51 protein-coding genes, 2 tRNA genes and 1 pseudogene (2 of these 54 cut by a window edge) are annotated in these 57,671 nt (G+C 33.7%); 21 read left to right on the forward strand and 33 right to left on the reverse strand.

Annotated features, from left to right (window positions below):
* Together IW18_RS16835 and IW18_RS16840 are read right to left on the reverse strand one after the other, a co-directional pair.
* Positions 1 to 1,451, reverse strand: the 5' portion of a protein-coding gene (locus IW18_RS16835; RefSeq protein ID WP_041519071.1) for a type I restriction-modification system subunit M. 109 nt of this gene lie to the left of the window's left edge; the window shows 1,451 of its 1,560 coding nt (coding positions 1-1,451); its start codon is at positions 1,449 to 1,451; the stop codon falls past the left edge of the window.
* Between the two features lie 532 nt (positions 1,452 to 1,983).
* On the reverse strand, positions 1,984 to 2,394 hold the full coding sequence (locus tag IW18_RS16840; RefSeq protein WP_041519073.1) for a helix-turn-helix domain-containing protein: 411 nt from the start codon (positions 2,392 to 2,394) through the stop codon (positions 1,984 to 1,986).
* A gap of 174 nt (positions 2,395 to 2,568) precedes the next feature.
* On the opposite strand from IW18_RS16840, the gene IW18_RS16845 reads away from it, so the two are divergent.
* The 5 genes from IW18_RS16845 to IW18_RS16865 are packed head-to-tail and all read left to right on the forward strand — an operon-like array spanning position 2,569 to position 6,370.
* On the forward strand, positions 2,569 to 4,182 hold the full coding sequence (locus tag IW18_RS16845; protein ID WP_041519075.1) for a hypothetical protein: 1,614 nt from the start codon (positions 2,569 to 2,571) through the stop codon (positions 4,180 to 4,182).
* A 35-nt stretch (positions 4,183 to 4,217) separates the two neighbouring features.
* On the forward strand, positions 4,218 to 5,054 hold the full coding sequence (locus IW18_RS16850; RefSeq protein ID WP_041519077.1) for a hypothetical protein: 837 nt from the start codon (positions 4,218 to 4,220) through the stop codon (positions 5,052 to 5,054).
* A complete protein-coding gene (locus IW18_RS16855; RefSeq protein ID WP_041519079.1) occupies positions 5,041 to 5,403 on the forward strand; it encodes a hypothetical protein in 363 nt (120 codons plus the stop codon). The genes IW18_RS16850 and IW18_RS16855 overlap by 14 nt, the downstream gene beginning before the upstream one ends.
* A 10-nt stretch (positions 5,404 to 5,413) precedes the next feature.
* A complete protein-coding gene (locus IW18_RS16860; protein WP_041519080.1) occupies positions 5,414 to 5,977 on the forward strand; it encodes a hypothetical protein in 564 nt (187 codons plus the stop codon).
* A gap of 51 nt (positions 5,978 to 6,028) precedes the next feature.
* Positions 6,029 to 6,370 (forward strand): hypothetical protein, encoded by a 342-nt coding sequence (locus IW18_RS16865; protein ID WP_041519082.1) that lies wholly within the window; start codon positions 6,029 to 6,031, stop codon positions 6,368 to 6,370.
* Positions 6,371 to 7,459: 1,089 nt separating this feature from the next.
* On the opposite strand, the gene IW18_RS16875 is transcribed toward IW18_RS16865, so the two are convergent.
* Entirely contained in the window at positions 7,460 to 7,771 is a 312-nt protein-coding gene (locus IW18_RS16875; protein WP_041519086.1) for a DUF6922 domain-containing protein, read from the reverse strand.
* Between the two features lie 49 nt (positions 7,772 to 7,820).
* Positions 7,821 to 8,510, reverse strand: coding sequence for a nucleotidyl transferase AbiEii/AbiGii toxin family protein (locus tag IW18_RS16880; RefSeq protein ID WP_041519087.1), 690 nt, complete (start codon positions 8,508 to 8,510; stop codon positions 7,821 to 7,823).
* A 221-nt stretch (positions 8,511 to 8,731) separates the two neighbouring features.
* On the opposite strand from IW18_RS16880, the gene mobA reads away from it, so the two are divergent.
* The 4 genes from mobA (at position 8,732) to IW18_RS16900 (ending at position 11,547) form a co-directional block, all read left to right on the forward strand.
* Positions 8,732 to 9,163, forward strand: coding sequence for a conjugal transfer protein MobA (mobA, locus tag IW18_RS16885; protein WP_041519089.1), 432 nt, complete (start codon positions 8,732 to 8,734; stop codon positions 9,161 to 9,163).
* A complete protein-coding gene (gene mobB / locus IW18_RS16890) occupies positions 9,160 to 10,437 on the forward strand; it encodes a conjugal transfer protein MobB (protein ID WP_041519090.1) in 1,278 nt (425 codons plus the stop codon). The genes mobA and mobB overlap by 4 nt, the downstream gene beginning before the upstream one ends.
* A gap of 359 nt (positions 10,438 to 10,796) precedes the next feature.
* Positions 10,797 to 11,222, forward strand: a complete 426-nt coding sequence (locus tag IW18_RS16895) for a hypothetical protein (RefSeq protein ID WP_041519092.1) — start codon at positions 10,797 to 10,799, stop codon at positions 11,220 to 11,222.
* A 43-nt stretch (positions 11,223 to 11,265) separates the two neighbouring features.
* A complete protein-coding gene (locus IW18_RS16900) occupies positions 11,266 to 11,547 on the forward strand; it encodes a MerR family transcriptional regulator (protein WP_041519094.1) in 282 nt (93 codons plus the stop codon).
* Positions 11,548 to 11,719: 172 nt separating this feature from the next.
* Here IW18_RS16900 and IW18_RS16905 read toward each other — a convergent pair.
* Positions 11,720 to 11,807: transfer RNA gene (locus IW18_RS16905), tRNA-Ser, on the reverse strand.
* 156 nt (positions 11,808 to 11,963) lie between these two features.
* Between IW18_RS16905 and IW18_RS16910 the strand changes: the two genes are divergently transcribed.
* The 3 genes from IW18_RS16910 to IW18_RS23230 all read left to right on the forward strand — a co-directional run bounded on the left by IW18_RS16910 (position 11,964) and on the right by IW18_RS23230 (position 15,712).
* The gene (locus tag IW18_RS16910) at positions 11,964 to 14,171 is read left to right on the forward strand and encodes an ATP-binding protein (protein ID WP_041519096.1); all 2,208 of its coding nucleotides are present in this window, start codon (positions 11,964 to 11,966) and stop codon (positions 14,169 to 14,171) included.
* 807 nt (positions 14,172 to 14,978) lie between these two features.
* Positions 14,979 to 15,554, forward strand: coding sequence for a zeta toxin family protein (locus IW18_RS16915; RefSeq protein WP_041519098.1), 576 nt, complete (start codon positions 14,979 to 14,981; stop codon positions 15,552 to 15,554).
* Positions 15,551 to 15,712 carry a hypothetical protein gene (locus IW18_RS23230; protein WP_165587340.1) on the forward strand — a complete coding sequence of 54 codons (162 nt, stop codon included), beginning with the start codon at positions 15,551 to 15,553 and terminating at the stop codon, positions 15,710 to 15,712. The genes IW18_RS16915 and IW18_RS23230 overlap by 4 nt, the downstream gene beginning before the upstream one ends.
* 267 nt (positions 15,713 to 15,979) lie before the next feature.
* Here the strand turns inward: IW18_RS23230 and IW18_RS16920 are convergent, their stop codons facing one another.
* From IW18_RS16920 to IW18_RS16955, 8 genes are all read right to left on the reverse strand, one after another.
* Complete coding sequence (locus tag IW18_RS16920; protein ID WP_041519100.1) at positions 15,980 to 16,450, reverse strand: DUF1097 domain-containing protein; 471 nt, start codon at positions 16,448 to 16,450, stop codon at positions 15,980 to 15,982.
* Between the two features lie 47 nt (positions 16,451 to 16,497).
* Positions 16,498 to 17,238, reverse strand: coding sequence for an SDR family oxidoreductase (locus IW18_RS16925; RefSeq protein ID WP_041519187.1), 741 nt, complete (start codon positions 17,236 to 17,238; stop codon positions 16,498 to 16,500).
* Positions 17,239 to 17,386: 148 nt separating this feature from the next.
* The gene (locus IW18_RS16930) at positions 17,387 to 17,782 is read right to left on the reverse strand and encodes a hypothetical protein (protein WP_230036074.1); all 396 of its coding nucleotides are present in this window, start codon (positions 17,780 to 17,782) and stop codon (positions 17,387 to 17,389) included.
* A 13-nt stretch (positions 17,783 to 17,795) separates the two neighbouring features.
* Positions 17,796 to 18,548: an SDR family oxidoreductase gene (locus IW18_RS16935; RefSeq protein WP_041519103.1), complete on the reverse strand. Its 753-nt coding sequence runs from the start codon at positions 18,546 to 18,548 to the stop codon at positions 17,796 to 17,798.
* Between the two features lie 204 nt (positions 18,549 to 18,752).
* The gene (locus IW18_RS16940; protein WP_041519105.1) at positions 18,753 to 19,679 is read right to left on the reverse strand and encodes an AraC family transcriptional regulator; all 927 of its coding nucleotides are present in this window, start codon (positions 19,677 to 19,679) and stop codon (positions 18,753 to 18,755) included.
* Between the two features lie 135 nt (positions 19,680 to 19,814).
* Entirely contained in the window at positions 19,815 to 20,480 is a 666-nt protein-coding gene (locus IW18_RS16945) for an NAD(P)H-binding protein (RefSeq protein ID WP_041519189.1), read from the reverse strand.
* Positions 20,481 to 20,503: 23 nt separating this feature from the next.
* Entirely contained in the window at positions 20,504 to 21,013 is a 510-nt protein-coding gene (locus IW18_RS16950; RefSeq protein ID WP_041519107.1) for a dihydrofolate reductase family protein, read from the reverse strand.
* 71 nt (positions 21,014 to 21,084) lie between these two features.
* Positions 21,085 to 21,873 carry a helix-turn-helix domain-containing protein gene (locus IW18_RS16955; protein WP_123902585.1) on the reverse strand — a complete coding sequence of 263 codons (789 nt, stop codon included), beginning with the start codon at positions 21,871 to 21,873 and terminating at the stop codon, positions 21,085 to 21,087.
* Between the two features lie 186 nt (positions 21,874 to 22,059).
* On the opposite strand from IW18_RS16955, the pseudogene IW18_RS16960 reads away from it, so the two are divergent.
* Positions 22,060 to 22,732, forward strand: a pseudogene (locus tag IW18_RS16960) (IS6 family transposase).
* 132 nt (positions 22,733 to 22,864) lie between these two features.
* On the opposite strand, the gene IW18_RS16965 reads toward IW18_RS16960, so the two are convergent.
* Positions 22,865 to 26,821: a hybrid sensor histidine kinase/response regulator transcription factor gene (locus tag IW18_RS16965; protein WP_041519111.1), complete on the reverse strand. Its 3,957-nt coding sequence runs from the start codon at positions 26,819 to 26,821 to the stop codon at positions 22,865 to 22,867.
* Between the two features lie 390 nt (positions 26,822 to 27,211).
* Here IW18_RS16965 and IW18_RS16970 point away from each other — a divergent pair, with 390 nt between their 5' ends.
* The 8 genes from IW18_RS16970 (at position 27,212) to IW18_RS17005 (ending at position 39,975) form a co-directional block, all read left to right on the forward strand.
* On the forward strand, positions 27,212 to 30,220 hold the full coding sequence (locus IW18_RS16970; RefSeq protein ID WP_041519113.1) for a SusC/RagA family TonB-linked outer membrane protein: 3,009 nt from the start codon (positions 27,212 to 27,214) through the stop codon (positions 30,218 to 30,220).
* 16 nt (positions 30,221 to 30,236) lie between these two features.
* Positions 30,237 to 31,763, forward strand: coding sequence for a RagB/SusD family nutrient uptake outer membrane protein (locus IW18_RS16975; protein ID WP_041519115.1), 1,527 nt, complete (start codon positions 30,237 to 30,239; stop codon positions 31,761 to 31,763).
* 79 nt (positions 31,764 to 31,842) lie between these two features.
* Positions 31,843 to 33,018, forward strand: coding sequence for a glycoside hydrolase 5 family protein (locus IW18_RS16980; RefSeq protein ID WP_041519116.1), 1,176 nt, complete (start codon positions 31,843 to 31,845; stop codon positions 33,016 to 33,018).
* Between the two features lie 54 nt (positions 33,019 to 33,072).
* Entirely contained in the window at positions 33,073 to 34,101 is a 1,029-nt protein-coding gene (locus tag IW18_RS16985) for a glycoside hydrolase family 43 protein (protein ID WP_041519117.1), read from the forward strand.
* Between the two features lie 191 nt (positions 34,102 to 34,292).
* On the forward strand, positions 34,293 to 36,104 hold the full coding sequence (locus IW18_RS16990; protein ID WP_041519119.1) for a glycoside hydrolase family 2 protein: 1,812 nt from the start codon (positions 34,293 to 34,295) through the stop codon (positions 36,102 to 36,104).
* 364 nt (positions 36,105 to 36,468) lie between these two features.
* Positions 36,469 to 37,497, forward strand: a complete 1,029-nt coding sequence (locus IW18_RS16995) for a glycoside hydrolase family 43 protein (protein ID WP_041519121.1) — start codon at positions 36,469 to 36,471, stop codon at positions 37,495 to 37,497.
* A gap of 74 nt (positions 37,498 to 37,571) precedes the next feature.
* Positions 37,572 to 38,747 (forward strand): aldose epimerase family protein, encoded by a 1,176-nt coding sequence (locus tag IW18_RS17000; RefSeq protein WP_041519123.1) that lies wholly within the window; start codon positions 37,572 to 37,574, stop codon positions 38,745 to 38,747.
* A gap of 238 nt (positions 38,748 to 38,985) precedes the next feature.
* Positions 38,986 to 39,975: a glycoside hydrolase family 43 protein gene (locus IW18_RS17005; protein WP_041519124.1), complete on the forward strand. Its 990-nt coding sequence runs from the start codon at positions 38,986 to 38,988 to the stop codon at positions 39,973 to 39,975.
* A gap of 379 nt (positions 39,976 to 40,354) precedes the next feature.
* Here the strand turns inward: IW18_RS17005 and IW18_RS17010 are convergent, their stop codons facing one another.
* The 19 genes from IW18_RS17010 to IW18_RS17100 all read right to left on the reverse strand — a co-directional run.
* Positions 40,355 to 41,308: a HipA domain-containing protein gene (locus IW18_RS17010; RefSeq protein ID WP_041519126.1), complete on the reverse strand. Its 954-nt coding sequence runs from the start codon at positions 41,306 to 41,308 to the stop codon at positions 40,355 to 40,357.
* Positions 41,301 to 41,633, reverse strand: a complete 333-nt coding sequence (locus tag IW18_RS17015; RefSeq protein ID WP_041519127.1) for a HipA N-terminal domain-containing protein — start codon at positions 41,631 to 41,633, stop codon at positions 41,301 to 41,303. Before IW18_RS17015 ends, IW18_RS17010 begins: the two co-directional genes overlap by 8 nt.
* A 5-nt stretch (positions 41,634 to 41,638) precedes the next feature.
* A complete protein-coding gene (locus IW18_RS17020) occupies positions 41,639 to 41,857 on the reverse strand; it encodes a type II toxin-antitoxin system Y4mF family antitoxin (RefSeq protein WP_083558753.1) in 219 nt (72 codons plus the stop codon).
* Between the two features lie 237 nt (positions 41,858 to 42,094).
* Entirely contained in the window at positions 42,095 to 42,859 is a 765-nt protein-coding gene (locus tag IW18_RS17025; protein WP_041519130.1) for a nucleotidyl transferase AbiEii/AbiGii toxin family protein, read from the reverse strand.
* A complete protein-coding gene (locus IW18_RS17030) occupies positions 42,853 to 43,842 on the reverse strand; it encodes a MarR family transcriptional regulator (protein ID WP_041519131.1) in 990 nt (329 codons plus the stop codon). Before IW18_RS17030 ends, IW18_RS17025 begins: the two co-directional genes overlap by 7 nt.
* A gap of 131 nt (positions 43,843 to 43,973) precedes the next feature.
* The gene (locus IW18_RS17035) at positions 43,974 to 44,732 is read right to left on the reverse strand and encodes a metallophosphoesterase (protein WP_041519132.1); all 759 of its coding nucleotides are present in this window, start codon (positions 44,730 to 44,732) and stop codon (positions 43,974 to 43,976) included.
* 590 nt (positions 44,733 to 45,322) lie between these two features.
* Positions 45,323 to 46,546 (reverse strand): site-specific integrase, encoded by a 1,224-nt coding sequence (locus IW18_RS17040; RefSeq protein ID WP_041519133.1) that lies wholly within the window; start codon positions 46,544 to 46,546, stop codon positions 45,323 to 45,325.
* Positions 46,547 to 46,806: 260 nt separating this feature from the next.
* Positions 46,807 to 46,894, reverse strand: a tRNA-Ser gene (locus tag IW18_RS17045).
* A 151-nt stretch (positions 46,895 to 47,045) separates the two neighbouring features.
* Complete coding sequence (locus IW18_RS17050) at positions 47,046 to 47,444, reverse strand: acyl-CoA thioesterase (RefSeq protein WP_041519134.1); 399 nt, start codon at positions 47,442 to 47,444, stop codon at positions 47,046 to 47,048.
* A gap of 1 nt (position 47,445) precedes the next feature.
* Positions 47,446 to 48,579 carry a 3,4-dihydroxy-2-butanone-4-phosphate synthase gene (ribB, locus tag IW18_RS17055; protein WP_041519135.1) on the reverse strand — a complete coding sequence of 378 codons (1,134 nt, stop codon included), beginning with the start codon at positions 48,577 to 48,579 and terminating at the stop codon, positions 47,446 to 47,448.
* A 2-nt stretch (positions 48,580 to 48,581) separates the two neighbouring features.
* A complete protein-coding gene (locus IW18_RS17060; protein WP_041519136.1) occupies positions 48,582 to 50,036 on the reverse strand; it encodes an LptF/LptG family permease in 1,455 nt (484 codons plus the stop codon).
* A 7-nt stretch (positions 50,037 to 50,043) separates the two neighbouring features.
* Positions 50,044 to 50,736: a LolA family protein gene (locus IW18_RS17065; RefSeq protein ID WP_052480211.1), complete on the reverse strand. Its 693-nt coding sequence runs from the start codon at positions 50,734 to 50,736 to the stop codon at positions 50,044 to 50,046.
* A gap of 7 nt (positions 50,737 to 50,743) precedes the next feature.
* Positions 50,744 to 53,197 (reverse strand): DNA translocase FtsK, encoded by a 2,454-nt coding sequence (locus IW18_RS17070; protein WP_041519137.1) that lies wholly within the window; start codon positions 53,195 to 53,197, stop codon positions 50,744 to 50,746.
* A gap of 18 nt (positions 53,198 to 53,215) precedes the next feature.
* Positions 53,216 to 53,590, reverse strand: a complete 375-nt coding sequence (locus tag IW18_RS17075; RefSeq protein WP_041519138.1) for a diacylglycerol kinase family protein — start codon at positions 53,588 to 53,590, stop codon at positions 53,216 to 53,218.
* Between the two features lie 9 nt (positions 53,591 to 53,599).
* Positions 53,600 to 54,097, reverse strand: a complete 498-nt coding sequence (gene tpx / locus IW18_RS17080; RefSeq protein WP_041519140.1) for a thiol peroxidase — start codon at positions 54,095 to 54,097, stop codon at positions 53,600 to 53,602.
* A 432-nt stretch (positions 54,098 to 54,529) separates the two neighbouring features.
* Complete coding sequence (locus IW18_RS17085) at positions 54,530 to 54,787, reverse strand: DUF6952 family protein (protein WP_017495510.1); 258 nt, start codon at positions 54,785 to 54,787, stop codon at positions 54,530 to 54,532.
* A gap of 107 nt (positions 54,788 to 54,894) precedes the next feature.
* Positions 54,895 to 55,203, reverse strand: a complete 309-nt coding sequence (locus IW18_RS17090; protein WP_041519142.1) for a thioredoxin family protein — start codon at positions 55,201 to 55,203, stop codon at positions 54,895 to 54,897.
* A 216-nt stretch (positions 55,204 to 55,419) separates the two neighbouring features.
* A complete protein-coding gene (locus IW18_RS17095) occupies positions 55,420 to 56,058 on the reverse strand; it encodes a peroxiredoxin (RefSeq protein WP_041519144.1) in 639 nt (212 codons plus the stop codon).
* Between the two features lie 124 nt (positions 56,059 to 56,182).
* Positions 56,183 to 57,671 carry the 3' portion of a glycoside hydrolase family 3 protein gene (locus IW18_RS17100; protein ID WP_041519145.1) on the reverse strand. 125 nt of this gene lie beyond the right edge of the window, so 1,489 of the gene's 1,614 nt are visible here — the last part of the coding sequence; its start codon lies off the right edge, out of view; the stop codon is at positions 56,183 to 56,185.

The following is a 57,671-nucleotide window of genomic DNA, read 5'->3' on the forward strand; positions in this document are numbered from 1 at the left end:
TCTTCTTGTTCTTCGAATGTATCTACGTAACGAGGAATGTTTAAATTATAATCATTCCCAGCAACTTCTTTTAAACTAGCCAAATGGCTGTATTTTTCAATTACTGTTCTATTGCGGTACGTTTCTACAATTTTAGTGATGTGTTCATCTCGCAATATATTTTGATTTTTAACCTTTTCAAATTCTTTGCTGGCATCTATAAATAAAATATCATCTGGTGTTTCCCGGCATTTTTTGAAAACCAAAATACATGTAGGAATACTGGTGCCATAGAAAATATTAGCAGGTAAACCAATTACTGCATCTAAGTAGTTTTTTTGTTCAATAAGATATTTACGAATGTGCAATTCTGCTGCGCCACGGAACAAAGCGCCATGTGGCAATACAATTGCCATAGTACCGTTTTCAGCTAAATGATAAATCATATGCTGTACAAAAGCAAAATCGGCTTTACTTGCTGGAGCTAACTTACCGTACTGACTAAAACGGTCGTCATTTAAAAATAAAGGATTCGCACTCCAATTGGCAGAAAAAGGAGGATTTGCTACGATAGCTTCGAATGGCATATCATTTAAATGTTGAGGGTGCTCTAATGTGTCCTCTTGCTTTATGTTAAATTTTAGATAATGAACACCGTGGAGTATCATATTCATTCGAGCAAGATTGTATGTAGTGCGGTTCATTTCCTGACCGTAAAAATTATTGACATCTTTTACCTCTCGAGCAACACGCAATAATAGCGATCCCGAACCACAGGTAGGATCATATACTGATTTTAATCTATTTTTACCAGTTGTTACAATTTTTGCAAGAATTTTAGAAACCTCCTGCGGTGTATAAAATTCCCCTGCTTTTTTACCTGCACCGCTGGCAAATTGACCAATTAGATATTCGTAAGCATCTCCTAATACATCTAGTTCGGTATGCTCCAACTTAAAGTCAATTTCATCCAGATGCACCAAAACTTTTACTATAATTGCATTTCTTGCTTCAGCTGTTCTGCCTAAATTATTGCTGTTCAGGTCCATGTCAGAAAAAAGATCTTCAAAATCTTCTTCACTTTGAGTCCCCATTGTACTCAGCTGAATATTGGTTAGGATTTTTTGTAAATCTTCCAAAATAAAATTATTGCTGCCACTGTTTCCTCTTTTTGCTATTTCGCTAAAAAGTTCAGATGGTTTTAAAAAATAACCTAAGTTTTCAAGTGACTCCTCTTTTATGGCTTCAATATATTCTTGACCTTCCTTTGTTTTTTCTTCAATATTCCTAAATTGAATATTATCTTGTTGCAAAATTGAGTTAGCGAAAATTTCCATTTTTTCAGCTAAATATTTATAGAATATGAATCCTAGTATATAATCCCTAAATTCATCCGCATTCATTTTTCCTCGTAAAGTATTCGCTATATTCCAAAGCTGTTGCTCCAATATTTTTTTTTGTTCTTCTGACATTTGAAATAATTGTTATTATGATTAGGGATTATTTATCCTTAAGAAGGCACTAATGTAATAAACTTTTGGTGTTGTGAGTTAATAGTTAGAACAAAACTAATTGATATTATTTAGGTTCTCGTTCTGTATAAATTTGAATAGCTACTACATTTTAAGGATATATTTATGACATATTTAAAATAGTAAATTTATTTTATTATGTGTTTGCAATGTTTTAAAATCGGTTATATCGCGAGGTGTTTAAAGTATTTCGTATATTTATAATATTACTTTTTCTTGCTTGACAATTAAGTAGGTAGTCAGCCGACTAATATAAAAGAGTTAGTAAACAAGATAGCCTTTAGTAATCAAAGTTTCCATGAGTTAATACTTTAAGCTCATCGCTTCTTTTAATTTCCTTATTCACTCTAAGCTTTGTAATTTTATTCATTATGTATGATTTAATATTTTAAATACGAAAATGATAATATTTTGACAACAAAAAAGAGACTCGAAAGTCTCTTTTTGGAATTAATATATCTTTTATAAAAGCTTATTTCTCTTTTAGTAATTTTTCCAAATATTCAACTTTATCTTGCTCGGCTTTCAATAATCTTTCGTAAAGTTTTTTATTCTCGTCTAAGGATTCCATTAATTTATCAAGTGGATTAAATGTAGGCTGATATTGAAAAAAACCGGCATTATCATGATTATTTACGGTATTACCAATAATATTAAAAACAGCCTCTTCTGAAAAGTTTTTAATTGCTTCGACACTTACTCCCAATGCTTTTGCAACTTCTTTAAGTTTTTCTTCATCTATGGTTTCGCTGTTTTCCATGATAGATACAGCCTGCTGATTTGTTCCCATAGCTTGGGCTAAAGCTTCTTGTTTCATGTCTTTTAGTTCACGAATACGGCTGATTTTTCGCCCTATGTGATTTGGTTTTGTTAGTGTACTCATAGCTCAAAGATAATAATTAAGAATAAAAAAGTAAGTACTATGTATGATATAGAAATTAGTCTTGTACGGTACGCGACAAATTGATACGGTACAGTACGGCTAATCACTTACTTGCCTGTGTGTTAAACAAAAATACAATTTTTCACCCAAGTATTAATTAAAAAAATTAAAATTATGAGTAGTGCAATTCAATTTCAAGATCAGAAAGAATTGGAGAATGCCGTTAGAGAGCTCCAATCATTTATGGACATTACAGCGGTCACCCTGCATGAGGCAGAGACCGCAGGTAAAAGAGGTTATATACTTACTATAATCTTAAGGGAAGATTCACAGCAGATTGCATCGGAAATGTATGACTGGGCGGATAAGGTTTTAAAAAAATATCCGTCCGTTCCTTATGTAATTATAAATCTATGGGATGTACTGCATCGCTTAAAGCATGGGAGTTTGTATTATTTAAAGTGGTATTTATCAAACATAAGTCTGTTTAAAAACGAGGAGTTTGATTTTAAGATTAAAAAAGATATTCCGGCTGTATCTGTTCTGCTTAAAAAAGCAGTAAAGAAAAACAGTGGGCTTTTAGCCAAAGCAGAATCATTAAGAAGAGGCTCCCAGCATTATGAAGGAACAAATAACCATTATATGGCACTCTATACAATCCATCAGGCGGTAAACCTTCTTTTTGGTATAATCGGAGAACTGGTGATGGGAAAATCTCATTCGAATCATTATACACTAGAGCACTTAAATACGATAAAGGACTATGCACCTATCTTGAAACAGGTGTTCAATACTGATCTTGATAAGGATAAAGAAATTGCCGATTTACTTGATAGAGCAAGGATTGAATTTCCTTATGGAGGCAAAACAAAGATTAAGAAAGACAGGGTTAAAGAGGCACAAAAGAAACTTTACCGCATCTTAAAAGAAACTAAAAAAATCTACCAAGACCAGCTTTCTTACTGCGAGGAAAAATCCATTTTTTTTATTGAACCAAAACAGAATACAGACACTTTAAACGATGGTGTCATCGACTATGAGAAAATTGTCAGTGATACCGTTACTTCTTATCTTAAGACTGAGGCAGTTTATTGTTTTGGAAAAGCGGAAAAAAGTATTAAACACTTTTATCTATTAGTGCTTGTCAAAGAAAGTAAAGTAAATGCAGTGCATGATCTGGCTGATATTATTAAAAGCAGAACCAAAGAGCAGTGCACCGCAACACTTTTGATTCATCATATTTCAGAGCTTAAGAGCGCAACAGGCGATCAGAAATATTTCTTTTTGAATATTCTAAAAAATGGAAAGGCTTTGTTTAAAAACGAATCTGCTGTTCCGGAATTTGGAGATCTTCCAGTCCGCAGTATAACATCAGCAAAAGAATACCTGTGCTACAGAAATATTGTGGTGAACAATATGGAAAAATGGCAGGAAGATTATGAATGGGCATGTTATGCTCCCCTTAAAGGTTTGATGCTCCATACCATGACAGAACAGATCTGTCTTGGAATGATCCGCTTGTTTATGGGGTATTCTCCAAATCATTTTTCCCTTTCTTACCTATTAGAAATCTGCGATCATTTTAACCCTGAAATAAGCAGTTACTTTCCGAGGGTTACAGAACAGGACAGAAACTTGTTTACGATATTAAGCAGATCATATGCTTCGCTGAGATACAGCGGTGCAGATACTTTTTCTGAACTGGATATGAATCTTTTGCAGGATCGATACAATGATTTTGCTGGTTTCTGCACAGCTGTTGTAAAAGATGAATTACGACGCACTTAGAATCTGATTTCGGCAGAACTTTAAACAGACAGACCATGTATTATAACATTTTAACACAGACAGACCATCCCAAATATCGGGCAGTCAAGAAAACAGTGAAACTGTTAGTAGCGTTTGTAGAAGCTGAGTGTATTTACTTTTCAGAGTCCGCTGTAGAATCAAAAACAGGGATTCTGACAGTTGTTGTGAGCAAAAAAAGCCCCCATTACTATGACGATGTTGTCTTCCATTTATGGAAAGTAATTGAAAACTACAATACTTTTTCATTCTGTTTTTTTGACAGGGAATGTATAAAGAGAGAAGTCGGAAAAGGAAATTTATTTTTTCTTTTCAATTGTAAAGAAACAGATCTTGTGTATAGAAACACTGGAGGGAAACCTGTTCTGGATATAAAAAAATTAAATATGAAACGGCTTTTGAAAAAGACTGTTGCAAATTATCAAATGTGGATATCAGAGGCCAATACTATTGGCAGAGATTTAAAGTATCACCGTGGAAACGAGAATCATTTAATGGCATTGTATGTTATACATGAGCAGTTTCGATATCTTTTTATTAACGCCTCGTGGATTCTGACAGGTGAATGGGTAATGGATGAAAACATCTCAGGCCAGCAGGAGCGCATTGCGAAGTTTAATAGTGTCTTAGGCAACACTTTTGATTTAGATAACAAAGAAGAGAAAGAAGTTTTAAGAAAGCTTGATCTTACCCGAAAAGCTGTCCAATGGGGAGAAGAAATTGAACCGTTAACTGCAGAAATTGTTGAATCAGCATATGAAAAAATGCAGTGGCTGATGAGTGAAGTAAAAACAATGTATCAGCAGTATGCTGAGCAAACCAAAAAAATATTTAAAGAATATGGAAATCAATGAAAATAAAAAGGCGGATGATTTTATCAAAGAACTGAAAAGCAGTTTTTATTTTAGAACATTGACCCCGCAGAGAGAGAAAGAAGGTATTTATCATGCAGATATAAAATTTACGAGCTACATAAAACTCATTTATACAGTACAGGATCTGCTCAAAATAGCGCTTCACACGCTGGAAAATTCAGATCTTAAGAATTCCAGCCAGATCGAAGATCCCGCTTTTCATCTTACGAGTATTTTGGAAATTGCAATCCAGCTACTGCCGTGCAGTGAAGCGGAAGGACTTGATAAACTGCACAAGCTTTATTTAAAGATTAATAGCGAAAATAAAAATGAACAAAAGGATAACTAATTTTTAAATCATGAAAAAGAAGAAAAAAAACTTTGAAACCAAGTTCTGGGCTGGATTTGAGGCGGGAAATCCATTTGAAGCATCTGATGCCCTTTTTGATTTTGCGCATCTTGACTACTATAAGCGAAATTTAACACAGGCAGTACTGTACAGCTTTAAGGAAGAAATCTGCAGTAATGATAAATCAAGCGGGATTTTTATATTCTATAAAGCAATATGCTCATTTTTGAAAATATACTACTGCCTGCATAAAAAAAGCAGTAAATGGAGAGTGAAAGAGTCAGTCCGCACCGAAGATGTATTTCATCTCACTTCACTGACAAAGCAGGAATATGATAATCCTTTTACAGTATTTCGAAAGGCATTTGCAGAGAAAAGCCTTAAGGAGTTTGAATTTTTCCTTTCTGAAATTGTGAGTCTTTCATTGTCTCCATACAAAGAAGAGGGGGATATTGACCTTACGACTCCGTATATCCATTTAATAAAAATGCTTGATGCGGGAGAGCTTATGCGTGAAAGAGGCCTTAAAAAAATAAAAAAAGTTAATGAATCTAAAGAGAATGCCGAATGCTGAAATTACTGTATAATTTCAGAGATGCTTGATTAACTAATAAAAGATATTGATATGAAAAAAAATAAAATCAAATTAAATGATCTGGTTGAAAATCCGGAGCATTACTTTATAATGCTTAAACCTGCATCAAAAATGCGGAACGATATACACAATCTCGAAATAAATGTTCAGGGATATTCAGACCTGTTCTGCCTGATTATGGATCTGCTAAAAGCTGGAATGCTTGCTTTAGAAGGAATTGAAGGAAGTGGGGAAAATGTTAAAGATCCTGAAAGATATGTTGGAAGTGTGCTCAGGGTAATAGAAATGCTGATCCCGCTGGAAGAAGGAGATTTACTGGATTTACTTTATATAAAACATCTAAATGAGAAAAATAAAAGTGGCTCCCAGTAACTTTTCTCCAATTGCAACTATAATAAAAACGGCGACTTTGGAGACGTTTTCCAGCCCCGCAGGGCAAGTTGTTTTGAGATGCTGAATTCATTTCAAGCATCTCAAAACACAACTTGCTATTTTCTCTCGAAAATATTATTGCAATAGTTTTAATTGAAAGGGCTTGATACCCTTTTTTTATTTAGCAGATATTTCATGATTTATATTAATTTTTAAAATCAGCCTTGATAAGGCTTAAAAAACATAATAAAATTAGGAGTTTTGACATCAACCCCTTCCAGTAAATTCCAAAGATTTTAAGTGCAGTTCTTTTCTGAACTATAAATATACATAGCTCTGTATAATAAAATTTACATACACATTTACAAATGCTCATATCTATTACATTATATATATGAGGCGAAAAGTATATACATATTTACAGCTGTATGTAACCCTGTGGGCAGATAAACTTGTAGAACTGTATTTATGTAAATACGTTTTTACAGTTTTACTTTTTTAAAGATATATGCTTTTGCATACAGACACACATCTTTACATGCTCATTGATGCAGATAATTAGATAATCTTTCAGCTACAGCCTAATGTACCTATGCAAAAGCATAAATATATTTCCAAAGAAAATAGAAAAACGGAAAAAAGAAAAAGAAAGCAATTTTACAGGACGGGATGCAGACAGGACAAAAGGAAACGGAATAAGTCCCAAAGGGTGGTTTGTGAGCAAGCGAGCAAAACATTATGCCGTAGTCTTTTGTAAAGTCTGATCCATCACGTCCTACCTTGGTTTTCTTTTTATTGTTTCTTTTAGGAAAAGAAAATAAAAATCAGCGGAAAAAAATATTTTTAAAAGTAGAACATCTTGCAGGAATTTATAATTACAATCCGGGCAAATATTCTGACATTGCAGACTGTTTTATCAAACTAATGTTTTAAGCTTGTAATATATTATTTAGATAACCGTTTAAATGCAAACGCCATTGTGCGGATAGTACACATAAATTTGGAAGATTATGTTTATGGACATGCCCTCCAGACTCTAGTGAAGTGATTAATCATTGTGGTCGGAGGGCTTAATTTATTAAAGGAGGATTAAATCCAGTGATAGGGTTTATCCTTGCGGTTGAGGTAGCAGTACATCTCTTCCTTTTGGAGTTCGGGAAAGAATTTAAGGGCATTTTCAATGCCATAATTTGGAAGAAAGGAAATCTCATCACGGACAGCCCTAATCACTTTTTCACGACCATAAAAACGCACGATTTCATCAATTTGATTCTGTCCTCCACGCTCTATAATGCGGGCAATTACCATTTTATACCCCCCGTTCCAATCGATCTTATCAAATTTAAAATCCCAGAAGAATTTAGGATGAAGATTAGGTATGTTTTTAGCTGATGCCTTCATTTTTTTTAATGAATTAGGTTAGTATCAAATATAAGCAATTTCTGCTGAATTACCTGCGTAAACCTCTGTTTTTATTGGGGTTATCGGGTAAATCCTGAGTTTCTGATTTGAATTTATATAAAGGATTTTTTACTGCCAGTTCCAGCCGTTTTTGGATATTATTCCATTTCTGCTCTTTTCCTTTCAGCATGTCTACACCGTCAAAGGTGGTAATCTTGTCATAAGTATTCAAACCTCTAGAAGCCCAATACGGGTCTTTATCATATTTTCTCTGATAGGCCTGTAGATAGAATTTTAAGGGCTCTTGTTCAAGCATAAAGTACATATCGACAAAATCTTTGTATCTATTACCACTCTGATGAATTGCGTGGAGTTTCATTGCTCCAATGTCTTCATTGGAAATCATACGGACTCCTTCTATAGTTTCTACAGTATTCAATAGAGGGTAATCATGTGTTACAATATCGACTTTTATATTATCGATGAAGGTAAGAACTGTGTTAGGGTAGAATTGGCTTTCCTCTTGATCTGTACCGTAAGTATTGTGCAGATATTGGAGCATCATCTGTGAATTAAATTTTTTTGTTGTAAAAAGATCTATATCCACCGATAGGCGGTGTCCCAACCGTAATGCTAGTGCTGTACCGCCGACCAGTATATGGTCTTTCAATTTTTCATCTTTCATAAGCCTTTGGAGAAGTTCCCACATCTCCTGGCAAACTGTTTCTTTGTAGAGCATAATTTTATATTTTCAGAAAAATTAATTCTGAAAAAGCTCTGGTCTTTAAGAGTGTCTTCTGATGGCTTTATTTGACAGTGGATGTCGAATCATAAAGGTTTAAGACTGTATTAGGGAGCGAATTAGCCAAATGCTTCCAAACATTTCCATTAACTGCCAAATCCGAGTGTAAGTGCTGATTATAAAATATATTGCCTTTTAAGAATACCATTAATTAAGTTATGGAAAACGAACAAAAAAAGAACTCCCATAAAGGAGGGAGGCATCCTAAAATAGATCCGGCTGTCCACCGCTATTCGATCAGTCTTACTGCTGAGGAAAATGGCCGCTTCCTGACCCTTTTTGAGAGCTCGGGCATGAATGTAATGGCGCACTTTATTACAGCGTGTATTTTTCAAAAAGGGATCAAGACAGTTAAGATCGATAAAGCAACAATGGATTATTACATACTTCTAACTGCCTTATTCGCACAGTTTCGGGCTATTGGGGTTAATTACAATCAGGTTGTGAAGATTATGTATCGTAATTTTTCCGAAAAAAAAGCTCCCGTTTATCTCCACAAATTGGTAAAACAAACAATGGAATTTGCTCTTTTAGCGCAAAAGATAATACAGCTCACAGCGGAATTTGAAGAAAAACACCTAAAAAAATGATAGCGAAAATTGGAAGAGGAAGCAGTTTGTACGGAGCATTAGCCTATAATTATCAAAAACTTGAAAAAGAAAGTGCACAGATTTTGTTTACCCAGAAGATAATCCAAGCACGTGACGGTAATTATTCTGTAGAACAGCTTTCCCGTTCTTTTGAATTACACTTATTGGCTAATCGTAAAACGGAAAAACCTGTACTTCATATTTCCCTGAACCCTGATCCGAAAGATAATGTAAGCGATATTGATTTTGTGAATATGGCACAAGACTATATGAAGCAGATGGGCTACGGAAATCAGCCTTTTGTGGTGTTCAAACATACTGATATAGACCGTACCCACATTCATATCGTATCGGTGTGCGTGGACGCGGAGGGCAGGAAGATATCCGATAAATTTGAAAAAAGGCGTTCGATGGCTGTCTGCCGGATGCTGGAAAAACTGTACAGTCTTATATCAGCTGTAGAGAAAAAGCAAGAGGTGGACAACCCAACATTCAACCCAGTTGACTATAAGGCAGGAGATATAAAAAGCCAGATGGCTTCGGTACTGCGCTATCTGCCTAAATATTACCAGTTCCAAACTTTTGGAGCATATAATGCCCTGCTTTCCCTTTTTAAGATTACTGCCCAGGAAGTGAAAGGCGAATATAATGGAATTCCAAAACTGGGATTAGTATATTTTGCGTTAAATGAAAAGGGAGAAAAAGCAAGCATTCTCTTTAAGGCTTCGCTGTTTGGTAAAAGTGCAGGATTCACACAGCTGCAATCCCACTATGAGCGAAGCAGGATAAATCTAAAAGACAGTCCGGCTAAACAATCAGTTAAAAGCAGGATCGAATCAGTAATGCAGTCTGTTTCTAACGAATCTGAATTTAAGAAAAAATTATTAGAACAGGGTATGAATTTCGTGATACGCCGAAATGCTGAAGGGCGTATCTATGGCGTAACTTTTATTGACCACAAATCCCGTTGTGTGTGCAACGGCTCTGAGCTTGGCAAAAACCTCTCGGCCAATTCATTTAACGACTGGTGGAATAATAGTAGGAAACCAGAAAATCCAGCATATAAAAGCTGTGTTTCCGAAAAAGAGGCTATGATGAAAACAGAAATAGACCAATCGCCTGACTTTTTAAGAAAGGAAAATATGCCCCATGCTTACGAACAAAACAGTTTTGACGTATTGGGCGGTTTATTGCCACAGGCACAGGCAGAGGATTACGAGGAACAGGCATTTGACAATAGGATGAAACGAAAGGTTAAACGCAGAAGATTGTAGGTATAAATTTGAGTTTCCTGCCCATCAAAGAACAACTTGTACTAATAAAAAATAGGCAGCTAAATTTCCTATGATTCAGTATTTTAATCAGTCTGCGATCTTTTTTAATTTTTTATTTCAACAGATAACCTACCTTCAAGTATCACCTAAAAATCAAGTTTTTATAAACGGCCATTAAAAGACAAAGAAAGCAAACAATGACCATGGTTCGAATGACTTCAAAATGCATTTATATATTTGTCTTATAAATACATACGCAAGCTGGAGAGGTAGAAATATTTCATGTATACAACAAGGAGTAAAATAAACGCAGCAATGTATATTTTCATTTACAGGATGATGACTAAATTTTAGAGACAATGAAAAGTGGTAAGCTAATAAAGTACTTAAATGTTATATTAAAATTTGATGAAAGGCTCCGATTAGTAGAACAGCTAATTAGTGTAAGTGATCAGGAAAACAAAATGCAATCCATTTCTTCAAATGAAAAATGTAAATCCTGTTATAACAAAATTGACTTTGCCCAGCTGTTTTATGTTTTGATGGATGAAGGTTTATTGTTTTTTGATACTGCAGACCAAAAAAGTAATAGAAGCAAGTTTCAGTTTTTTCTCGAAAATAATTTCACATATGCCGGCGATGAGGGTGGGCAGTCGAAAATTAAGTCGATCAGCAGACAGTTCTCCGAATGTAAAGGCTATACCTATAAGGTAAAACAGATTAAATTTTTAGATGAATTTATTGCAGTAATGCAGGGGCGTAAGAGAAGGCTGGAGAGCTGGTAGAATGGATAGTAGAAAAAACTAATAATAAGTAAAAAACTCACCAATGATGAAGAAAGAAAAGTGGCAATCTTATGTAATGGAAGTGAAGGAGTTGATAGAGCCTATGCTGGCAAGAATTGAAACAATTGATTCAAAAATCAGCCAAGGGAAAGTTTTGAGACCTGAATACTACAGAAATGAGGATCTGAAAAAGATGTTTGGACTGTCCAATAACACTATTATAAAATACAGACAGACCGGAATTCTGCCCTACACTAAGCTTGGAGATATTTTTTTGTATGACAGCGGCAAGATCGATAAGATACTGAGAAGCAATGAATCATAATTCAGCATTTAGTTTGTTCCCCAGATTTTTAAAAAACAGTCTAAAATAAAGAGGGTAACTGGAATGAGGGCTGTTTTTCAAGCAGGGTTCGATACCATTCCAAATGAAAAAGCCTTTAAACACTGATGTTTAAAGGCTTTTTATTTTTTATAGTCGCTTTTCGGACTTTATCTGGCGGAGGAAGAGGGATTCGAACCCCCGGACCTGTTACAGTCAACAGTTTTCAAGACTGCCGCATTCGACCGCTCTGCCATTCCTCCAATAAGACGTAACCGTTTTCTGGTTGCGGGTGCAAATATAGAATGTTTTTTTGATTGCAGAAAATTTTTTTAATACTATTTTATGCCTTTGGCTACATTAATTTTAACACTTATCTTAGCAATAAAATATATAAGAGTATCAAAAGAATTTAATTTATGGCAGAGTATGACTTTTCAACTTTAAACAGTTCTGATTTAGAAGAGCTTGTTTGCGATTTATTGAACTTAGAACAGCCTAAGAGTTCACCTGTGAAATATAAAACCTTTAAAGATGGAAAGGATAAAGGAATTGATTTACTGTATTCAAGTAATACTTTTGAATTTGAGCATGTTGGTCAAGTGAAACATTTTTACAGAACAGGGTATGCAAAAATGCTGGCTCAGCTTAAAAAAACTGAAACTAATAAAGTAAAAAAACTAAATCCAAATAAATATATTTTTGCAACGTCAGTAGATTTAAGTGTAGGCAATACTCAGGAAATTAAAACATTATTTGATCCTTACATAAAAAATCTAAATGATATTTATGGTAGAAAAGATCTTAATAGATTAATAGAAAATCACGTAGAAATTTTAAATACACATTACAAGCTTTGGCTGTCTGATTTTTCAATTTTAAGAAAACTTTTAAGTTCAGAGTTAGAATTTAGGTCAGCTGCTTTTGAAGAACATGAATTAAAAAGACGCTTAAGAATTTATGTAAAAACCTCACTTTTTGAGAAGGCACAAGAAGCTTTAGAAAAAAATAGATTTATTATAATTACTGGAGAACCTGGAGTAGGAAAAACAACTTTAGCTGAAATGCTGATCTACAGATATATTGTAGAGGGATATAACTTATCATATGTCTTAGACGATATTAAAGAGGCTGAAAAAGTTTTAACACCGGATGACTCAAAACAAATAATTTATTTTGATGATTTTTTAGGTAGTACTAAAGTTGAAATAAATAAAGCTAAAGGAAGTGAAACTGCTTTAAGGAAAATACTAAACAGAGTTTCTAATATGGAAAACAAACTAGTTGTTTTTACGACCAGATCTTTTTTATTAAAAACTACTGTTGAAGAAAGTGAAAATTTGAGGAAATTTAATATTAAGGCTAAAACAAGTTTATTTGAATTGAAAGAATATGATAAAGGTTTAAGAAAGCAACTTCTTAGAAATCATATTGAAGACTGTGATTTAAAAGAAGAACTTAAAGAGTTGCTATCGAAGGAAAAACTTCAGGAATTCATAGTTAATCATAGTAGTTATACTCCTCGATCTGTAGAATTTATTACTTCAGAGGAACTGGTGAATCAATTTAATGTCGATGAATTTGAGGATTTTATTTTTTCTACATTTGATTATCCTGATCAAATTTGGAGACATGCGTATCTAGAACAAATAACAGAAGACGACAGACTTCTTTTAAATACGCTTTTAAGTTTTGGGGATTCCGCAACTGTTAACGAATTGGAAGATGCGTTTAATGCCCGAATTCAGTATGAAGCTAAAAATAATAACAAGCAGAATGAGATGTTTGCTTTTAAAAAAGCATTTAAACGTCTAGAAGGTGGATTCATCATATTGAAACATGATTTCATTGTGAATTTTATTAATCCTTCGCTAACTGATTTTCTTTTGAAATTTTTAGGGGAAGACAAAGAAGAAGTTTTTCGAATAGCAGAATCAGTTCAATTTGCTTCACAGTTAACTGAAAGGCTATTTTCTTTAGGAAGAGCGGATAAAATTAAGTTGCCTGAAAGTTTAGAGAAAAGATTACTTAATGATTATTATTCTTTTATTGGAAAAGGAAACCCTTCCTACGATTTAATATTGATAGCATTAGTAATTTATAAATACATAGATAATGATGCTAAAGAAGAAGTTGTTTGCAACATCATAAACAATATTTCGGAATGGGAAGCATTACATCAAGATTATTCTTTGAATTTACATTTTAAAGAGTTTATGCTCGCAGTTAAAGATAATGAAAATATCAACAAGGCGTTGCAAGATGGAATTGAAGACATAGTTTCCAGCCTTTTCCAAGGTACAGATGATATACACGATGCTGTCGATGTACTAAAAGAATTAGTTAAGAGTTTTGAAGTTGATTTCGAGAAAATAAACACAGAAATTATTAGTGGTCACTTGGATTATATTTTTAGCGAATATATTGCAAATGAAGTACAATGGCTGTATGACTGGATGACGTTTGAGGATGAAGCACAAGAAAAGCTGGACGAAATTAATGAACTGGTTAAACAAATTAACAATTTAGGACTAAAATATGAAGCGGATACGAGTGAATTCGAATTTGACTGGTTTGAAGTCGCAATGAATAATGAAATGGTAAGATTAATGGCTAAAAATGATTAAAAAGTTAAAAGAATTGATGTTATGCTTTATAGTGGTTTAAAAATATCAGTAAAAGTCTTTAACATTAGTGTTTAAAGGCTCTTGAATATTTTAGGCTATTATAGAAAATAACCGATAATCAAGGAGAGTAAAAAGGTATCCATTTCAATACACTTGTGATATAATTATGCCACAAAATTTAGGCTGGTGAAAATCGTTGATAATCGTTTTAACTATTTTTGACAGAAAGGGATAAACTCCAGTTCACCTGTAATTCAAAATTTATAGATTTTTGAGATTTTTTTGATCATTTTTTTTCTTCTTCAATTAAGTGCTGTTCTGTACGAAGGTATAATTGACACTGGCTTGCAATTGTACTTTTGTTGTTTTAACACAGTGTAAATTTTACTACTACGTCATTTTTATCTGTAAACAGCAATACTCTAATAGTAGGTTTCTTTATTATCTTTTTTTTCAATGCACTTATAATAGTTGGCATACATCTGAAATTGTCCCCTATCAAGATGGGGAAGTTTATTTTTATTTAAACTACGATTGATAAACGTTCCATTGCGGAACTTCAGACTCCGCAACATAAGGATGATCTGATAAATTACTACTTAGTAAGTTGTTCTTTTTTCGTTATTTCTTTTAGATTTTTTATTTTGATTTTGGGCGATGATTGAGGAGATGGATGGAAGGTAAGGAAAAAGTATTATTAAAATTTATCAATATTGTCGTTTGCTTGCAGGTTTTTAAGACATTTGAAGAATAAACTAAAAGTGTAAATATTGTATACTAAAAGTGTAATTTATTATCTTTGTAAGGATGAATAAAAATCTCTATATAATTGCAGGTTGTAATGGTGCAGGCAAGACTACTGCTTCATTTACAATACTTCCTGAAATACTAAATTGTAAGGAGTTTGTAAATGCGGACGAAATTGCTAAAGGACTTTCTCCTTTCCAGCCTGAAAAAGCTGCCTTTGAATCGGGAAGAATAATGCTCCACAGAATCAATGAATTATTAGCAAATAATGAAGTTTTTGCCTTTGAAACGACTTTAGCCACAAAGAGCTATAAGGAGAAAGTGATTTCGGCTCAAGAAAAAGGCTATAAAGTGGTTCTTTTATTTTTTTGGCTCGATAGTGTTGACCTGGCAATTGAAAGGGTCAAGACGAGGGTTCAGGAAGGCGGACACAATATTGAAACCGATGTTATTAAACGCAGATATAAAAACGGAATAACTAATTTGTTTGCTATATATTTGCCTATAGTTAACGAGGCATTGATTTTTGACAATACAGCTGTAAAAGCTGAATTGATAGCACAGAAAACTTTAGGTAATGATATTGAAGTTATAGATGAAATCAAGTTCGATAAACTCAAAAAGAACCAATCATGAGAGAAGACAAACCAACAACGACAGCGACTCAGAAAAAGATTATAGAGGCAATGGATAAAGTTTCTGAAAAATTAATTGAGTTTAAAAAGAAAAATAACAGCGACCTAGTTGTTATGCAGGATGGCAAGATTGTAAGGATAAAAGCCAGTTCTTTATAAAAAAGTACACTTCTAAGAATCAACAGCTCTCAGAAATGAGGGCTTTTTTTATTTTTCTTATTTGAATTTAAATCATAAAGGGCAATAATATATCATACATCAAATTTTGTAAAACTATGCTTTAAAAATTTATTCTGTCATTTGATTTTAATAATAAATGGTCAATTCTACTGATTTTTATAAAAAAAAGATGGCGTCATTTTTCTTTGGTTGACGCCATCTTTTACTCATCGAGTATTATAATTGAATAAGAAATAAAGATCTTACTTAATGTTCAGAAGCAGATTGAATTTTATGTACAGCAGTATCGTTTAAAAAGGCAAAAATGAATCCGAAAATAAGCGGTACTCCCAGTTCTAAAAGTGAAAGAGGCTCAAGTTTTGGATGAATACCAAAGAATACGATAAGTCCTAGAAACCAGGCAGGGATAGTACTTAAACTTTTTATTTTTGAAATGTAAGCCAATGAACCAATAAAAATAAATATGGATACAGGCAGGCCAATTGCCCCAAGATAACTACCCAAAAACATTCCGGTTAATTGGATCAGAACGCCCATTAAAATCCCTAAAATAATTTGGATAAAAGCGAAGGCTGAGTTTTTAATATTTCTTCCAAAAATGTAATAACTCACCCAGGCAATAAACATAACCCAAGTTGGCCATTGTGCCGCGAACGATATGGAAACAGCAACTGCTCCAAAAAGGCCAAAAATGATTGCGGTCTGAAAAGTTTTCATGAGTATTTATATTTTTAATTGATTAAACTAATTAGTATGTCCGGGAGTTATGCCATTCCGCCATTAACTCCAATGTTTTGAGCTGTAATCCATTTAGCATCGTCGCTGGCTAAAAAAGCAACTGTCTGTGCAATATCTTCCGGTTCTCCAAGGCGATTAAAAGCAGAAAGTGAGGCCAACCTGTCTATAACTTCCTGTGGTTTTCCGTTTGTAAAGAGCTCTGTATTTGTTGGACCGGGAGAGATAGAGTTAATGTTGATTCCTCTCGCGCCAACTTCTTTAGCCATTACCCGGGTTAATTGTTCTACAGCAGCTTTTGTAGCGACATAAGTGCTGTATGTAGGCAACATGATTCTATTTACAGAAGTAGAAAAATTGATAATACTTCCATTGTCAGCCAATCTTGTAGCAGCTTCTCTAAGGGTATTGAAAGTACCTCTTACATTGATATCAAATTGTCTTGTGAAATCTTCATCTGTGGTGTCTTTTATCAATTTGGTAATCATAATACCAGCATTGTTTACCAATACATCAATTTTACCGTAGTGAGCAATAGCTTGATCAAACATTGTTTTTACTTCGTTTGATTTACTAACGTCTGCCTGAACAGCAATAGCATTGCCTCCGGCATTTTTAATTGCATTCACAGTTTCTTCTGCAGCCTGTAAGCTGCCGGAATAATTAACGATAATTTTTGCGCCTCTTCCGGCTAAATTTTTAGCTACTGCTGCACCAATTCCTCTGGAAGCTCCTGTTACCAGAATTACTTTGTTGTTTAAATTTTTCATAATTATGTTTTTTAATTTGTTATTATTTGTTGTTTTAATTTGCAGATACAAAGGTTGTTACTTTTTACTTTTTAAAAATACAAGCCCTAAAGGATTACTTATACATTTTAAAGATTGCTTCTACGGTTTAAACTTAAAAAAACAAACCTTAATAATTTGCCTGTCCGATATCTAGTCTTGTAATTTTTCCCTCTTTATTGATTTGGAATTTGAAATAAGTTTTAAAATTGCCCCACACATCACTATGAAATTTTCCGTAAATGTCAAGTGAATTGTTCTCTGTTTTGTCAATCGAAGTAAATTGTTCATGTCCTAATGCTCTTCCAAAAAAACTTTTAAAATTCTTTTTATTTCCATCATCATACAGTTGGGCATCTTCAGTAAATAATGAAAACCATGCAATTTCATCGGCATTTTGCAAAGCCTCAATGGCTTTTTTCACCGTTTGATTTTTTATTTTATCTAAATTCACTTTCTCTAATTTATTTGTGGGATGCCCGCAGGCAAAGCAAGTAAAAAACAGTCCCATTATTAATGTTTTCATAGACGGTTTGATTTTAGTTTGTAGCTCCGCCATTTACCAATAAGTGTTGTCCGCTTACAAAAGAAGATAAATCACTTGCAAAAAATTCAGCCACATTTGCTACATCTTCCACTTCTGCCAATCGTCTCATCGGGCAGCTGTCTAACAATTGTTTTCTTAGTTCCGGGTAGCTGTCTGCCTCTGCAAATATCCCCGAGTGATCTACAGCAAATGGGATAATTGAATTCACTGTTACACCTCTATGTCCTATTTCTTTAGATAAAATATCGACTAAATATCTTGGCGTAGTTTTGCTTCCTCCGTAAACAGCCATTCCGGGAACGGGGAAAGAAGTAGTACTCGAAGCGATGTAAATAATTCTGCCGTTATCTTCAATGTGTTTGGCAGCCTGCTGAAGCGTAAAATAAGTTCCTTTAGTATTAATAGAAAATACTTTATCAAATTGTTCTTCTGTAAATTCAGTAACAGGAACTTCTACCATTTCGATTCCTGCATTGGCCACTACAATATCAATTTTTCCAAATGCTGCTTTTGCCTCAGCAAACAATCTTTCCAAATCGGCCACTTTGCTCACATCAGCCTGAACAGCAATTGCTTTTACCCCCATTGCTTTAATAGTACTTAAAACTGCATCTGCCGAAGCTTTGTCTTTGGAATAATTAATTACGATGTCTGCACCCATTGCGGCATATCTTTCTGCAATTGCTTTTCCTAATCCTCTAACTGAGCCTGTAATTACCGCTACTTTGTTGTTTAATTTTTTCATGCTTTTAATTTTTTAAATGATTTTAAAATGTTGTTTTAATTTGAAAGGACAAATGTATGGCGGTGGCAAGCGTCGAATATTGCAAGGAATAAAGCATTCCATGCAAATTTTAAATATTTAGAATTTGCAGCTGTCGTTTTTCTGAAAGTGGTTGAGGCATTAATAAAAAAAGCCTGCAAAATTTAAATTTGCAGGCTTGATTTTTTAGTTGGCGATGTGTTCCTTCCGATAGAGTACAGGAGAGGAATTGGTATGTTTTTTAAAATAATTGCTAAAATGTGCCGCTTCTGAAAAACCTAGTAAGAAAGCAATTTCTTTAATTGAGATTGTTGAATTTTGCAGTAAAGATTTGGCTTCCGATATTGTTTTATCGACAATCCATGTGGCGATAGGTTTCCCTGTTTTGCTTTTTATTACCGTGCTTAAATAATTGGGATGCAAATTTTGAGTACTGGCATAATCCTGCACTCTAAAAACAGTCTGAGTTTTACCGCTGCTTAAATCGCGATAATGCTGTTCTAATGTACGCTTAAAATCTTTTACAATCTGTGAGGATCGATTACCTTCATATATAGGATTATAATCTTCCCAAAAATATTCCTTTATCTTTATTAATAACACAACAAACAAGCTGCCTATTATTCTGTACTTATATCTGGAATTGTTTAAATATTCCTTATGAATTTGAAGATAAAGCTGTTCGATTTGCTGATAAAACACTGTATTCAATATTTTAGGCTGTACCGTTTCGGTCAATAAAAACGAAAACTCATTAAAAACATCCTGATGTACATTTTCTTTCAGGAATGTTTCATCAAAACAAATTAGATAAATTTCATCAATTGTATTCCATTCAAAGGTTCTGTAATTACTTGGATTTGTAAAATAAATAGATCCAGGTTCTGTCAGGAAAGTTTGATTGTCAATGGTGTATTGTCCCGAACCTTTTTTTACAAATAGGAACGAAAAATAGTTGGGCCTAAATGGAGGCGATTTATAAGGGAGCTCAAAACCGACATCGTTTAAATTAACTACAGCGAAGCCGGCTTTAGGGTCAAGCATATCTACCGATACACCTAATTCGATGTACAAATCATATAATGACCTCGTTGCGGTATCTTTTTCACTCATTGTAGACTCATTGGAATGGATTAATACAAATCTACTAAATTGGAGTCTTAAGAAATCATGTGACTCATTTTATTTCATTTAAAAAATTAAGTTAGAGAAAAAAGTTTAGTATTATTTTTTTTATACCAGTGTAATTTATTCTTTAGAATTAGAGTAAAATTTCATCTCTTTCCAATTATAAATCTTAATTTTTTCTGTCTGATTTAAAGAAGCATTATTCATTGCTTTTGCAATTTCTTTTCCGTCGATTTCTTTGTAGTCAGTCTGTCGGCCAATAAAAACAGGATGAATAAGTTTCCATATTTTCATTCCTATTTTTTCGAACGGACGTTTATCTTTTCGATTTCCAACAATCATTGTAGGTCTGAAAATATGGGTGAATTCAAAATCTAATGCAATAATGTCTCTTTCTGTTTCTCCTTTTGTTTTTACATACTTGAATTTTGAATTTGGATTTGCTCCGGCTGCTGTTACCAGAAAAATAGATTTTGCTCCATTTTTTTTCAATATTTTTGCTGCTATAACAGGATAATCATGATCAATTTGATAAAATTCAACTGAGTTTTGTTTGCTGTTTTGAATGGCACCAAGCGCAATAAAAACAATATCCGCACTAATCTTTTCAATTAGCCCAGGCATAGAATTAAAGTCTCCTAGTAAAATTCTCAACTTAGGGTGGGTAGTATTTAATGGTTTCCTTACAACAATAGTTACTTCTTTGTAAACCGGATTGTCTAATAATTCCAAAAGTAATTCAGAACCAACAAAGCCACTGGCGCCAAATAATACCGCTTTTTTCATTTTACTGTTTTCTAAAATTGACATTATTTTGTTGTAAAGTGCAGTTGAACAATATTTTCTGCAATTAGTTTATTTTCTTTTATTTCAAGAATTTTATCAGCTGGTATATGACTAACAAGAAGTGCTCCTGCAGTTGTTAAAATGGGAAGATAGTTGATGTAAAATTCGTCTGCATTACCTTCTTTAAGAAAAGATTGATAGGTATAGGTACCCCCAGCAACAAATATTTTTGAATATCCTTTTGTTTTGTAAAATTCCATAACCGCATCTATATTCTTTAAAACGGTTACCCCTTCGAGTTCTTCTTTGCAATTTGCCGAAAGTACTGCGATTTCTACTCCTTTAAAGGCTTCAAGAGCATTAGGGTTACTGGAAAAGAGGCGGTATGTATTTAATCCGATCACCATATTTCCTGTTTGGTGCGCTAAACCTATACAGTCCTGAAATAACTCGACTGGTATTTGATAATTGCCTTCGCTTGTCAATAAAATTAGTCCATTAGCTGAAACGGCTACATAAATAATTGTTTTCATTGGTTATATATTTTTAAGCAAAATTACTTCGCATTAAAAGCATAAAATTGTACACAATGGACATTGAAAATTTAAATGGAACACAGCGGGCCAAAATATTTAGCTCTTAAACCGGATAGTTTTTTGAATTCTTTTGCAAAATGAGCCTGATCGTAATAACCAGATTGATAACCAACATCTGTTAATGAAGGAGTCGTTTCTTTGATTATCAATTGCCTGGCTAATTCAAATCGGGCTAAACGCTTGTAGGTTTGAATATTCACTCCTATTATCTGTTTAAACATTCGGGATAAATGACGATAGCTTATCTCTGTTCCTAATGTTATTTTATATTCAGGATCTGCTTGAATAGTTGCAGCAAGTTTTGCAAAACAAGAAATTTGTTCGGTAGTATTATTAAGTAATCCGATAAAAAAAGTATCTAGTAAATTTTGTCTTTCTTTTGTGTTTTTTGTCAGTTGAAGCGCTGTGGCAAGTGAGTCAACAGACTCTCCAAATACATCTTTTGCATCAATAATAGTATTAGTCAGAAAAGAAGTCTGTGTAGTATTAAAAACAGAAAAAACAGAAGGACAACAATGAACTATAATAGTATCAATATCATTTTCATCAGGTTGTATTGTATGAATAGTATCATGTAATCCTACTATAGTAACAACAGGGCTTAATTTGTTATTTAATTTTGTTTTTTTGAAATTAAATATAAGTGAAGCATTAGCACTTGGCCATAAATTTTTTTTCACTATTCTTTCACTTGAAGAAGAAAAATGAATGTATTGATGAATGTAGAGCAGTAGTACATCTTTTTCTGGGGTATTTATTTCATAGTGATATTGCATTGTGCTTTCTGATTCTTTCACAAGATTTATGGACAACTGGTAATTTGATATTTAAGGTAAGGCTTTAGGAAGATAGAATTTCCAAAAAGAATAACAAATTTACGAATTTATCTTGCGATATAACCATAATTAATAAACAGAAGATTTATTGGTTCTGTCGCATCTAAAGCTAAGTTTTATCTTTGTCTTTTTTAAATTGTTAAACTCATGAATACGAAAGGTCATTGCTATCCGAAATCTATTATACTTCAGGCCGTATATTTCAAATTAAGATTTACACTTAGTTACCGCGTTACCGCGATGTTGAAGAGATTATGAAAATGCGAGGAGTTTCTGTTGATCATGCCACGATTCAGCGTTGGGTGTATAAGTTTACACCTTTGCTTGAGTCAGAGATGAAAAAGAGAAAAGGCAGAGTGGGTACGAGTTGGAGATTGGATGAGACCTATATCAAAGTAAAAGGGATTTGGTGTTATTTATATCGAGCGGTAGATAAATCAGGCCATACAGTAGACTTTCTATTGACCAGAAAAAGACTGAGAATAAGTGCTCAGTCGTTTCTAATTAAAGCAATTAGTAATAACTCGGGCCAAGAGTAATAAACATTGATAAAAGCGGTTCTAATACTGAAGTGATCAAAGTATATAACAAACGTTCGTTCTCAAAGATTAAAATCCGACAGTGTAAATATCTCAACAATATGGTAGAACAGGATCATCGTTTTATCAAGTGGCTCATACAAAACGGATTAGGCTTTAAAAGTTTTGAATCTGCAAAGAAAACTTTAACGGGTATTGAGGTTGTTCATATGCTTAGAAAGAATCAGATGGTCAATCCCAGGGAAACTATGTTTAAATCCTTTTGTAAATTGGCGGGCTAACTTTTAAATTACATAAATTCTTATATTTGAGTCTGACAGATGCGACAGAACCAAGTTTTTAAATATTAAAAAAGAATACAGAATTGGGTTTTTGCATAAAATCAAGATTTATTTTTTTTGAGATAAAAAGCATTAAAGCCTTTTATTCATAGCAATATATTCAGATGGTGTCATCGAAAAATGTTTTTGAAAGTTTCTGCCAAAACTTGTTTGCGATTTATAGCCCACTTTTTCGGCAATTTCATAGATTTTAAAATTCTCATTCAAAAGTAGTTCTGCAGCTCTTTTCAAACGTACAATATTGATGAGCTCATTCGGGCTTAAGTTCGAAATATCTTTGATTTTTCGGTATAAAGTCGAACGGCTCATATTCATGATTTCTGCCAGAGATTCTACACTTAAATCAGAATCAGTAATATTTTTTAAAATCTCTTCGTCCAGTTTTTTAAGAAATTTTTCATCGGTTTTATTATGTGCAATACTTTTAATATGAGAAAGGGGCGAACTAGCATAATAATTCATAATCTGTTTTCGATTTTCGATCAGATTATTTGCATGAACTTTCAAATAGTCCATAGAGAAAGGTTTTGCAATATACGCATCGGCGCCAGCTCCAAGACCATCAATTTGTGATTTTAGCGAGTTTTTAGCCGTAAGCAAAATAACCGGAATATGACTCGTTTCCAAATTAGCTTTGATTTCTTTACACAAAGTAATCCCGTCCATAACCGGCATCGAGACATCACTTATCACCAATTGAATATTTTCATTATGAATGATTTTCAGGGCATTTTCGCCATTATCTGCTTTTAAAACCGTGTAGATTGACGACATTTCTGCGGTAATAAAATTCAGTAAATCTTCATTGTCCTCTACAATCAAAAGCTGAGGTTTCTCGTGTTTGTTTTCGATTTCAGTAATTTCAGATTCTGTTTCAATTTCTTCTTTTTCAGGTTCATTATAAAACATAAATTCTTCTTCCTGACGAAGCGGAACCACAAGTTCAAAAATATTCAGTTTCGAATCCGGAATTACCTGCAGACTTCCGTGATGTAATTGTGTGAGCGAATGTGCCAGAGAAAGCCCAATTCCGGTTCCGGAAGTTGCATCCATATTATCGACCCTGAAAAATGGCTCGAAAATTTTATCTTTCAAATGAGACGGAATTAGATTCCCGTCATTCTTTACTATCAAAGTCAGTTTCTTTTCGTCCCTAAAAAGTGTAATAGAAACCTTTTCGTTTGCGTATTTAATGGCATTATTCATCAAATTGCTCAGGATTTTTTTGAAAGCCTCCTTGTCTACAAAAGCAGAAATATCTTTATCTCCCAATTCCAGTTCAAATTCAATAGCTCTTTCCTCAATCAGTTGACTGAATCTTAAATGAAAATTGCGAACCATCGATGAAATATTCGCTTCGACAAAAGTCAGTTTCAATCCGCCAATTTCCGACTTTCTAAAATCCAGTAATTCATTCACCAATTTCAATAATCGTGATGTATTTTTTTTCATTATAGAAAGATTCTGAGGGACTTCAGGTAATTGATGTTCCATCACCAAAAGTTTTTCTAAAGGTCCCTTTATCAATGTCAAAGGTGTTCTGATTTCGTGCGCCACATTGGTAAAAAAATCAATTTTAGCCTGATAGATTTCTTTTTCTTTTTCGTCGTTGAGATGCTTTATTTTTCGATTGTTTTTAATCTGGGTTAAGTGTTGCGAGTAACGTATGATGTAATAAAATGCGCCGCAAACAAGCAGAAAATAAAAAAAGTAAGCGTAAGAACTCGCCCAAAACGGAGGCAAAATCCTGATTTTTAATTCTACTTCTTTACTCCAAACTCCAAAACTATTTAGTGATTTTACTTTAAATACATAATTGCCAGGAGCTAGTTCAGTAAAGAAAACTTTGTGGTTGCGCTCCAGGTAAACCCAGTCATTGTTTACGTTTTCAAGTTTATACCAATATTCGGTAAGTTCCGGAGCTGTATAATTTAAAGAAGCAAATTCAAGATTAAACGACGATTGACTGCTGTTGAGTTCCAGTTCGTCAATATGAGAAATAGATTGTTTTATAGGCGAATCGTTTCCGTTGGCATCGATATCTTTATTGTTAATCTGCAAATTGGTTATAAAGATAGACGGAGTGTATTTGTTTTTGGTAAAATTCTTCGGGTTGAAACTAATCATTCCGTTGAGGTTTCCAAAATACATATCGCCGTTTGTATCTTTAAACGCCGATGCATAATTAAACTGATCGCTCAATAAACCGTTTGCCGTTGTATAAATTTTTATGCTTTTATGGTCCGGGCCAAATTTTACCAAACCTTTAGAAGTTGTCAGCCATAAATTTTTAGCATCATCTTCTAAAATAGAATAGACAACATTGCTTGGAAAACCATTTTTGGTAGTGAATTTTTTAAAAGCTCTTGTTTTTTTATCAAATAAATCCAGACCATTTTCAGTGGCAAACCATAGATTTTTCGAACTGTCTTCAAATATATAATTGATAGAATTATTGCTAATGCCATTCGGGTTTTTATAATCATAGATAAAAACCTCTTTCTTTTTGGTCTTCGGGTTGTAATAAAATAAACCATCGCGATAACTTCCGGCCCACAAGTTTCCGTCGCTATCTTCTTTATAATTGGTGTAATGTGTAGTTTCCGGAAATATTTTTAAAGTATCGAAATTATCATTTTGCTCATTATACTTATAAAGTCCCATTGTGGTAATAACAATTAGTTCGTCTTTTTTGTTTTGATAAAAAGAAAAAATAAAGTTACTTCGCAATCCCGATGAAGGATTATTGGCACTATAATGTTTGAGCACCGCACCCGTATTTCTGTCCAAAACATCTAAACCATGCTCAAAAGTTCCCACCCAAATTTTGTCTTTTCTGGGCATCAGGGCATGTATATTGTAATAGGAAACACCGTTTTTACTTCCGTTAGGTAAATAGGAGGTAAACTGCTGCGTTTTTGGATTAAATCGGTTTAAGCCCGCATCTTCAGTTCCAATCCAGAGATCACCTTTATCATCTTTATGAATTTCCCTTATGGCGCTTCCGCTAATGGAATTTTGTCCCTTTTGCGGAAAATATTTCTTGAATTGCGTGTATTGTTTTTGATGGTAATTAATACCGCCAAAATAGGTTCCAATCCAAATACCGTTTTCTTTATCTATAGTGATCGAATAAGCTGCATTGTCTGAAATAGCATAAGGATCATTGTAATTTTTTTTGAGATTTACATTCACTTTTGTTTTCAGGTTGTAAACATAAACGCCAGATTCGCTGGCAATCCAGAGTTCGTCATCGCCTTTCTTTTTAAATTGGCGCACATAAACCGGATTTTTACTCGAAAATTGTAAACATGAAGTAGTTTTATTCGGAATATTATACACCAAAACACCATCGTCCTGCGTACCAATTACAATATTGTTTTTATCTAATGCATAAATAACGGTGATTCTAAAATTAGCTGAATTTACCGGAGGCGTTATCGGAATATTTTCGAACGAAAGATTTTCTTCAGAATAACGGTAGATTTTGTTTAATGATGAAGCCCAAATTTGGTCATTTACATCCCGCGAAATCGAAGTCACGATAAAATACTTATTCGGATTAAAAGTTTTGGTTTCTTTCTTTATCGTCGAATATTTGTACAGAATATTGCCTGAAATAAACCAGATATTTCCGTTTTTATCATGGTTGATATCGTTGATCCGGTCATTAATAGCTTCATTTAAAACAGTAAATTCATCTGTCTTTTTATTGTATTGATACAAACCTTTATCTGTACCTACCCAAATCACACCTTTATATTCATGAAGAGACTGAATGTAATTGCTTCCTAAACTATGAATAGGGTTGCCATTACTGCGATATGTTTTAAATCGATAACCATCAAATCGGTTCAAACCATCTTTGGTTCCAAACCACATAAAACCATCTTCGTCCTGTAAAGAAGTCAAAACGGTGTTGTTTGAAAGTCCTTCTTCAACCTGAAAATGTTTAAAATAATATTCTTGTGCCTGAGTAAAATTTATCGAAAAAATCAATAAAAATGAAAAAAGAAAGAATTTACGCATTGTTGTGTTATTTAAGATAAAATCATGTTTTAATCAAATCGTGTCAATGTTCAACAAAATGATGCAAACCGCTGTTTAATTGGATATAATTATACGATTTGACTCATTTAAGATAGAAATTGACACAAATGAATCATTTTATTTTGAATTAAAATCATCTACTTTGACTTTTTAAATAAGTGATATTGACAATTTTTTAGGTTAAAAAATAAGACATCAATAAAATTAACTTTAAAAAATAACAACATTACCACTTTTGAATTAAAATGAACACATTATTATTACTAACCAATTAAAAATGGTACGTCGCCAGCACAAAGACGTTTAAAACTTTACAAATTTAATTTACAAAACCAACCAAAAAAGGAAACTATCTAAAATGAAAAATCAATGAAAACAAAGTTCACTCAAATTTTAAAGCAGAGATATTACCTCTTGTTTTTCTTTAGTTTATTAGTGCAGCAAATGCACGCGCAACAGCAAATAACCATAACAGGAAAAGTAGCCTCTGCAACAGGAGAACCCATTCCGTTTGCAAATGTTGTGATCAAGAATACCAAAAACGGTGCAGTTACCGATTTCGACGGAAGATATAAGATTACAGCAGCTTCAAATCAAACTCTGATTTTTAGTTCGCAGGGATATAAAACAATCGAAATTGCGATAAATAATGCTACAACAGTCGACGCCACTTTAGCTGAAGATGCAATGAAACTCGACGAAATTGTGGTTGTAGGTTACGGTTCTCAACAGAAAAAAGACCTTACAGGAGCCGTTTCTCTGGTAAAAGCCGGAGAAATTCAAAAACGTCAGGTTACAACTGTCGCAGACGGACTTCAGGGTTTAGTTACCGGAGTTAAAGTTCGTGGCGGTGGTCGCCCGGGACAGGAAGCGAATATTGAAATTCGTGGTTTAAAAAATCTTCAAAATACCAATCCATTATATGTAATTGATGGTGTAATTACTTCAGCAAACAGGGATTTTAACCCAAATGATATCGAAACTATTCAGGTTTTAAAAGATGCATCTGCAGCAGCAATTTACGGTTCAAGAGCGGCAAATGGTGTAATCATCATTACAACCAAAAAAGGTAAAAAAGGACCACTTAAGGTTGAAGCTTCTGTGAAATCAAGTATTACCACAATGCCAAGATATGATTTAATGGGAACCGAGGAGTTTGCAAAATTAAATAATCAGGCATATGATAATGCGGGATATCCAAGACAAAATCTTAATATGGCTGTTAATACAGACTGGCAGGATGCTGTTTTTCAAACCGGAATGATCAATGATTACAATGTAAGTGTTTCCGGAGGGGGAGAGAACTCAACCTTTTTTATGTCAGGAAATTATTTTGACAATAAAGGAACAGTTGTAGGAACAGATTTTGACAGAATTTCATTCCGTGTAAATGCAAGTGGAACTAAAGGAATTTTTAGTATTGGAGAAAACATTGCGATCAGCAATTCGAAAACAGATGAAATGTCTGGAAATCCAATTATTGATGTTTACAGAATGACGCCAACAATTCCGCTTTATGATGCTGCAAATCCTGGAGGATATGGTTACGGAAAACAAGGAGTAGCAGATACTTTTGGTACAAATCCTTTAGCAATTGCTGATTTTTCGAATGCAATAAATGAAAATTTCAGAATCAGAGGAAATGTCTGGTCAGAATTAAAATTGGCTTCGTGGTTAAAATACCGTTTCAATTTTGGATATGAAACTAGTTTTGATTCTTATAAATTTTTAAGAAAAATAGGAAACTGGACATTAAATCAACCGGTGGATCCTTCTATTATTGATCAAAATAAAGGAAGATCTGAAACGATGTTGTTTGAAAACACCTTGAATTTCAAAAAACAATTTGGAAAACATGATTTGACAATTTTAGTGGGGCAGACTTTTCAAAAAGATAAATACGAGCAAATTTATGGAACAAAGAGAAATATTCCGATAAACTCAGGAACGGGTCAATATTATCAGGTTTTAAATCAGGGAGATTCACCGGTAGTTGGTGGTTTTATCAATGAGGCTTCGCTGGCATCTTATTTAGGAAGATTAGAGTACAATTATGATAATCGTTACTTATTTAATGCTGTTTTGAGACGCGACGGATCATCAAGATTTAGTGACGAAAACAAATGGGGAAATTTCCCTTCTGTTTCTGCAGGATGGAGAGTAAATAATGAATCTTTCTTTAAATCTGAATTTATTAAAGATCTGAAATTACGAGCAAGTTATGGAGAATTAGGTTCTGGTAACATTGGAAATTACGAATACAAAAGTTTCGTGAATAATTTTGGACAAATTGTGTTAGGAACAGGACAGACTTTGTATCCATCTGCAACTCAGGTAAAATTATCTAATTCTCAGTTACGTTGGGAAAAACTAAAACAAACCAATCTTGGATTAGATCTTGGAGTTTTAAATAATGATTTACGTTTTACGGCAGATTATTTTATTGCCCGTACAGAAGATGTATTATTTGGTTTTCCAATTTTATTAACAACAGGAAATGACGGAGGAAATCCTATTTCTAATGCCGCAACTGTTGAAAACAAAGGTATTGAACTGGAATTGGCTTACAGCAAAAAAATTAATGAATTCTCATTTAATGCTTCTGTAAACTTTACAAAAGTAAATAACAAATTGGTGTCTTTAGGAAATGGTCAAAACGAAAACATCGTTGGAAATACAATGACAAGAGCAGGATCTCCTGTAGGAATGTGGTATGTATTGCAAACTGATGGATTGTTTCAAAATCAAGCTGAAATAGCCAACTATAAAAATGCTGACGGAAAAGTAATTATGCCAGGTGCAGTACCAGGAGATATCCGTTTTAAAGATGTTAATGGCGACGGACAAATTACAAGTGATGACAAAGCAATTGTTGGAAGCCCGTGGCCTGAATTTGAGATGGGTTTAAATGCAGGAGCAGAATACAAAGGTTTTGATTTTTCTATGAACTGGATTGCTTCTCACGGAGCAACTGTTTATGACGGTTTTAGAAGCGTTGTAGATCGTTTTGACGACAATAGTAATTACAGAGCAGGAATTCAGCCGTGGACACCTGAGAACCCAAATACTGATTTCCCGAGAGTAACAAAAGGTTCAACTTTAAACTCAAGAGGAGATAGTGACCGATTCTTAGAAAATGGCGATTTTATCAGACTTAAATATATTGGGTTTGGTTATAATTTGCCAGAACGTATCTTGAATAAATCAGGAATTGCAAGAGCAAGATTAACATTATCAGCACAAAATATTATTACAATTACAAAATACAAAGGTTTAGATCCTGAATTTTCAAACGGTAATATTTTTGAAAGAGGTGTAGATAACGGAGCTTTCCCAAATCTTAGAACATATTCTTTTGGAGTTGAATTTAGCTTTTAATTAAAAAAATAGGATAATGAAAAAAATAATAATAACAACCGTAGTTTTTCTAGGTCTCTTTTTTACATCATCTTGTGAAAATGAATTAGATCTGAACAGCCCAAATGATATAACAGTAGATCAATATTGGAAAACTGAAAGTGATGCACAAGCTGGTGTTAACTCTATTTATGCCATGTTTTATAAAGATGGATTATGGGCAAGATGGATTTATTTCCGTCTGGATTTAACTTCTGATGAAGGATTTAGTAACAGCCCGTGGACAGAATTGGCAGATTGGACAAGATTCAATTATATCAATTATAATTTCTGGGAAGGAAATGCAGTAACATGGAGAGATACTTATAAAGCTGTTTTTAGATGTAATCAGGTTTTGGCGAATGTGCCTAATATTACATTTCAAAATGAAGACGATAAAAAGAAAATTTTGGCACAGGCTAAATTTTTCAGAGCCTTACATTACTATTACGCCGGAATTCTTTGGGAAAATATTCCTTTAGTGTTGGATCCTTCTACGCCGGCTGATTTACCCCAGCAAAGAAACGTAACCGAAGTTTGGGCACAGGTTGAAAAAGATTTAAATGAGGCTTTCGCCGATTTGCCTGTTTCATGGTCAGGTGACCAAACCGGACGTCCTGATAAAGGTGCTGCAAAAGCTTTTCTGGCAAAAGTATACATGCAACAGCATAAATGGGCAGAGGCAAAAGGGGCTCTGGAATATTTAATTACCGGTCCTGGTGCCAAGTACAATTTAGTAGCAAATTACAGAGACAACTTTACAGACGTAAATGAAAACAACATCGAATCTGTATTTGAAATTCAGTTTGGAGATCAAAGAAAAGGAGGAACTGGAGAAGATCAAAATGCTGCAGTTTCCAGTAATCGCAGTCAATTTTTTGCACCAAGAGGAATTGGATGGTCAGACGGACAAGCTCGTTTCTGGTTAGTAAATGCATTTAAACAAGAAAAAAATAAAGACGGAAATCTGGATGCAAGATTAAGATATACCTTATACTATCCTGGCCTACTAGCTGATTTTGGAGACAAAACATACGGTAAAAACTGGGAGTGGGGCAATGATGAAGCCTGGTTTAGAAAAGGAAGCCGTGATTATTACAGAAACAACGAAGATTATTACAATCAGGTAAATTACAGATTGGTTCGTTACGCAGATATCTTATTGCGTTATGCCGAAGTGCTGAACGAATTAGGAAATACAGCTGGCGCTTATCAATATGTTGATTTAGTAAGAGCACGTTCAAACATGAACACACTAGCGGTCGCACATCCTGAAATTGGAAATGATCACGATAAATTTTTAGAAAGATTAAAAACAGAAAGAGTTTTAGAATTGGCCGGAGAAAGTGTTCGCTGGGAAGATTTAAAACGTTGGGGTGATTTAAATACTCAGGCTTCTGTGGATAAAATTGCGCTTCGTGATCCTGATTTTAAAAACTTTACAGTAGGTAAAAACCAAAGATTACCAATTCCGCAGGTTGATGTGGATAATAATCCAAACCTGGATCAACACGCTGAATATTAAAATAGTTTAAAGGGAATCAGATTCAATAAATCTGATTCCCTTATAAAAAGAACGATCGTTCATAATAACAAAATTTATAATGAAAAAAGTAAAATTGTGTCTGACATTAATGTTGGCAGGACTAGTATTGCTTAGTTGCAACAACAAAAAAAATAATACTGAAGAAAGTAAAAGTGAAACCGCTAAAATCGAAAAAAGAGAAATCTGGACAAAAGATCAGGCCAATACATGGTATGCAGAACAACCTTGGTTAGTAGGGGCAAATTATTATCCTAGCACAGCTATAAATCAGTTAGAGATGTGGCAGGAAGATACATTCGATCCCAAAAGAATCGACCAGGAATTGGGCTGGGCAGAGGGTATTGGTATGAATGTAATGCGCGTTTACCTGCACGATTTATTGCATCAGCAAGATGCCGAAGGACTTTACAAACGCATGAATACATTTTTGGAAATTGCAGATAAACACCATATCAAAACGCTATTTGTTTTATTTGATTCGTGCTGGGATCCTTTTCCTGCTTTAGGAAAACAACATGTGCCAAAACCATACATACACAATTCAGGTTGGGTACAGAGTCCGGGACAAAAAGTTTTACAGGACAAAACACAATATCCGCGTTTAGAAAAATATGTAAAAGAAACCGTTGCAAAGTTCAAAGACGACAAACGTATTTTGGGTTGGGATGTCTGGAACGAACCGGATAATATGACCGGACCATCGTATGAAAAAATCGAAATCAAAAATAAAGTCGATTTGATTTTGCCGCTTTTAAAAGATGTTTTTGCCTGGGCAAGAGAAAGCAATCCGTCACAACCTTTAACCTCTGGGGTTTGGGTAGGAGACTGGAGCGATGAAGCAGAGATGAAACCAATGCACAAAATGCAGATCGAACAATCGGATGTGGTTTCTTTTCACAACTATAATACACCTGCAGATTTCGAAAAAGTAATAAAACAATTACAGCGTTACGGAAAACCGTTATTGTGTACTGAGTATATGGCAAGACCAAACGGAAGTACTTTTGAAGGATTTTTACCAATTGCAAAAAAATACAATGTTGGGATGATCAACTGGGGTTTTGTTGACGGAAAAACACAAACAAAATATGCCTGGGACAGCTGGACTAAAAAATACGATGCAGAGCCAAAACTATGGTTTCACGAAGTACTTAAAAACGACGGAACGCCTTATATAAAAGCAGAAACAGATTTGATTAAAAAGATGACTGCTGAGGCGAATAAGAAGAATTAGATAATTAATTCAATTAGATAATTAGTCAATTGACACATTTTAAAACCGATAAATATGATAAAGAAGCTTATTTTTCTGGGAATATTCTGGATTGGATTTTCCGCGAAAGCGCAACAGCCAGATCCGCCGGGACAAGTAAAAGGAAATGAAAAACCTAAAAATGAAGCCTATCTTTTTGCGCATATGACGCACAACGATTACGGCAGATTGTATTACTCTGTTAGTCTTGATGGTTTGCATTGGGAAAACTTAAACAGCGGAAAAAGAGTTTTTGAAGATTACAAAGGACATCCCGATATCTGCAAAGGGCCGGACGGGAAATACTACATTGCAGGAAACACTGGCGACGATGCAAAAACAATCAATATCTGGGTTTCAGAGGATTTAATTACGTGGAAAAAATACTCAGATTATACGCCGGATTTAAAAAGCACGCCAGATTATTCGAACGCTTTACAACGAATTGGTGCCCCAAAATTATACTACGACAAAGACTCAGAAAAGTTTATCATGACCTGGCACACGCCGCATCTTGATGGTACAAAAGAAGATCCGGAACGTTATTGGGCAAGTCAGCGAACTTTGTATGTTTTGTCTAAAGACTTAAAAACTTTCGAAGGAGCACCAAAACGTTTGTTCGACTGGGATATGGGAACCATAGATGTTTTTATCCGTAAAGTAGGTGATTCGTATTACGCTGTAATTAAAGATGAAACCTATCCAACTTTATACTGGACAACCGGAAAAACCATCCGAATCGCCAAATCAAAATCACTTTTAGGACCTTATTCTTTGCCCCAACAATCGATTAGTCCCAACTTTAGAGAAGCGCCAATGCTGATTCCTTCTCCGGATGATAAAATATGGTACATGTATTACGAGCAATATCCGGGAGTTTCTTACGGATTATCGATTGCAGATAACCTAAACGGTCCTTGGTTTCAAGCTTCAGGTTACACCTTTTTTGCCGATTGGGATAAATACAGTTTTCCTGAAAAAGTTCGTCATGGTTGTATGATCACCATTTCGAAAAAAGAATACGATGGTTTGGTGAAGAAATTTGGCCTCGTTAAAAAGTTATGAAATTATGAGTTATGAGTGAGGATTGGGGTCAATTCATAATTCATAACTCCAAACTCATAACTCAAAAAAATGGTTAGTTAAGTTAGTGTTTGAAATTACCAGGCTATGTGGATATAGTCTGGTAATTTATTTAGTAAAGAAGAAATTGAAATGGCAATAATTTTTAGAAGCATTGCACAAAACAAGATATAATGAATAAAAAAACAACTGTTTTACTGGCGCTTTTTATAAGCTGTCTGGTTCATGCACAATGGAAACCACAGGGAGATAAAATCAAAACAAAATGGGCGGAGCAGGTTGATCCTAATAAAACATTACCAGAATATCCCCGCCCGATTATGGAGCGCAGCCAATGGAAAAATTTAAATGGTTTGTGGAATTATGCCATTCAGGAATTTGGAAAAAAAGCACCTTCAAAATATGACGGGCAAATTTTGGTTCCGTTTGCGGTAGAATCCAGTTTGTCCGGTGTGATGAAAGATGTGGGAGCAAAAAATGAACTTTGGTATGAAACCCATTTTGCGCTTGAATCCAACTGGAACGGTAAAAATATCCTTTTGCATTTTGGTGCCGTAGACTGGAAAACAGAAGTATTTATTAATGATATAAAAGTAGGTTCGCATACAGGAGGTTACACTCCATTTTCGTTTGATATTACGCCTTTTATACAAAAAGGAAAAAATCAAAAACTGGTGGTGAAAGTTTGGGATCCGTCAAATGATGGTCCACAACCAAGAGGGAAACAAGTGAAAAATCCTGAAGGAATCTGGTACACACCGGTAACCGGAATTTGGCAGACGGTTTGGATAGAACCGGTAAATGCGAAAAATATTACAGCACTAAAAACAACTCCAAATATTGATCAGAATACGATAAGAATCAAAGCAGATGTTGCGGGTGCGGAAGCCGGAGATTTAGTCGAAATTACTGTTTTTGATGGCGATGCAGCAATCGCCAAAGAAAAAGCGGTTATTGGCGAAAGCAATGATATCGTATTAAATAACCTTAAATTATGGTCGCCGGAAAGTCCGTTTTTGTATCAGACAAAAATTCGTTTAATTAGTAATAATAAAGTGGTTGATGAGGTGAAAAGTTATTTTGCGATGCGAAAAATTGCATCAAAAAGAGATGAAAACGGCATTGTGAGAATGCAGTTAAATAACAAAGATTATTTTCAGTTTGGCCCATTAGATCAGGGTTGGTGGCCAGACGGTTTGTATACGGCGCCAACAGACGAAGCTCTGAAATACGATATTATTAAAACAAAAGAATTAGGTTTTAATATGATTCGTAAACACGTAAAAGTCGAACCGGAACGTTGGTACACGCACTGCGATCAGTTAGGGATTTTGGTTTGGCAGGATATGCCAAGCGGAGACGAACAGCCGCTTTGGCAAAACAGAAAATACTTTGAAGGAACCGAATTGCAGCGTTCAGCAAAATCAGAAGAAATCTATAGAAAAGAATGGCGAGAAATAATGGACCATTTGTATTCTTATCCTAGTATTGTTGTTTGGGTTCCGTTTAACGAAGCCTGGGGACAATTTAAAACGGTAGAAATTACCGAATGGACAAAAAATCACGATCCAAGCCGTTTAACCAATTCATCAAGTGGAGGAAATCATTTTCAAACCGGAGATATTCTTGATTTACACAATTATCCTGGACCGGAAATGTATTTGTATGATGCCAGAAGAGTCACTGTTTTAGGAGAATACGGCGGAATTGGTTTGCCACTCGAAGGTCATTTATGGAGAGCAAATGACAACTGGGGGTACATTAAATTTAAAAATGAAAGTGAAGTAACAGCGGAGTATATTAAATATGCTCAAATCCTGAAAAACTATGTAAAAACAGGATTTTCGGCAGCAGTTTATACTCAAACAACAGATGTAGAAGGAGAAGTAAATGGTTTCATGACCTACGACAGAAAAGTAGATAAAATGGATTTTAAAGCTATAAATAAAATTAATAGAGAGGTGATTGATGCTTTAAAACATTAAATAAGAGTTTTCTAGTTTGAGTAAACTTTGTCAAAGTTTCAAACCAAGAATGTAAGGAACTTTTGTAAAAGTTTAATTTTAAAGTTGTAACCTGATTTAATTTCTATATTCAAACATAGCCTGTGGTTTCAACCACGGGCTATGTTTGACAAGTTTACTTAAGAAAAGTAAATAACTGTTTAAATGCTATTAAACACATCGAAACATAGGTTTTTTGGAAAAAAAAGAGAAAGTAAAAGAAATAAGTTTTTAAACATAGGGATAAAGCATAGCCCGTAGTTTCAACTTTTGGGGAAATGTGATGACAAAAATACGTTTATCAATTTGTGCTTAAACACACACACAACAACAACAATAATAATAAATGAAAAAATACCTATTACTATTTTTACTAGTGGTTGTTTCAACCGGATATTCACAGCAAAAAACATTCACAAATCCCATTTTGCCATCGGGTGCAGACCCATATAGCACGTATTATAAAGGATATTACTATTACACGAATACTTTACAGAATCGATTAGAACTTTGGAAAACAAAAGATTTATCTGATCTGAAAAATGCTGAAAGTAAAGTTATTTGGACAGCTCCAAAAGGAACCGATTATTCGGCAGATATCTGGGCGCCTGAATTTCATATCATAAACGGAAAATGGTATTGCTATTTTGCAGCGGATAATGGTGACAACAACAATCACAGAATGTATGTTTTAGAAAATAAATCATCAGATCCGTTTAAAGGGAGTTTTGAATTTAAAGGAAAAATTGCTGCTAAAACCGATAAATGGGCAATTGACGGAAATGTGTTTGAACACAAAAAACAGCTGTACATGATTTGGGCAGGATGGGAAGGCAATACTAACGGACAGCAGAATATTTATATTGCCAAAATGAAAAATCCGCTTGAAATAGAAGGGGATCGTGTTATGATTTCTGCGCCAACAAACGATTGGGAAACACACGGGGCTTTGCATGATGATATCAATCCGGCACAGGTAAATGTAAATGAAGGACCTCAGTTTTTGTCCAGAAACAGTAAAATATTCATAGTGTTTTCGGCGAGCGGTTGCTGGACCGATTTCTACGCTTTGGGTTTATTAACTTTTAATGGTGGAGACAATTTATTAGATGCATCGGCATGGAAAAAATCGCCTGAACCTATTTTTAAACAATCTGATAAAAACAAAGTCTATGCACCGGGACACAATTCTTTCTTTAAATCTCCTGACGGAAAAGAAGACTGGATTTTATACCACGCCAATTCGAATCCGGGAGAAGGATGCGGCAATAAAAGATCACCAAGAATGCAGAAAATCGATTGGGATGCAAACGGATTTCCAGTTTTAGGAGAACCTGTAAGCGAAGCAACAAAATTGGCGCTGCCATCAAATTAGAAAACAATAAATACTAATCAGAGGATGATTGCTTTCGCTCCGGCGAACAGGTCTTCCTCGCAATGATATAAAAAATGAGAAATACTCAGATAGCGGCTGTTATCATGCTGGCACTTTTTCAGTTTAATTGTAAAGACGCTAAAAAAGAAAATGCAGCATCAAAAGAAACTGCTGAAAAAATAGCAGATTCGGCAAAAACAGTTTTAGAAACTAAAAACTTTGACACCATAATTGATGGTAAAAAAGTCAATTTATTTTGGATAGAAAACAAAGGAATCAAAGCGGCTTTTACCAATTATGGAGGAAGACTAGTGGGACTTTGGGTGGCTGATAAAAATGGAAAACCAACCGATGTTGTTGTTGGAATGAATAGTGCAACTGGCTTTAAAAATGCAACAGAACCTTATTTTGGAGCAACTATCGGAAGAGTTGGAAACCGAATTGCAAAGGGAAAATTTACATTGAAGGGAAAACAATATCAGGTTTCGCTAAACAATGGGAAAAATGCGTTGCATGGAGGTATAAAAGGTTTTCAGGATGTGGTTTGGGATGCTGTTAAAACCAACGAAAATACTTTGGTTTTTAGTTATGTTTCGCCAGATGGAGAACAAGGTTTTCCAGGGAATTTGAAGGTAAAAGTGACTTACACAATTACGGAGGATAATTCGGTAAAAATGGAATATGAAGCGACGACTGATAAAACTACCGTTGTTAATTTAACCAATCACGCTTTTTTCAATTTGAATGGAGAAGGAAGCGGCACGATTTTAAATCATGAATTACAAATTTATGCCAATGAATTTACACCGGTTGATGAAGGTTTGATTCCGAGTGGAGAATTGAAAGTGGTAAAAAATACACCATTTGATTTTACTTCAAAACATACTATTGGAGAGCGAATTGAAACCAAAGATAAGCAGTTAAAATTCGGAAAAGGATACGATCACAATTACGTTCTTAACGGAACAAAGAAAAACGGATTGAATCATGCCGCAACAATTTCTGGAGACAAATCAGGCATTATAATGGATGTTTTTACAGAAGAACCCGGATTGCAATTTTACAGCGGAAATTTTATGCAGTCTAAAAACACCTTTAAATCAGGTTCGAAAGATGATTTTAGAACGGCATTTGCTGTAGAAACACAACATTTTCCGGATGCACCCAATCAGCCAAAATTTGCACCGATTGTTTTAAAACCGGGACAAAAATATCATACGGTTTCTTATTATCAGTTTTCTGTGAAATGAGAGAATTAGATAATTAGAAAATGAGAGAATGGGAGGATGGAGAATGAAAAAATGACAAATTCTAATTGCTATGATGGATTAAAATCCATCATAGCAATATATTTCGTTCCTCTGGAACTTTTTAAAAAATTCCGGAGGAATGATTTGTTTTGTAGCAAGGGATTTTAATCCCTTGAAAAAAAAAGTTTCGTTCTCCGGTTAAAAAAAAACATTCCTATAAAATCTAAAACCAAAAAACATGAAAAAAATATTAAGCGTAATTACATTACTCTGCGTTTTTGCAGCCTGCTCGCAGGAAAAAAATACAGATAAACCTAAAGAAGAAGTCAAAGAAGAAACTAAAAAAAACACCATTTTATTGGCAGATCCTACCATTTTTTATAATAATGGGGTTTATTATTTATACGGCACGACATCAGGAAATATCCCAAATGGCGAAGGTTTTCAGGTGTATACGTCATCGGATTTAAAAGATTGGAAAGGGCCGGTTGGAGCGCAGAATGGTCTGGCTTTGAAAAAAGGAGATTCTTATGGAGATAAAGGTTTTTGGGCACCACAGGTTCTTTCGTATAAAAACAAATTTTATATGATTTATACGGCCAATGAAAACATTGCTACAGCAGTTAGTGATAGTCCGCTAGGGCCGTTTAAGAGTGAAACTAAAGAACCAATTATTAAAACAGGAAATCAGATTGATCCGTTTGTTTTTATCGATGAGAACGGAAAAAAATATTTATATTTTGTGAAATTAACAAACGGAAACCGAATTTTTGCAGCGGAAATAAATGATGATCTTCAAAGTATTAAACCAGAAACGCTAACAGAATGTATCTCCGGAACTTTGCCTTGGGAGAATACTGAAAATACAAATTGGCCGGTTACAGAAGGACCAACGGTTTTAAAACACAACGGTTTGTATTATCTGATTTATTCGGCAAATGATTTTAGAAATATTGATTATGCGGTTGGTTACGCTACGAGTAAAAGTGCGTTTGGGCCTTGGGAAAAATCAAAAGATAGTCCAATTATTAGTCGAAAAAATACCAGTCAAAACGGAATTGGTCATGGAGATATTTTTTGGGACAAAGATCAAAAAATGCATTATGTGTTGCATACGCATTTTAGTAAAAGCGCTGTTTCTCCTCGAAAAGCCGCCATTATTGATGTTGAGTTTGTAGGGAATGAATTAAAAGCAGTTAATAATAGTTTTAGTTTTTTGAATAATTAAAAAAGGAATTTTGATAGGATGCAAATTACCATTGAGAGGTTTCTCCACATCACTACTTTCTTTAAAAATAAATTTTAATTAACTTTTTAAAGGTTTTTTATAAAACTTAAAGTGTTGATTTTTACTTTTTGAAAGTATAATTAGATTATTGGATTTTCGGACTTCTTATTCCATTCTTAAAATGGCCTTTTTAAAATTAAAACAATTGTGGGTAAATTAATTTCACAACATTACCCTTTTAGTGATAGGGAGAGCAGGATTCGAACCATAAGCTCGGAACCCTTTCTCTCCTACATTTTCAATTATTAGATTTTTTTTAAACCTGCTAAAGGTTTTAGTTGTGGTAAAATTTAAAAAATAGTGTTTGATTTGATAATTTTTATTGAAGAAGTATGATATATCTGTCTTCCAAAAGTGCTCTATATTTTTCTTTGTACTCTTCTGATAAGAATGACTTATCAATCCATTGAATGGCTATGTTTTTGTTCATTAAGAAACGTTTTTTAATACTTCCAATTTGTTTGTCGTTTAACTCTAACATTTTACCTAATCGTTCGAAATTTTCCCATTTGATCTTTTTCTTTTTTCCTTCAAGAGTCAAAGCGAGTTCTTCGGTATCGTCTGGATTGACTATAGCTACGTTTAGGAGATCATATGCTGGGGCTAATGTCCATTTATCCCCTATATTTATCATGGAGAAGTTTTTAAGATGCATGTCGTTGTTTCCTGTCAAAAAGCTGAAAATAGCTAATTCCAGAAAGTAAACTTTATCCAACAAAGTATTATCTGAATACTCGTTAAGAGCTTTGCCTATTTTTTCCATTGAGCTTTTGTATTTATCAAAAGCTTCGGTAATTTGGAACATATCTAGCATATGGGTTTTTTCTCCTGAATCTGTTCTGTCAATACGTTTTGTAATATAAGAAAGCTCTCCTGATTGCAACCGTATCAAACTTGATTTTACTACATTTATGCCGAAGGCTTCAGCAATACGCATCGTTAGGTGTTCGTTTTCTGGCATTTCGGGAAAGTGATCGGATGGTGGTTTGAAAATATAATTCCCTCCTAAAGCACCCACTACGGTAAGACGTCCTTTGTTTCCTTCCTGAATAGTGTCATCTATTAATGATAAGGAAAGCTTAGGTTGCACTCCTGGAACAGCTATGCTTCTTTCTACTACATTTTTTGCCAATTCAACCATTTGTTTCAGAGAATGTTCAAATAATGGCTGCTGTTTGGTTCCGAAAAAATCCAGACTGCACTGTTCGTGAAAATCTCCGGTTGTATTTTCATCCAATACTTTGTAACAATATAAGCACTTTTTATTATTCATTTTCCTGTGGTATTGGTTGGACACTTACAGCTCCGATACAGTTATGGCAACATGCTAAAAGCAAGCCCATGCGGTCATTTTGATTGATTTTCCAGTTTTTTGAAGCAATATCTAATAGCCATCCTTCAGGAATTAATCCTTCAAAAAAAGGAAATAGACGTTTGTCGCTATAAGGTTTTGGGGTTACCGGCATAGTAAACGTGAGAAACTGCTTTGGATGCTCTTTAATATGTTTTTCTTCGTATTGAAAAACATACTCACCTTCGTCAGTTTCTGTGAGTATTCCTGCTAAGAGGTCTTTATAGTATATAGCCGCTTTTCTCATCCTTACTATTTATTGGTTTTGGATAATTCTCTTGCATTAACTGGTGCCAGGGTATGTCCAAACATTTTGAGTACTTGGTTTACTTTTTCCAGATTAAGGTTTTCTTTCCCTTGTTCAATTTTTCGGATTACAGTTAGCGCTACTCCAGCACGCTCAGCAAAAGCCTCTTGTGTTAGGTTTACTTCTTTTCTTTTTTCTTTTACAAAATCTGCAAGTGTCATAATTATATGCTTTTACAACGAATTTAAGCAAATATAATAATTTATATGCTTAAACATATAAAATGTGTGTGTAATTGTTAATTATATCTTTAAACATATAATGTTTATTAAGCTGTCTTTTAATGTATTGATTATCTTAGGGCGAATTTCTCTCAACGCTGTTGAGAGTTTTACATTAAATAATACTCCTTTAAAATTTCTAAAGTTTTTTATTTTTGACAGATACTTTGCTTATTTTTATTAAATATTAAAAACCTTAATTAATTGCTCAAATAATTCTTTTACGTTTACATTTCCAGCACCCATTTCTTTAAAAATTTGTTTATCTGGTAAATCTGTTTTTACAGCTTCGGTAAAATTTGCTATATCTGCTTTTACACTTGTAGGAATTGTGAAATTATCTTCAGGTGTTAATAATAATAACAATCTGAATACATCTATTTTGTGCTTACGTAACTGTCTTTCATCAATCTTTTCTCCATTCTCTTTTCGGGTTTTATAATCTAGGAATGCTTTTGCTTTTAAACCTATTAAAGCCTCTGTATTGGCTAAATGGATGTCGTTATCTAATTGGCTATGTTTGATTGTAAAATTGTAATAATCATCATCCATTAATATTGCTGAAAGGCTTGAAATTTCGGTATCTACTGGAATTGGCGTTAGATGTGCTTGTTCTTCTAAATCTAACAAATCTGGGATTCTTGAAAACAATTCAATTTGAAATGGAAATTCTTCTACTTGAGGTTTTTGAAAACGATAGTATTTTCGGTCTTCTTCGCTTTTTTCTTTTACTTCATAATTTCCTTGTTTAATAAACTCCCAAAAGTGAGTTGCAAATTCAGGACTTAAAGCTTCGATTACTAAAATGATATCGATGTCTTTTGTTGCTCTTGGTGTAAGTCCTACATTATTAATAACAATATCACAAGCGGTTCCGCCAATGATAATATAGTTGTCTGTGAATTCTTTAAAGTGTTGTCTGAAAATTTCTAAACCTCTTACCATATGTATTTTTCAATTATTTGGTCTAATGCCATATCTGTTCTTTCGTCAATAAATCTGTCTTTTAAACTTAAATATAAAGACAGTGGATCTACATTATTTTTCTTTGTGATTCCTTTTGTGATTAGTTCCGGATTGTATTTCCAAACTTCTAATGCAAAATTTCCATTTTCATTATTCAGATTAACTAACTTATTGTTTTTCTCTAACTCGTAAAATTGTTTTTTCTCTATAGCAAAATATTCTAATGCACTTGGATTCATATCCGTATATTCTTCTAGTGCAGTTGTATTAGATTTTAATAATCCTTTTGGCTTTTCATCAACATAAACAGTTTTCATAACTGGGTTAATTAATAATCGTTCACTATCTCCCCAAAGCTTTTGCAGGTCTTTTTCGAAAATAATATTCTTTTCTTTTGTTCCTTCAACTTTCACTATCGCTAATCTTCTCAGATTTTCTATTGCTTTAGTTATTCCCATTTGGGTGTATTGTAACTTTTCTGCTAGTTCTTTGAATGTATATTGGCTTAAATTATCGTCTTTGTGTAAAATTTGATATAGTAAGATTAGCTGAGCTGAGGGCAGTAACAAGAAAGATTTTTTAAATTCCTTTTCTTTCTCGTAATCTTGAATATCTATTAATAATTCTGTTAGATACATTTGCTTCCCAGGAATAATGAAACTGATTTTATGCTCTATTAGTCGTTTACGATTTAGTGCGCTTATAGTATCAGTAACTATAATTATTCTTTTTTCAAGCTTTTTTTGAATTTCTACTATTTGCTTTCTCAATTGGCTTGCATTGAGAGTATCTTCTTTATTAAGTTCCAATAAAATTAATTCGTGATTACTTAAAGTAGTGCTATAGAATTTAAAATTGCTCTTGAATATAAAAGGCAACTTATTCAATTGTTCATTTTGCAACTCTTTTATTTCGAGTTGTACGCCAAGTATTTGTTGGATATAGTCTTTTAATTTTTCCATAATAAATTAGAATAAACTAATAAAATTAACAATAAACCACATAGGTTTATTGTGCAAATATAGGTTTATTATATTGAAAATTAATTTATTAATGAATAAAGTACAGCGATTATTGTATAAAAGAAATCAGTTTATATCGAAATAATAGCTTTATCATTAAATCCTGTATTTTCATTGTACTTAATATATCCTAATTGATTGGTTATTAGTTTTGTATTTCCAATCTCAAAATCAGCAAGGTTGACGTGATGGTGTCCGTAAATCCAATAATCAATATTACTACCTTCAATGAGTTTTTCTAATTCCGAAGCAAAAGCTTCATTGATATTGCTATTGGCATATTTCTCAGGATAGTTAATAAATGTTGGCGCATGATGGGTTACAACAACTGTTTTTTTATTTGATTTTTCATTTAATGCGTTTTGTAAAAATTCTACACTTTTTTGGTGTAATAGATTGTAATCATCAACATTTAATAATCTCTCAGTAAAATTAATTACTTTAAAATCGGAAAGGCTTTGTTGAATTAGCCACCGCCTTGTTTCTGAAATATTTGACCAAAGGGTAGAAAAAATAATATTTACACCCAAAATTTCTTTCATACAGTTGTTTACTAAAATTATATTCTCTCGGATTTGGATATCTAAAGAACCACTTTTTTTAGCAATGTCATAATAGTAATATTCATGATTTCCTGGTATCCAGAAAGTCATTTTGAAATTACTAGAAATATAGTCGAAGAAATCTTGATGTTTATCAATTATAGCGAATGGAACTATATCTCCAGCTAAAATTAGAATATCTGCTTCTGGTTTTATAGGATTGTCAACTATGTGTTTTTTGTTCTCTGGGAACTCTAGATGGAGGTCTGAGCAGTATTGGATTTTCATTTACAAAACAGGTTTTATTTTTAATCAACAATAGTTAATTTATCGCAATCGCTTTTACAATTTAATATTTTTTTGAAATATTAATACTTATTGCATTGTTTATTTTTTATCCTTTACGAAGATACTCATATTGGTGGGTTCAATTGAAATTTTATCTTTTTTGTCAATTTTGTCAATCGAATTTGAACTAAAAATTTGATATCCTGAATAAATTGTAAATCATAAGAATAGGATTTCTCATCATAATGTAAAAAATCAATCGTTTTTGTCTAAATTGCCTAAGATAAAATTGTTTTCCCCAACTGGGTTTCCTCGTCGCGCTAATTCCGAAAACAATTCACTGCCGTTCAATTGGTAAATATGAATGTGTTTAAATTTGTATATTCGGTTGTGTTAAAATTAGTAAACAGGATTAGTTTTAAAAACTAAAAAGAATATACTTTTTGTGTCCATGTCAATTGCGTCCGCACTGCGGACGCAATTGGAAATGTACTGCAAAATTTGTGATATATTTCAAATGGTATTTTTGTTCTAAATGGATTGAAGTTCTTTAAGAGGTTTCAAATTCAGGAGCTCCTTTATAAAAAAAATCACTTAAACTTAGATTTCAGTTTCTCCATATCTTCCATTATATTCACATCCAAAACTTTCGCATAATGCTGAGTCTGTTTGGTGTTGGTATGCCCCATCATAGCAGATACGTTTTCAAGTCTTACTCCATTTCCTAGAGTGACTGTAGTGGCAAAAGTATGTCTGGCAACATACCATGTAAGATGTTTGTCTATGCCGCAGACATCAGCGATTTCCTTTAGATAGGCATTCATTTTCTGATTGGATATTTTCGGGATAAGACCTTTCTGCTGATTTTTATATTTAGAAATAATTTTCTCAACGGTAGGCAGTACCGGGACATTGGCCCTGATGGCAGTTTTCGCTCTGCTGGTCATAATCCATAAATTTCCTGTCGAATCTTCTGATAAGTTTCTTTCGGTCAGCTCCAAGGCATCGACAGGGGCATAACCTGTGTAGCAGCTGAAAAGGAATATATCCTTCACCTTTTCCAGACGGGGAGTTGGAAATATTTTGTTCTCGATTGTATTCAGTTCCTGCTGGGTTAGGAAAACAGCATCTTTTATGCTCAGCCTGCCGTCATAAATGTTGAATGGGTTTTTTATGATCAAGTCCATTTTAATGGCGTAATTGCATGCAGTTTTATACATTTTCATATATTTTACCACCGAATTGTTTTTGATACCTGTCTGGTCTTTAAAACTGCTCTCATATTTAAGATACTGCTCCAATTTAAAGACAAACGAGCTTGATAATTCAGATGCGAGCAGATCTTCCTTTTTGTAGGTGCTGGTGATGAAATCCAAAAGTAAATCCTTTGCTCTTTTGTACTTCTGCAGTGAAGCCGGTGCGCGTTCTCCAGAATTGACTCTTTTGGTGAAAAATAAGTTGTAAGTGTCCATAATCTCAATTATGGTTGGGCCTTCAGGTTGGTCGATTTTGACTTTTCCTGTGAGTTCAGCTTTTAGTAAATCTAGGTCAACTTCGGGATCAATTCTGAAGAGTTCAGTAAACTTTTTTTCGGCATTGAGCTGCATAAGTTCAAGAGAGCTTTTAATTACCTTCTCTTTTTCCGCTTTCAGTGTATTTTTCAGGTGGTTTGTCTGGATCCATTTTTCTTTCGAGATAAATTTTCCCGACGCGATTGTAATTATTTTGTTTTTATAAGAAAGTCTTAGGATAATAGAGCTTTCTCCGTCGCGGTTAACTCTGCCGGATTTTAGCAGAAAAATTGTTTTTAACATGTTATCTAGTTTTAAAATTAATAATCAAATTGAATTAATAATTTTAAGAGAGCCCATTAACAGCAGGGAATTCCCGGGGAATTCTTTTGTTTTAGTGGTCCAATTTTGAGAAAAAAGATCTCAAAAAAAGTGGGTCACTAATTGTGCCACCATTCTTTGATAAAACATGTGCTTTTTGAAAAGTGTGTAAAAACGAAAAAGCCTTTAAACACTAGTGTTTAAAGGCTTTTGACTTTTAAAGTTTCTTCTGAAACTTCTACTGGCGGAGAAAGAGGGATTCGAACCCCCGGACCTGTTACAGTCAACAGTTTTCAAGACTGCCGCATTCGACCGCTCTGCCATTTCTCCAGTATGTCGCGATCATTTGCTGATTGCGAGTGCAAATATAAGACGCTTTTCCGGTTCTCAAAACTTTTTTTAGACTTTTTTTTAGGTTCTTTTGAAATAACTTTCAAGTGTCTAATTATCAGTATTTATGAAAAAGATATTTTTAGAAAAATTATTCTAAGTCGTCCAAAACGGGCACTGGTTTTTTGTTTTCATCTACTGCAACAAACGAAAAAGTTCCTGAAACTACGGTTTCGCGAAGCTCAGAATACATTTGCTCCATAAAAATATCAACGTGAATTTTGCAGCTCGTTCTTCCAACGCTCACTACTTTGGCTACCAATTCGATTAAAGTTCCGGCAGGAATTGCTTTTTTAAAGTCAATTTGACCAGTTGAAATCGTTACAACCTTCTTTCTACTAAATCTTGTTGCGCAAATAAAAGCAACTTCATCCATAAGATGAAGCGCTGTACCTCCAAATAAAGTATCATAATGATTTGTTGTACTCGGAAAAACTGCTTTAAAAATATGCGTTTCTGATTTTATGATTCTTTCTTCTAATGTCCCCATATTAGTAGCTTACGTATTCAGTAATTTCAAGTCCGTAACCAATCATTCCAACACGTTTTGTTTGCTCTGTATTAGAAACTAATCTAATTTTAGAAATATCAATATCATGCAAGATTTGAGCTCCAATTCCGTAATCTTTACTGTCAATAATTACTTTTGGTGCTTTCATTATACCTTCAGCCTGCAATGTTTTAAGTTCTGCAATTCTATTTAAAAGATTTACAGCAGTCATATCCTGATTGATAAACAAAACAGCTCCCTTTCCATTTTCGTTAATCACCTTAAACATATCGTCTAATTGTTGTTCTGCATTATTAGTCAAAGTGCCTAATAAGTCATTATTTACTTGCGAAGAATTGATTCTTGTCAAAATTGGTTCCCCAAGATTCCAAGTTCCTTTAGTTAAAGCAATATGAATTTGTTTGTTTGTAGTTTGTTCGTACGCTCTTAGTCTGAAAGTTCCAAAACGAGTTTCGATATCAAAGTCTTCTTTTTTAACGATCAAGCTATCGTGTTGCATTCTGTATGCAACTAAATCTTCAATAGAAACTAATTTTAAATTAAATTTCTTCGCCACTTTTACTAATTCCGGTAAACGTGACATAGTTCCGTCTTCGTTTAAGATTTCGCAAATAACTCCAGCTGATTTAAATCCAGCCAGTCTAGCAAAGTCAATTGCAGCCTCTGTATGGCCGGTTCTTCTTAAAACACCACCTTGTTTTGCGACCAATGGAAAAATGTGTCCAGGCCTTGCCAATTCATGTGGTTTAATGTTTGAATCTGTCAACGCCAAAACAGTTTTAGATCTGTCAGATGCAGAAATTCCAGTCGTTACGCCGTGTCCTTTTAAATCTACTGAAACCGTAAATGCAGTTTCCATATGGTCAGTGTTATTGGTAACCATTGGTCTTAAATCCAATTCTTTACAACGGCTTTCAGTTAATGGAGCGCAAATTAATCCACGTCCGTGAGTCGCCATAAAATTGATCATTTCAGGAGTTACTTTTTCGGCCGCAGCCAAAAAATCACCTTCATTTTCACGATCTTCATCATCGACTACAATGATTACTTTACCTTGACGAATATCTTCTATAGCTTCTTCAATGGTATTCAGTTGTATTTTTGTTGTTGACATAGTTATTTTTGATTTTGAGCAGGAAAAAACCGCTTGGAAATTTTTTGAAATAGTTGCGATATTGGAGTAGTAATTGCATCAAAGTTTATTAATCCGTTATCGTTTGTTGCACGATACGTTAATAATATAGCCAATGGTGACAATACAAAAGAAGACATCCATGAACCCATAAACGGAGTCATTCCGCCCTCTTGTGCGACTCTTTTTCCAAAAGTATTTATAAAGTGGAAAGTAATAAAAATCAAAACGGCAAAGACAATCGGTAAGCCAAGTCCTCCTTTTCGGATAATTGCACCTAATGGCGCTCCAATGAAAAACATTAAAAAACAGGCAAAAGCAATGACAAACTTTTCGTATAAAGCGGTTAAGTGTTTGTTTATTTCTCGTTCCTTATCTCTTAAGTCTTTTTGGGTTGTTTCAATAGAATAAATATTACTAGTTACATTACTAGTAGCCATTCTTAAAATATCCGATTTTTGTTTGTTATCATATAAAGATAAAAGATTGTCCGGTAAAGGTTTCTTTTTTATATCTGATTTTATTGGTGATATGGATTTTCTAATTCCAACACGTTGATTGATGTTTTCTGAAAAAGAGATTATTTCATTATCCAAGTTTTTGCTTAAAGAGTCTAAAGTATAACGTAACTCATTAACATTTAGCATCGTGTTGGTGCTTTCCATATTCTCTTGGTTTTCATCAACTTTATTTAATTCAGATAAGTCAATATTGATGATTTGCTTTTTAAAAGCCCCTTTTATAAAAGGCAATTTGGCACGATCTTCATATTTTTTTGGAGTAACATCTTGATAGTAGTATCCGTCATTTAAAACTAATTTTAAAATACTGGATTTTTCGTTACTCATTAATTCTCCACTTTTGGCCTTAATAACAGTTTTGTTTTCACCGCTGCCACTTGGTTTTTCGTGAATTGTAACACCGGTTAAAACATTTCCATTTTCACCAGATTTTTTATTAACCTTAATATTATAAAAGCCAACGTCGTTAAATTGACCTTCGGCAATTGCCATTGCTGGCTTCACTTGGGCAATGTTTTTTCGGAAATTCATAAATTTATATTCCGCGTAAGGGATCACATTATTGGCAAACCAAAAAGCGACAATACTTAGTACAAATATAAATACGATTAAACCTCGCATTGCTCTTTGAAGTGATATCCCGGAAGATTTCATAGCTGCGAATTCGTAGTTTTCGGCTAAATTTCCAAAAGTCATTATGGATGCCAGTAAAACCGATAATGGTAAAACCAAAGGAATGATCCTGGGCATCGAGAATAACAGGAATTTTACAACCAATAATAAATCCAAATCTTTACCAGCAAGTTCTGAAATAAAGAGCCAAACGGTTTGAAGTATGAATATAAAAAAAAGGATTACGAATACCGTAGTAAATGTAATCAGAAATGTTTTTAGTAAGTATTTGTCTAAAATTTTCAACCTTGAATTAGTCTAATTTATTGATGTAGTATTTTGGGTATTTGCTCGCTACAAATGTAAATTGATTTTTTGATAAAGGCTGATTGGTTTTGAAAGAATTAACCGTTAAAGTGGTTTTTGTTCCATTTTTTCCTGTTTCAATCAAATTATAGATGTGTTTTGTTTGAACATCGATACCTAAAAGAATCTCTTTTCTTTGATCTTTAGAATTTGTAGGTGCTAATTTAATGTATTGGATTTTTCTTCCTTTAACATTTTGAACAATATCCATATTGTATTTGTAGCCTGAGTTGAAAAAAGTAAGCATTTTTGAAGGCGTAATAGCATTATCGTCTTTTTCGTTTACTTTAGAAACAGTAACTTCTTCGTCTTCCGGATTAATTGTATATGTTTTTTGACCATCAAAAATTTTTGTAACTCCCATAAAATTCAATACATATTGATTTCCTTTCATAGTTACATTTCCTTTGCTGTCTTGGTTGATATTTTCTTTAGCGTTGTTTAAAGAGTATTTAAAATCGATAACAATATTGTCGTAGCTTTTTATTTTTGAAGTTACTTCGTTCAATAAATCTTTTGCTTTTTTATCCTGAGCCTGAATAGAAGTGAAGCTTAAAAGCAATAAAACTGCAATTTGTAAGCACTTTTTAGTCATCTTAGTAATAGAATTGGTGTGGATTTCCTGAATTTTTGTTTTCATGATGGGGTTAATTTTGTTCATTATTAAAAAATTGATCAAGAGAACTTAAGTCAGATATGTTCACACTTCTTGCTTTACTGCCTTCAAAAGGTCCAACAATTCCTGCTGCTTCCAGCTGATCGATCAAACGACCGGCTCTGTTGTAACCCAATTTTAATTTTCTTTGCAATAATGAAGCAGAACCTTGTTGTGCATTGACAATAATCTCTGCAGCTTCTCTAAATAAGGTATCTCTATCGGAAATATCAACATCAAGATTGATGCCAGTTTCTTCCCCAACGAACTCAGGAAGTAAATAAGCTGTGGCATATGCTTTTTGTGAGCCAATAAAATCAGTGATTTTTTCGACTTCTGGAGTGTCAATGAAAGCACATTGTACACGAACAACATCATTTCCATTGGTGTACAATAAATCTCCTCGACCAATTAACTGATCTGCTCCTTGAGTATCTAAAATCGTTCTGGAGTCAATTTTTGAAGTTACTCTAAAGGCAATCCTCGCAGGGAAATTGGCTTTAATTAAACCTGTAATGACGTTTACAGATGGTCTTTGGGTTGCAATAATTAAGTGAATACCAATAGCACGCGCCAATTGAGCCAAACGAGCAATTGGAATTTCGACTTCTTTACCGGCAGTCATAATCAAATCGGCAAACTCATCGACTACTAATATAATATAAGGTAAAAAACGGTGTCCTGCCTCAGGGTTTAATTTTCTAGCTTTAAATTTATCGTTGTATTCTTTGATATTACGAACCATCGCGTCTTTTAATAAAGAGTAACGATTGTCCATCTCTACACAAAGGGAATTTAATGTGTTTACAACTTTTGCATTATCTGTAATGATAGCATCATCAGTATCAGGAAGTTTGGCTAAATAATGTCTTTCAATTTTGTTGAATAACGTTAACTCTACTTTTTTTGGATCAACCAAAACAAATTTTACTTCAGCTGGATGCTTTTTGTATAAAAGAGAAGTTAATACGGCGTTTAGTCCAACAGATTTTCCCTGTCCTGTAGCACCTGCCATCAGTAAGTGAGGCATTTTAGCTAAATCGACAACAAAAGTTTCGTTTGAAATTGTTTTACCCAATGCAATTGGAAGCTCCATCTCAGCTTCCTGAAATTTAGCCGATCCAATAACGCTTTTCATTGAAACCATAGTTGGATTCTTGTTTGGAACCTCAATACCAATAGTTCCTTTTCCAGGAATTGGAGCAATAATACGAATTCCCAATGCCGAAAGTGATAAAGCAATATCGTCTTCTAAACTTTTAATTTTAGAGATTCTGATTCCTGCTTCCGGTACAATTTCATATAAAGTTACCGATGGACCAACAGTAGCTTTAATCTGTGCAATTTCAATTTTGTAGTTACGAAGTGTATCTACAATTTTGTTTTTATTTTCTTCTAATTCTTCCTGATTAATAGTAATTCCTCCAGTCGAATATTCTTTTAATAAATCGATTGTTGGGAATTTGTAATTTGATAAATCTAAAGTAGGGTCAAATAATCCAAAATCAGCTACTAAACGAGAAGCCAGATTTTCTTCGATAATATCTTCTTCTTCAGCTTTTTCAATAACAAATTCTTCCGTGTGAACTGTAGTAGGAGCTACTGTCACTGGTTTGATATCCATTTGAACTGGTTTTACAACCGGATTCAAATCTATTTCTGATGAATTTGAAATAGTTGGTTTTAAAGCTTCTTTGTTGATTTCGAATTGAGTGTCCTGAGTTTTTAAGTGAATGTGGTCTAATTCAGGATCTTCTTCGATAGCAAATTCTTCTAAATTGTATGCGCTTTCAGGTTGTTGAGGCGTTTTTATAGAATTTAATTCTGATTTGAATTCTTTTTTAGTAGAATCAAAATATGACTGAATTTTTTCAGGTGATAATTTAATTTTAAAGATCAGATAAATGATTAAACCAAAAAGCAGGGTCAATAAAGTTCCTGTTTTTCCAATGTAATCCTGAAGAAATAAATTAAGTTCATAACCAATTGTTCCGCCTAATTCAGGAGCTGAAGTGGCAAAAAATCCAAATAGAACAGAAACAATAATGATGGCAAATAAATCCCAAAACCAAATGCTTTTTAGTTTTTTGGTTGACATTTCTAAAGCTAGAAATAATCCGGTTAAGAAAAATAAACGAACTAATACAAAAGAAGCAAGACCGAAACCTCTGTATACTATAATATCAGCGAGATAGGCTCCGAATTTTCCAAGCCAGTTCTCTACAATTTCTGTACGATCTCCAATCTGGCTTACTGCACTTTGGTCAGATTGCCATTGTCCGTTGACGTAAAAAGAAATAAATGCAACTAATAATGCAACTGAAAAGAGTACCAAAAGGCATCCCAAAACAAATTTTTGTTGTTTGGTTAGTTTCCAAGATTTTAATGTCTCAGCTTTTGATTCGTTTTTTTTGTCTGAAGTTTCTTTTTTGGTTGTTTTTGCCATTCTTGCGTTTCCTATTGCCTATACAAATTTTGGTATATAAATAATCAAGCCTATTGCTATTGCTGTCAATGCGGCAAAAAATACTGCTCCTGCGGCAATATCTTTAATAAAACCGATTCTTTCATGATAATTAGGATGAATAAAATCAGCAATTTTTTCGACTGCTGTGTTCAATCCTTCAATACTTAAAACTAAACCAATTGCTAAGGTTTGACAAAGCCATTCAGTTTGTGAAATATGAAAATAGAATCCGGCAATGGTCATTATAATTCCCAATGAGAATTGAACCATAATGCTGTGTTCTGTTCGAATAAGTTTTACGGCACCGTTAAAAGCATAAGTCATGCTTTTAAGTCGGCCTGTAACAAAAGTATTATCTTTTTGAAATTCCATTTATTGGTATTATAGTGCTGCTAAAGCTGCTTCGTAATTTGGTTCGTTAGCTATTTCAGCAACTTGTTCTGTATGCGTGATTTTTCCGTTTTCATCAACAACAATAATAGCTCTTGAGTGTAAACCAGTTAATGGTCCGTCAACGATTTCTAAACCGTTTGCTTTACCAAAAGCTCCCGCTTGAAAATCAGATAAGTTAACAACATTTTCTAATCCTTCAGCTCCACAAAAACGTTTTTGAGCAAATGGTAAATCTCTAGAAATACATAAAACAGTAGTGTTTTCTAAATTGCTGGCACTTTCGTTAAATTTTCTAACAGAAGTTGCACAAGTTCCTGTATCAACACTTGGGAAAATGTTTAAAACTAATTTTTTTCCTGCGAAGTTGCTTAATGAAGCAATTGATAAATCGTTTTGTACTAATTTGAAATCAGCTAGTTGTGATCCAACTGTTGGTAATTCGCCTGAAGTATGAACTGGATTTCCTCCTAATGTTATTGAAGCCATGATTGTTAATTTTTAATGAGGTTCAAAAGTAAGGATTAATATTTGAATCTAAAAGTATTTGTTGTGGCTTTAAGTATAGATTAAGATGTGAATTTGATTATAGAGAGATAACTGCGTTTTGGGTATGTATAGTGTACGGATGACAGGGATTACTATAGGTTCAGATCGGTTTTTTTTCTCGTTTTTATCATCTCGACGGAGGAGAGATCGCACAATTAGCTGGACAAAGAAACTCGACCAGAATAATGGAATCACTGTGTGGAGTTTCTAGTGTGATCTCTCCTCCGTCGAGATGACAAGATTGGGTTGAAAACGGTTAAGTGAGACTGAAAATGGTTTACTCGCTCAAAGCGCAATAGTAATGCATAAAAAAAACGCCCTCTTGGAATGAAAGCGTTTTTTAAGTCATGTTTTTTTATTTGTAATGCTCGATTATTTATCGATAGAACCTAAAACACGTTTCATAAACGCATTTAGAGCTTCTTTTTTGTCTGTACCTTGAACTACCATTTTGTGTACTTCAAGTGCACCATACATATTTGAAATTAATTCGCCAATTACATCTAGTTCTTCATCTTTTAGAGATGGAATTTCTGTCATTGCTTCCAGAACTTCGATCGTTTCAATGATGTAATCCTGATCGTTTTCTTCGATGAATTGGGTTAATTGCTTTATTACGGGTAATTTCATAATTAGATTTCTTTGATTTTTAGACATTCTTAGACTTCTTAGACTTTTTTGGAAGTTTAGACAACATCTAAGAAGTCTAAAAATCTAAGTAAGTCTAACTAATCTCATTACGCAATTGCGTTTACCAAGTCGATTAAAACTTCTTGTTTATTGGTTTGAGTTTCTCCAACCAATTTTCCGTTTACGAAAGTAGCAAAAGTAGGCAAGTTGCTTACATTGGCTAATTTTCTTGATTCCGGAGAATTTTCAGCATCAACCAAAACAAAAGTGATAGCTTCGTTTTCTGTGGCTAATTTTTTGAATTTTGGTTTCATAATACGGCAATTTCCACACCATGAAGCTGAATATTGTACTACTACTTTTTCGTTTTTAGCAACTAAATCTGCTAACGTATCTTCGTTTAAGTCGATTAACATGTTTTTTGTTTTTAAGGTTCAAAGTGGCAAAGGTTCACAGGGACAAAGTTTTTACAACTTTTTGAACAAGACAACAAATTTCCTTTGTTGCTCTGTACCTATGGACTTTTAAAACTTTTTAAAAAGATTTAAAGTATCAAAGGTTCAAAGGAAAATTTTAGCAACAAAAAAACTTTGCAGCTCTGTACCTATGAACCTTTGTACCTCTATAAGAAATTAGTTTGCGCTTAAGTATTCAGCAGTGCTTAATCTGTCTGCAGACATAGCTTCTTTTCCAGCTTCCCAGTTTGCAGGACAAACTTCACCTTTTTCTTGAATATGAGTGTAAGCATCAACCATACGTAAGTATTCGTTTACGTTACGACCTAATGGCATATCGTTAACACTTTCGTGGAAGATTTTTCCAGTTTCGTCAATAAGGTAAGTAGCTCTATAAGTTACATTAGAACCTTCGATGATAACTGAATCAGTTTCTTCGCTGTATTCTGTAGAATCGATATCTAAAATTCCTAAAATGTTAGATAAGTTACGGTTTGTATCAGCCAAGATTGGATAAGTTACACCTTCGATTCCACCGTTGTTTTTTGGAGTATTTAACCAAGCAAAGTGTACTTCGTTTGTGTCGCATGAAGCTCCGATAACGATAGTATTTCTTTTTTCAAATTCTGGTAAAGCAGCTTGAAAGGCGTGTAATTCTGTAGGGCATACAAAAGTGAAATCTTTTGGGTACCAAAACAATAATACTTTTTTGTTGTTGTTTACTGCTTCTTCAAAGATGTTGATTTTCAAGTTATCACCCATTTCTGAGATAGCATCTACTGCAATACTTGGGAATTTTTTTCCTACTAAAGACATATTTTTCGTTTTAAAGTTAAAATTATTTCTGGTGCAAAAGTAGGGTATAAGTAAGGGTACTTACAATAAGATGTGATTATTAATATTTATAAGTTGATAGTTTTTAGTTATTTCAAAGTGTAAGTTATTGTATGTCAATATTTACGGGAAGAATGCCACTGCATGGAATATTTTCTAAAAATTGAATTCCAGCTGTTTTTTGAAATTCTTCAAAATCCTGATAGACCTGAATAAGTCCTGAAGCCTTTGTAAGATTAGGAATAATTGGCAAAACATATGGATTTCCGAAAACGTAAACAATACATTTTTTGCTTTGAAGCAAATAAGATAGTAATTCTAAAACTTCATCATTAATTTCAAAATTATTCATTGGCTTTGCTTTCGGAACAAATAATGAAATGATAATAGTCTCGAAATTTTCTAATTCATTTTTAAGAAATGAAATATCAGAATTTTCTAAACTTTCAAAAGCAAATTCTGGAGATTGTAGTTTTGAATTTAAAGTTTTAAAGAATATATTTTCAACACCTTTATATAAACTCAATTTGGCTAATTTGTGTTCTTTTTGAGATTCAAAAACTAACTCAGTATTCGAATTGTCAATGATTTTGGTAATTGAATTTTTAGCGATTTCAAGATTTAATGCCGAAGTTTTTTCGAAATCTAATGTTCCCGAAGTGAAATTGTTTTCAGAAAGAATTCCAACTTTTTCTTTGGCTTTCATGATTCGATTAAAACTTTCGTCGATGCGTTTTGGTGAAGCATTTTTAAGAATCGCTTCAATACCTTCTGGAACATTTTCAGCAAAGCATAAAACATCATTTCCCGCATTGAAGGCTTCCCATTCCAGTTCACCTTTTGTTTCATATAGTTTAGAAACACTGTGCATGTTTAAGGCATCAGAAATTATCAAACCATCGTAGCCTAATTGCTCGCGTAAAAGTGTTTCGATAATAGGTTTTGATAAAGTAGCCGACGTATTTTTTCCGTCATTTAAACTCGGTACAGCTAAATGTCCAATCATAATCGAATCGACATTATTTTCGATTCCTTTAATAAATGGATATAGTTCATTTGTCATTAATTCTTCCAGCGTTTCATTTAAAATAGGTAATCCTAAATGTGAATCTACATTAGTGTTTCCGTGCCCGGGAAAGTGTTTCAAACAGCCTAAAACTCCAACATCGGACATTCCTTTTAAATATTCAACTGCAAAATTGGCTACTTTTTCTTTGTTTTCGCCAAAAGAGCGATAGCCAATAACCGGATTATTCGGGTTATTGTTAATGTCTGCCAAAGGCGATAGATTATATTGAATTCCGGCTGCTTTTAAGTCTAAAGCAATTTGTTTTCCAACCTCATAAGCTAAAGCTGATTTGTTTTCAGGTAACGCACCAAGCGTAATTGCATACGGATATTGGGGTGTTTTTTCGATGCGCATAGCCAAACCCCATTCGGCATCAATACTAATTAAAAGTGGAGTAGGAGCAACTTTTTGATAGCGAACAATCAAATCTTTTATTTTTTGATAACTATCATCATTAAAAACAATTTTCTTCTTGCTTTCGTAATTCGTAGCAGCACTCGCACGGCTGTGAAAAAAAGTCAAACCG

It is taken from the genome of Flavobacterium hibernum (assembly GCF_000832125.1).
Classification (GTDB): domain Bacteria; phylum Bacteroidota; class Bacteroidia; order Flavobacteriales; family Flavobacteriaceae; genus Flavobacterium; species Flavobacterium hibernum.

Bases quoted from the DNA above. Each gene is read 5' to 3' on its own strand.
- IW18_RS16895 (WP_041519092.1), top strand. From the start codon at position 10,797: ATGAAAAGTGGTAAGCTAATAAAGTACTTAAATGTTATATTAAAATTT.
- IW18_RS16855 (WP_041519079.1), top strand. From the start codon at position 5,041: ATGGAAATCAATGAAAATAAAAAGGCGGATGATTTTATCAAAGAACTG.
- IW18_RS17005 (WP_041519124.1), top strand. From the start codon at position 38,986: ATGAAAAAAATATTAAGCGTAATTACATTACTCTGCGTTTTTGCAGCC.
- IW18_RS16935 (WP_041519103.1), bottom strand. From the start codon at position 18,548: ATGAAAAAATTAAACAACAAAGTAGCGGTAATTACAGGCTCAGTTAGA.
- IW18_RS16880 (WP_041519087.1), bottom strand. From the start codon at position 8,510: ATGCTCTACAAAGAAACAGTTTGCCAGGAGATGTGGGAACTTCTCCAA.
- IW18_RS17035 (WP_041519132.1), bottom strand. From the start codon at position 44,732: ATGAAAATCCAATACTGCTCAGACCTCCATCTAGAGTTCCCAGAGAAC.
- IW18_RS16975 (WP_041519115.1), top strand. From the start codon at position 30,237: ATGAAAAAAATAATAATAACAACCGTAGTTTTTCTAGGTCTCTTTTTT.
- IW18_RS17015 (WP_041519127.1), bottom strand. From the start codon at position 41,633: ATGAGAAAAGCGGCTATATACTATAAAGACCTCTTAGCAGGAATACTC.
- IW18_RS16995 (WP_041519121.1), top strand. From the start codon at position 36,469: ATGAAAAAATACCTATTACTATTTTTACTAGTGGTTGTTTCAACCGGA.
- IW18_RS17070 (WP_041519137.1), bottom strand. From the start codon at position 53,197: ATGGCAAAAACAACCAAAAAAGAAACTTCAGACAAAAAAAACGAATCA.
- IW18_RS16910 (WP_041519096.1), top strand. From the start codon at position 11,964: ATGGCAGAGTATGACTTTTCAACTTTAAACAGTTCTGATTTAGAAGAG.
- tpx (WP_041519140.1), bottom strand. From the start codon at position 54,097: ATGGCTTCAATAACATTAGGAGGAAATCCAGTTCATACTTCAGGCGAA.
- IW18_RS16940 (WP_041519105.1), bottom strand. From the start codon at position 19,679: ATGAGTGAAAAAGATACCGCAACGAGGTCATTATATGATTTGTACATC.
- IW18_RS17085 (WP_017495510.1), bottom strand. From the start codon at position 54,787: ATGAAATTACCCGTAATAAAGCAATTAACCCAATTCATCGAAGAAAAC.
- IW18_RS16965 (WP_041519111.1), bottom strand. From the start codon at position 26,821: ATGCGTAAATTCTTTCTTTTTTCATTTTTATTGATTTTTTCGATAAAT.
- IW18_RS23230 (WP_165587340.1), top strand. From the start codon at position 15,551: ATGAGAGAAGACAAACCAACAACGACAGCGACTCAGAAAAAGATTATA.
- IW18_RS16920 (WP_041519100.1), bottom strand. From the start codon at position 16,450: ATGAAAACTTTTCAGACCGCAATCATTTTTGGCCTTTTTGGAGCAGTT.
- IW18_RS17000 (WP_041519123.1), top strand. From the start codon at position 37,572: ATGAGAAATACTCAGATAGCGGCTGTTATCATGCTGGCACTTTTTCAG.
- IW18_RS16925 (WP_041519187.1), bottom strand. From the start codon at position 17,238: ATGAAAAATTTAAACAACAAAGTAATTCTGGTAACAGGAGCTTCCAGA.
- IW18_RS16900 (WP_041519094.1), top strand. From the start codon at position 11,266: ATGATGAAGAAAGAAAAGTGGCAATCTTATGTAATGGAAGTGAAGGAG.
- IW18_RS17025 (WP_041519130.1), bottom strand. From the start codon at position 42,859: ATGGTAAGAGGTTTAGAAATTTTCAGACAACACTTTAAAGAATTCACA.
- IW18_RS17095 (WP_041519144.1), bottom strand. From the start codon at position 56,058: ATGTCTTTAGTAGGAAAAAAATTCCCAAGTATTGCAGTAGATGCTATC.
- IW18_RS16915 (WP_041519098.1), top strand. From the start codon at position 14,979: ATGAATAAAAATCTCTATATAATTGCAGGTTGTAATGGTGCAGGCAAG.
- IW18_RS16990 (WP_041519119.1), top strand. From the start codon at position 34,293: ATGAATAAAAAAACAACTGTTTTACTGGCGCTTTTTATAAGCTGTCTG.
- IW18_RS17075 (WP_041519138.1), bottom strand. From the start codon at position 53,590: ATGGAATTTCAAAAAGATAATACTTTTGTTACAGGCCGACTTAAAAGC.
- IW18_RS17010 (WP_041519126.1), bottom strand. From the start codon at position 41,308: ATGAATAATAAAAAGTGCTTATATTGTTACAAAGTATTGGATGAAAAT.
- IW18_RS16930 (WP_230036074.1), bottom strand. From the start codon at position 17,782: ATGAAAACATTAATAATGGGACTGTTTTTTACTTGCTTTGCCTGCGGG.
- IW18_RS17065 (WP_052480211.1), bottom strand. From the start codon at position 50,736: ATGAAAACAAAAATTCAGGAAATCCACACCAATTCTATTACTAAGATG.
- IW18_RS16840 (WP_041519073.1), bottom strand. From the start codon at position 2,394: ATGAGTACACTAACAAAACCAAATCACATAGGGCGAAAAATCAGCCGT.
- IW18_RS16950 (WP_041519107.1), bottom strand. From the start codon at position 21,013: ATGAAAACAATTATTTATGTAGCCGTTTCAGCTAATGGACTAATTTTA.
- IW18_RS17040 (WP_041519133.1), bottom strand. From the start codon at position 46,546: ATGTTAAAAACAATTTTTCTGCTAAAATCCGGCAGAGTTAACCGCGAC.
- IW18_RS16985 (WP_041519117.1), top strand. From the start codon at position 33,073: ATGATAAAGAAGCTTATTTTTCTGGGAATATTCTGGATTGGATTTTCC.
- IW18_RS16850 (WP_041519077.1), top strand. From the start codon at position 4,218: ATGTATTATAACATTTTAACACAGACAGACCATCCCAAATATCGGGCA.
- ribB (WP_041519135.1), bottom strand. From the start codon at position 48,579: ATGTCAACAACAAAAATACAACTGAATACCATTGAAGAAGCTATAGAA.
- IW18_RS17090 (WP_041519142.1), bottom strand. From the start codon at position 55,203: ATGTTAATCGACTTAAACGAAGATACGTTAGCAGATTTAGTTGCTAAA.
- IW18_RS16865 (WP_041519082.1), top strand. From the start codon at position 6,029: ATGAAAAAAAATAAAATCAAATTAAATGATCTGGTTGAAAATCCGGAG.
- IW18_RS16945 (WP_041519189.1), bottom strand. From the start codon at position 20,480: ATGAAAAAAGCGGTATTATTTGGCGCCAGTGGCTTTGTTGGTTCTGAA.
- IW18_RS16980 (WP_041519116.1), top strand. From the start codon at position 31,843: ATGAAAAAAGTAAAATTGTGTCTGACATTAATGTTGGCAGGACTAGTA.
- IW18_RS17050 (WP_041519134.1), bottom strand. From the start codon at position 47,444: ATGGGGACATTAGAAGAAAGAATCATAAAATCAGAAACGCATATTTTT.
- mobB (WP_041519090.1), top strand. From the start codon at position 9,160: ATGATAGCGAAAATTGGAAGAGGAAGCAGTTTGTACGGAGCATTAGCC.
- IW18_RS16875 (WP_041519086.1), bottom strand. From the start codon at position 7,771: ATGAAGGCATCAGCTAAAAACATACCTAATCTTCATCCTAAATTCTTC.
- mobA (WP_041519089.1), top strand. From the start codon at position 8,732: ATGGAAAACGAACAAAAAAAGAACTCCCATAAAGGAGGGAGGCATCCT.
- IW18_RS16860 (WP_041519080.1), top strand. From the start codon at position 5,414: ATGAAAAAGAAGAAAAAAAACTTTGAAACCAAGTTCTGGGCTGGATTT.
- IW18_RS16845 (WP_041519075.1), top strand. From the start codon at position 2,569: ATGAGTAGTGCAATTCAATTTCAAGATCAGAAAGAATTGGAGAATGCC.
- IW18_RS16970 (WP_041519113.1), top strand. From the start codon at position 27,212: ATGAAAACAAAGTTCACTCAAATTTTAAAGCAGAGATATTACCTCTTG.
- IW18_RS17030 (WP_041519131.1), bottom strand. From the start codon at position 43,842: ATGGAAAAATTAAAAGACTATATCCAACAAATACTTGGCGTACAACTC.